Raw genomic sequence first — 53,952 nt, 5'->3', positions numbered from 1 at the left:
AGCAGGAGCTGGTCACCGGTCAGGGCGTCGACGTCACGTGGCTGCACCGCGGCGCGGGTGCGGAGCCGGGCACCACGACGCTCCTGGCCGACGCCGTGCGCGCCCTCCCGTGGCCGGCCGGGGACGTGTACGCCTGGATGGCCGGTGAGTCCACCGCCGCGCGCGACGTGCGCACGCACTGGCGCTCCGACCGCCGCGTCCCCCGCGACTGCCTCGACGTCTCCGGCTACTGGCGCCGCTGAGACCTCCCGGCGCGAGGACTCAGGCCCCCAGGACCAGCCAGGCGTCACCACGCTGCCGGAGCCACAGGGTGACGAGCCGGGCCAGCTGGAACACGCCGTAGGCCGCCCACAGCCAGGCCAGCCCGGCGCCGAGCGACCCGGCGAGCAGGGCGAGCGGGGCGTACGCGACCAGCACGGCGAGGCCCGCCCAGGCGAGGTAGACCCCGTCGCCGGCGCCGATGAGCACGCCGTCGAGCACGAACACCACGCCGGAGATCGGCTGGACCAGGGCGACCACGACCAGCGCGGGCACGAGCGCGTCGTGGACGGTGGCGTCGGGGGTGAACCAGCCACCGATGAACGGCGCGAGCACGAGCAGCAGCACCGCCGCGACCACGCCGGTGCCGAGGCCCCAGACGATCATGCGCCGGGTCAGGGCACGGGTTCCCTCCGCGTCACCCGCGCCCAGGGTGCGGCCGGTGAGGGTCTGCCCCGCGATCGCGACGGCGTCCAGCGCGAAGGCGAGGAACGACACGAGCGACGTCGCGATCTGGTGCGCGGCCAGGGGTGCGTCACCGAAGGTCGCCGCGACGGCCGTGCCGAGCAGCAGGGCCGCGCGCAGCGTGGCCGTGCGGGCGAGCAGCGGGACGCCCTGACGGGCCGCGGCGACCACGCCCGCGACGTCGGGGCGTCCGGAGGAGCCGGCGGCCCGCGCGCGCCGCAGCACCACGGCGACGAGGCACAGCGCCGCGGCCCACTGGGCGATCGCGGTGCCGGCGGCCGAGCCACCGATGCCGAGGTCGAACCCGTGCACCAGCAGCAGGTTCAGCGCGATGTTCAGGAGGTTGGCGAGGATCGTCACGACGAGCGGCGTGCGCAGGTCGAGCACGCCGCGCAGGGCACCGGTGGCCGCGAGCACGAGCAGCATCGCCGGGACCGCGGGCGCGGACACGACCAGGTAGGTGACGGCGTGACCCTCCACCTCGGGCGAGCTGCCGAGGCCACGGGCGACGGGTCCGGCCGTCGCCGCGACCAGGGCGCCGAGCACCACCCCGAGTCCCACGGCCAGCCAGAGCCCACCGGCGGCACCGTCGTAGGCCGCACGTTCCTGCCCCGCGCCGTGCAGTCGACCGACGGTGGCGGTGCTGCCGTAGGCGAGGAACACGCAGAGCCCGACGACCGTGAGCAGCACGCTGGAGGCGACCGCCAGACCACCCAGCTCGGAGGTGCCGAGCCGACCGACGATCGCCGTGTCGGCGAGCAGCATGAGGGGTTCGCTGACGAGCGCGAAGAACGCGGGCACGGCGACCGCGACGATGCGCCGATCTTGTTCACCAAACTTGTTCACTCAGCGTCCTCAGCCTGTGGATTTCGTGGGGAGGACGGGGTTCTGTCGACATGTCGATGCGACGCGCGGGTGGATGGAACATGGCGGGAAAGTATTCCGGCTCCACACTGTGTGCATCGCGTCTGCGCAGGTCAGAGGCCTGATGCTCATGCTTTTCCCCCACTTCTCCACAGTGTCGTCCACTGGCTGTGCACAGCGTGTGCGGCGTTTTCCACACTCTCCCCAGGGTTGTCCCCAGCCGCTGTGCAGCGCGCGCTTTGATCCGACCCCGTCGGGCACCTAGTCTGACGCGTCGGCAGACGTGCCGAGGGAGGGACCCGCCCGGCCGGTGAGGCTGTGCGCCATCACCAGGGGCGGCGGTGTCCGAGGTCCGACCTACCGTGGGGTGGGCGAAGAGAGGAAGGATGCCGGTGACTGTCGCCGACCTGCACGCGATGGGGCCTGAGCCCGACGACGTCCCCGCCGGACGCGTCCCGCCGCAGGACCTCCCGGCCGAGCAGAGCGTCCTGGGCGCCATGCTGCTCAGCAAGATGGCGATCGACCCGGCGGCCGACCTCCTCGAGGGCCGCGACTTCTACCGCCCCGCCCACGAGGCCATCTTCGAGACGATCGTCGACCTCGCCCAGCGCGGCGAGCCCGCCGACGCCATCACGGTCTCCGCCGAGCTGCAGCGCCGCGGCGACCTCACCCGCGTGGGCGGCGCCCCGTACCTGCACACCCTCGTGGCCGGTGTGCCCATCGCCTCCAACGTCGACTACTACGCCGAGATCGTCCGCGAGAAGGCCATCCTGCGCCGCCTCATCGAGGTCGGCCAGAAGATCGCCGGGCTCGGCTGGGCCGAGACCGGCGAGATCGCCGAGATCGTCGACCGCGCCCAGGCCGAGGTGCTCGACGTCGACGGCAGCAGCGGCACCGACGACTACCGGGTCATCTCCGAGCTGATGGCGCAGACCATCCAGGAGATCGACGACATCCAGAGCCGCGACGGCGACATGGCCGGCCTGGAGTCGGGGTTCCCCGACCTCGACAAGCTCACCACCGGCTTCCGTGGCGGCCAGATGATCGTCGTCGCCGCCCGGCCCGGCGTCGGCAAGAGCACCCTCGGGCTCGACTTCTGCCGCGCCGCCTCCATCAAGAACAACGTCCCGTCGGCCATCTTCAGCCTGGAGATGTCGGGCGCCGAGATCGCCATGCGTCTGCTCTCGGCCGAGGCCAAGGTGGCCATCCACCACATGCGCGGCGGCGGCATGACCGACCGCGACTGGGACTCGGTCAGCCGAGTCATGCCGCGGGTGCAGGGTGCGCCGATCACCATCGACGACTCGCCCAACATGACGATGCCCGAGATCCGGTCGAAGGCCCGGCGCATCCAGAAGGCGGCCGACGGCAAGCTGGGGCTCATCGTCATCGACTACCTGCAGCTCATGACGTCGGGCAAGAAGGTCGAGAACCGCCAGGTCGAGGTCTCGGAGTTCAGCCGCCAGATCAAGCTGCTGGCCAAGGAGATCAACGTCCCGGTGATCGCCATCAGCCAGCTGAACCGTGGCTCGGAGCAGCGCACCGACAAGACCCCGCAGATCTCCGACCTGCGCGAGTCCGGCTCGATCGAGCAGGACGCCGACATGGTCTTCCTCATCAACCGGCCCGACGCCACGAGCGCGGGCGAGTCCGAGCGGCCCGGCGAGGCCGACATCATCGTGGCCAAGAACCGTTCCGGACCGACCAACAAGGTCGCCGTCAGCTTCCAGGGCCACTACTCACGCTTCACCCCCATGGCTCGCGACGCCGAGCCGTCGCCCGGTGCTGCCGCAGGCGAGTTCTACGGCGGCTGACCTGACGGCCCCGGCAGGTGTCGCGGAGCTGGCCGGCGCGCTGCGTCGAGCCTGGGGACCGGACACCTGCGCCCCGGAGGACCGGTCGGCGTGGCACCCGGGCAACCCCGCGCGGGGCCAGTGCATCACCACGGTCCTGGTGGTCCACGACCACCTGGGCGGCGAGCTGGTCAGGGGCGAGGTGCACGTCGACGGCGAGCGCGTCGACTTCCACTGGTGGAACCGTCTGCCCGACGGCTCCGAGGTCGACCTCACGCGCGAGCAGTTCTCGCCCCACGAGATCGTCTCCGGTGGCACCACGGTCGCGCGCCCGGCCGATCCCGGGCGGGTGGCGCCTCAGTACGCCGTGCTCGTGCAGCGGCTGGCCGAGCTCAGCGCGACGTGACGGGCACGGCGGCCGGCGACGCGTCGGCCGGCTCGTCGGTGAGGTCGGTGGAGTCCTCGACCGCCTCCTGGTCGACGGCGCGGATGTCGGGGATGCGGAGCGAGGCCAGGGCGGCCACGAACATCGCACCGGCGAGCACCAGGAAGCCGACGGTGTAGCCGCGTTCGAGCGGGAACCCGCCGACGCCGGTGCTGCTCGTCACGATGGCTGCCATGACGGCGGACCCGATGGATCCGCCGATCGTGCGGATGTTGGCGTTCATGCCGCTCGCCACCCCGGTCTGGTGCGCCGGGACCGACGCGATCACGACGTTGGCCAGGCTCGAGAACACCAGACCGCCACCGATGCCCTGCACGGTGATCGCCGCGTAGAGCTGCCAGGTCTGGTCGTGGAACAGGGCGATGGACGCGAACGCGAGGCCGTTGAGCAGCGTGCCGGTGAGGATCACGGTCCTGGCCCCGAGGCGGGCGACGAGCTGGGCCGTGACGAACCCGACGAGGAACGACGCGAGCGCCGACGGTGCGATGAGCCGACCCGACTCGGTGGTCGTGGCGCCGAACCCGTACCCGGCCTCCGTGGGGGTCTGCAGCAGCTGCGGGAGGAAGCCGAAGGCCGCGAACATGCCGAAGCCGACGCCGGCCGCGACCAGGTTGGCGGTCCAGACACCGCGCCGGCGCATCATCGCCATGTCGATGAGCGGCACGTCGGCGCGCAGCTCGACCACGACCCACACGACGAACAGGACCACGGCCAGCGCCGGGAGGACGAGCACGGGCCAGGACGTCCAGCCCCACACGTTCCCCTGGCTGACCGGCAGCAGCAGGCAGACGAGCCAGGCGGCGAGCAGCACGGCTGGAGTCGCCGGGATGCCACCGGGGGTGAGGACCGGTGACTCCGGCACGAGGAACGCCGCCCCGAGCGCCGCGATCGCGGTCGCGATCATGGGCAGCCAGAACAGCCACGCGTAGCCGAGCACCTCGACGATCGGGCCGCCGAGCACGATGCCGACGCCGAAGCCCACGGCGGCCAGGGAGGCGATGATGCTGAGGGCGCGCCCGCGGCGCTGGTCGTCGAACTCGTCGCGGATGATGCCGAACGAGAGCGGCAGCACGCCGCCGCCGAGTCCCTGCACCACGCGGGCCACGAGCAGCCAGCCGATGCTGGGCGCGAGCGCCGCCATGAGCGAGCCGATCGCCAGCGCCACGAGGACGATGACCATCATCCGCTTCTTGCCGTACGCGTCGCCGATGCGGCCGAGCAGCGGCGTGCAGACCGACGCGGACAGCAGGTAGGCGGTGAGCACCCACGTGCTGGTGCTCTGGGTGGTGTCGAAGTGGTCCTGGATCAGCGGCAGGACCGGGATGATGAGCGACTGCAGGAGCGTGAACGACGCGACGGCGAGGGTGAGGACGGTGAACGTGACGAGCTGACGTCGGCGCGGCGTCGTCACGGGCGGGTCCTCCGGGTCTTCAGGTGGCGTCGGGAGTGGTTGCGGATCGCAACCCTGCGAGGCTACCGGGCGCGTGGTGACCGGTGCAGGGCGACGGGGCGCGGGGTGGGAGGGCACCGGGCGCCAGGGCGGCGACAGCAGCCCGACCGGCGGGTCTGGCACCATGGTCGCCATGGGAACCCTGATCGGAGCGGCCATGGTGGCCGCCACCCGCACGGTCCGCGAGCGCCGCGCCTGACGGCGCCGCTGCTCGACACCGTCGCACGTACGCGCCGCCGCAAGCGTCCTGACCCGACGACGCCACGGAGCGTTCACGCATGCCCACTCACCGTTCCCAGCACGGTGGCCGAGCCGAGCTCGGCCAGAACGACCTGCACGACCCTCGCACCGTCGAGGCGATCATCCGACTCGTGCGCCGCACCCGCGGGCCGATCCTCGAGATCGGCGCCGGACGCGGCGCCCTGACCCGTCCCCTCGCCGACCTCGGTCGGCCCCTCACCGCCGTGGAGCTCGACGAGCACCGGGTCGCCGCGCTCCGTCGGGAGCTGCCGGGCGTGGAGGTGGTGCACGCCGACGCCACGCAGCACCGGTTCGGACCCCGCATCCGCGTGGTGGTCGGCAACCTGCCCTTCCACCTCACCACCCCGTTGCTGCGGAAGGTCCTGGCAGCACCCGCCTGGACCGATGCGGTCCTGCTCGTGCAGTGGGAGGTCGCTCGCAAGCGGGCCGGCGTGGGTGGGTCGACCATGATGACCGCCCAGACGGCTCCGTGGTTCACCTTCGCGCTGCACGACCGCGTCCCGGCCGCTGCGTTCCGTCCGCGCCCGAGCGTCGACGGTGGGCTGCTGGTGGTGCGTCGCCGACCGGAGCCGTTGGTCCCCCCGACGGACCAGCGGCGCTACGCCGAGCTGGTACGACGCGTGTTCACCGGCCGTGGCCGCGGGCTCGCCGAGGTGCTGGCGCGCGCCACGTCGACACCGGTCGCGACGACCCGACGGTGGTGCGTCGGTGCCGGGGTGGACCCAAGGGGGCTCCCGCGCGACGTCAGCCCCGGGCAGTGGGCCACGTTGTGGCGGTCGGCGTCGGGCTAGGCGGGGTCGGTGGGGGCCGGGTCGGGGGCGGTCTGGTCGGCCGGTCGCCGCGCCGCGGGATCGGCCCGGCCGAAGGAGCGCGCCAGCAGGAGGATCGGTGCCACCAGCACCAGCGGCACGACGAAGGCCCAGCGCAGACCACCACCCTCGGCCACCGCTCCGATCAGACCGCCGCCGAGGATCGCCCCCACGTAGTTGGCGATGTTCATCCGGGCGATCGCCGCGTCGGCGGCCTCGGGCGGCACGGCGGCACCGAGCGCGGCGAAGCCGAGCGGCGCGACGACCGCGAGCCCGAGACCCACCACGAAGAAGGCCACCACCGCGGCCACCGCCGTCGGTGCGACGAGGACGGCGACGTAGCCGACGAGTCCGAGCGCCGTCCCGGCGGCGACCACCGTTGCCGCGCCCGCGCGACGCACCAGGTGGTCGCCGCAGAGACGGGAGACCAGGGCGCCCGCCTGGTAGGCGGCGTAGCCGAGCGGGACGAGCCCGGCCGAGGCGTCCATCGCGTCCTCCAGGTACACGCTGCTCCACGTCCCCGTGCCGGTGTCGGCGGCGTAGAACAGGCAGATGACCAGGCCGAACAGCAGCACCGGCCGCCACGGCACGCGGACCGTCGCGGCCGCGACGAGGTCCTCGACGTGGCTGCCCGGAGCGTCGACGACCAGGTCGCGACGCACGACCAGCGCGGCTGCGACGACGAGGATCGCCGCCACGGTCAGGTTCGCGCCGACCGAGACGTCGAGTCGCGAGGCCAGGGCCGCGTAGCCGGCGCCCACGATGCCGCCGATGCTCCAGCAGGCGTGGAACCCCGTCATCATGCTGCGACCGCGGAGCCCCTCCACGCGGACGCCCTGCATGTTCATCGTGGCGTCCACGCCGCCCAGGGCGGTCCCGTAGACCACGAACCCCGCGAGGAGGAGCGGGTAGCTCGGTGCCCAGCCGATGGCCGCAGCACCCACGCCGATGCCGACGAGCGACGTGGTGAGCGCCGCGGCACTGGACCGTCGCGTCGCGAGGATCCCGGCGAGCACGCTGCCGAGGCCGGCGATCGCCGCGACGACCACGAGGATGAGAGTCACGTCCGCCTCGTCGAGGCCGAACCGGTCCTGCTGGCGCGGCGTCTGGGTGACGATCGCGGCGAAGGTGAAGCCCTGCAGCAGGAATCCGGTGCTGACGGCGACGCGAGCTCGGTCCACGAACGTCAGCGTAGGACCGAGCGGGGGTCGCCCGGTCCCACGCGCGGGATCAGGCGGCCGAGCGGAGCTTCAGCGTCACCGAGCGCCCGCCGGCGCGAGCGACCTCGTGCGACTCGGCCAGCTGCTCACGGGCGAGGTCGCGGAGCTCGGCCATCTGGGGCGTCACCTCGGCGAGGGTCAGCTCGGTCTCGATGACGTCGAGGTCGAGGCCCCACACGTCCTCGAGGATGCGGCGCAGGTAGGCCGTCGCGTGGTCCCAGCCGGCGCGGGGCGTGCCCTCGCCGTAGCCGCCACCCTTCGCGACGACGAGGAAGGCCGGCTTGCCCTTCACCGTCTCGGTGCCGGGTGCGAAGCGCGGGTCGGAGATGAGGGTGTCGATCCAGAGCTTGAGGTGGGCCGAGACACCGAAGTTGTAGAGGGGAGTGGCGATGATCAGGACGTCCGCGTCGACGACCTCGTCGGCGAGCTGCGCGGCCTGCGCCTTGGCCGCGCGCTGCTCGGGCGTCCACGACTCCTCGGGCACGAAGCCCGCGAACGCGGAGGTGGCCCAGAGCGAGCCGTCGAGGGGCTGCGTGCCGACGTCGCGTCGGGTGACGGTGACCCCGTCGCCCCCGGTCTCGACGATGCCAGCCTCGACGATGGCGGCCTCGAGGGTGTCGGCGACGGCGCGGCTCGTCGAGCCCTCGACGCGGATGCTGGAGTCCAGCCGGAAGATGGTGGTCATGGGGTTCTCCTGAAGTCGGAAGAGATCGTCTGTCGGACAGATCATATATGCACACGATGATCTGCACGCGTGATGATCGTCACGGACGCAGGTCGCGCTACGATGGGGCCATGACCGAGACCCCCGCCCCCGCACGGGAACCCGCCGCCGCGCGGGTCGATCTCGGCCAGGCGCTCGGCGCGGTGCTGCGGCGCTACCTCGACGCAGCCCACGACGCCGTGGCCGAGCTCCCCGGTGGACCGCGGGGGTTCCAGGTGCTGTCGCTCGCCGGTCAGGGGGAGTGCAGCAACCAGGCCACGCTCGCCGCGAGCCTGGGCATCGACCGCACCGTCATGACCTACCTGGTCGACGACCTCGAGCGCGCCGGCCTGGTGGAGCGCCGGCCGGACCCCGCCGACCGACGAGCCCGTCAGGTCGTGCTGCGGTCGGACGGCGAGAAGGTCCTGCGCGAGACGACCGATCGCATCCAGGAGGTCGAGCGCACCGTGCTGGCCGGCCTGTCCGTCGACGAGGCCGACGTCTTCAGGTCGCTGCTGGCCCGCGTCGCGGCCGACGCGCCGATGGACCACTCGATCTGCTCGGCCGACCCGCCGGCCTGCTGAGCGCCCTACGCTGACGCCGTGCGCGTCGATCTCTGGTGGGCCACGGTCGCCCCCGGCGAACGGCGTCCCGGTCAGCAGCTGCTGGAGCGCGCGGCGGTGGAGCGTCTCGGCCGCGCCGACGTGGAGGTCGTGCGGACGTGCCCCGGGTGCGGCTCGAGCGGCCACGGGCAGCCGGTCGTCACCGACGAGCCCGCCCTCGGCCTGTCACTGGCGCACGCCGGTGGGCTCGCCCTCGTCGCGGTCGTGCAGGGAGCCCGGGTCGGCGTCGACCTGGAGCCGCTCGACACCGACGTCGAGCACCTGGCCGACGTCGCCCTCGGGCCGCACGACGCCGCTGCACCGACGTCGTCGGCACTGCTGCGCACGTGGACCCGCAAGGAGGCCGTGCTGAAGGCGGTCGGGGTGGGGCTCGCCGCGGACCCGTCCCAGCTGGCGGTGTCCGCGGCTCACGACCCTGCGGAGCTCGTCTCGTGGTCGGTCGTCGACGTCGACGACCCGCGGCCGGTCCATCTGGTCGACCTCGGTCCCGCGCACGGGGTGCCCGCGGGCGTGGTGGCCGCCCTGGCCGTCACTGGTACGTCACGAGGTCCGGACGTGGTCGTACGTTCCAGGTCTGCCGGGCCGTGAGCATCGGCTCGTCCTCGTCGTGGAAGTTCTTCCAGCCCCAGTGCACGCCGTCGGGTGCGCCGCGGCGGATGGTCGCCCAGGTGCCCTTCTTGGCGGCCGGGGTGCCCTGACCGTCGACGTGGATGACGGTGGCGAGCTCCGGGTGGGTGGTCACGACCTTCGCGCGGTCCGTGATCATCGACGTCGAGAACTGGTGCAGCACGAAGAGCTTCTGCGGCAGCCGCTGCTCGCGGGTCAGCCTCGAGAGCCACGCGGAGACGCGGTTGACCTCGGCCGCCTTCGCGGACCCGATCTGGCGCAGGTGCTTCTGGCCCTTCTTCAGCCGCCACTCCGGGTCGAGCGCCAGGCCCACGTGCGGCCGGAGCAGCAGCGACCGGTAGCGCTTCGCCTGGGTCAGGAAGTCGGTCCGACCCGGCTGCAGGTCGATCACCACGTACTGCCCGGCCTTCTCGGCGGCGCGCACGAGCGGAAGCAGGTCCTCGACGTCGGCCTCGGCGGAGTAGTCGCCGTCCTTGCCCTTCGACGCCGACGCGACGGTCGCGATGATCTCGAGCGCGGGCACGATCTTCGCCTTCGTCTGCGCGCGGTAGCGGTCGGCGACCCGTTCGGCACGCTTCACGGTGGCACCCACCCCCTGCTCGCCGAGCAGGCCGAGCGACGGGGTCCCTGGGTGGCCGTAGAGCGCGACGACGTGCCGACCGGGGAAGGCGAGCAGCCCGCCGCCGGGCTGCTCCAGGTTCCGGCGGACGGCCATCACCTGGTACCCGAGCCCGTGGCGGAACGGGCGTCCGAGGCCGATCACCCCCGCCTTCGGCCGGTCGCGGAGGGCCGCCACCACGTCGGGGGCGGAGCGCGGGTCGGCGTCGGGTGCGCGCAGCACGGTGGCCCCGGCCGTGCGCGCCGTCGTGACGGCGGCGCGGTTGGGACCCGGTGCGCGGGTGAGCACGACGACGTCGCGTGGCTCGACGTCCGCGTGGGGGAGGTCGTCCACGGCCGCGTCGACCGCAGCGGGTGTGGGCGCGACCTCTTGGAGCCCGGCGACGTCGGGAGCCGTGCCGATGCCGAGCACGGTGCGTGCGCCCAGGCGCTCGATCTCGGCCGGCACGGCGGGTCCGGGCAGCAGCATCGGCACGCCCAGACGCCGCGCGGCCCGTTCGGCGAGCTGCTGGACCTCCGGGTCCGGTGACGAGAGGACCACCACCTCGGACCTGTCGAACAGGCGGCGACTCACCCCCAGGGCTGCGCTGGCCGGGGTCGCGACGTCGATGACGTCGACGCCCTTCGCAGGCGAGCGCGTGACCACCGGCCCGTCCTCGGCGCCGGCGGACCGTCCACCGGTGCAGCCACCGGCCACGAGAGCCACCACGACGAGGGCAGCCGTCAGGGTCGCGCCCACAGATCGCATGCTCCGACCGTAACGACGCCGTCGGCGCAGGAAGGTGACCGGGGCGGGTGGGCCGACGCAGGTACCCTCGGCACCGTGATCAGCGCCCTGTCGACCGCACTCGTGCAGTCCGCCACCTCCACGGGTCCCGACAGCGGCCTCGCCGGCTGGACCGTCGACCTGATGGACCGGCTCGGGCTGGTGGGTGCGGCCATCGCCGTGGGGGCCGACAACCTGTTCCCGCCGATCCCGAGCGAGATCATCCTGCCCCTGGCCGGCTTCGCCGCCGCGCAGGGGACGTTCTCGCTGGCCGGCGCGTTGTTCGCGACGACCGCGGGGTCGGTCATCGGTGCCGCGATCCTCTACTGGTTGGGTCGCGGCTACGGACGCGACCGCACCGTGTGGGTGTTCGAGAAGGTCCCGCTGCTCAAGGTCAGCGACCTCGAGCGCACCGAGGCCTGGTTCGCGAAGCACGGGACGAAGGCGATCTTCTTCGGTCGCATGGTCCCGATCTTCCGCAGCCTGATCTCGTTGCCCGCGGGTGTGGAGAAGATGCCGTTCGGGCTGTTCCTCCTGCTCACGACGGCCGGCAGCCTGATCTGGAACAGCATCTTCGTCATCGCCGGCTACCGGCTGGGCGAGAACTGGGAGCAGGTCGAGCCGTACGCCGACACGTTCCAGAAGGTCGTCATCCTCGGCGTGCTGCTCGTCATCGCGGTCTTCGTCGTGGTGCGGGTCCGTCAGCTGCCGCGCTTCCACCGGGAGCGCTGACCTTGGGCGACGTCGTGGCCGTCTCGCGGATCGCCTCTCTGCTGCCGTCGGCCACCGAGATCGTCTACGCCCTCGGCCTCGACGACCGGCTCGCGGCCGTGACCTTCGAGTGCGACGAGCCGGCCCGGGCGCGGCTGGACCACCGGGTGGTGGTGACCGGCGCCGACACGAGCGGCTGGACGCCCGGTGAGATCGACGCGTACGTCCGGGAACGTCGAGCCGCCGGTGTGGACCTGTACACCCTCGACGAGGGAGCCCTGGCCGACGTCGAGCCCGACCTGGTGCTCACCCAGGACCTGTGCCGCGTGTGCGCGCTGCCGACCGATCGGGTCGACGAGGCGCTGGCGCACCTGGGCTGCAGTGCCGACGTGCTGACGCTCGACCCGCACACCCTCGAGGACGTGCTGGCCTCGGTGGAGCGGGTGGCCGAGGCGGCGGGTGTGCCCGGTCGTGGCCGCGACGTCGTGGCCGGACTGCGTGAACGACTCGCCGCGGTCGCCGCCGCGGCGCAGGGCCGTCCCCGGCCCAGGGTGGCCGTGGTCGAGTGGGTGGACCCTCTGTTCACGGGTGGCCACTGGATCCCCGACCAGGTGGCGGCCGCCGGCGGCGAGCCGGTGGGCATGCACCCGGGGACCCCGTCCGGCCCGTCGGCGTGGGACGGCCTGCGTGCGGAGCGGCCCGACGTCGTCCTCGTGGCGCCGTGCGGCTACGGGCTCGACGGCGCGGCCGAGCAGGCCGCGCTGGTGGTGCGGGAGCTGCCCGACGCCCAGGTCTGGGCGATCGACGGGAACGCCGTGGTGGTGCGACCGGGTCCTCGGCTGGTCGACGGGGTCGAGGCGATGGCTTCGGTGCTTCACCCCGATCTCTTCGGCACGTCGGTTCACGTGCGCCGCGTGCAGTAGCCGATCTCAGCCGGCTCGGGCGATGCGGATGTGCCTGCCGGTGCGGTGGGTGCGCAGGGTGCGGCCGATCTCGTGGGTGGTGGGATCGATCGTGAAGTAGCCCTGGTGGACCAACGCGTGGCAGCGCGGACAGAGCCCGATCAAGTTCTTCAGGTCGGTGGTGCCGCCGCGGGACCAGTACTGGACGTGATGGATGTGGACGATGGGTCCCCAGCACCCGAGCCCGCCGCATCGTCCCCCTTGCCGGGCGACGACGGCCTTGCGCTGGGCGGGGGTGGCCAGGCGTGCGGTGCGGCCGACATCCAGCACGGAGTGCTTGCCGGCGGTCAGGATCGGGGTGAGCGCGGAGTCGCAGAGCATCTGCTGGAGCTGGGCCGGTCCGATGGTCCCGAAGCCGGCGAGGTCAGCGGTGGTGGTGTCGACGTCGTCGGCCAGGTCAGCCAGGTCGAGCGTCATGGAGACGTGGGGTCGGACGCCCTTGTCCTGCGGAAGCCCGGACTCGAGGATGCTGCTGAGCATCTGGTCGAGTGCGGTGACGCGGCGCTCGGCGACGGGTCGGTCGTCCTCCGCGCAGGTGGGTGCGGAGAGCGACTGCAGGACGGTCTTGAGCTTGGTGCCGGTGTCGAACGGCAGGAACCCGGTGATATGAAAACCCTCGCCGACCGGTGAGATCTTGATGTCGTGCTTGGCCATGCCCTTGATCCAGGCCTCGTCGAGGTCGTCGGGGTGGGTGGCGTCGCGCAGCTTCTTCACGGCTCTGCGGATCTGGGCGGGCTCGGCTCGTTCGGCCAGGTGGAGCAGGGCGTCCATGCAGGTCTCGACAGCGGCCGAGTCGATGTGGCGGGCGGCGTAGGTGAACGCGTCGACGTGGTCCAGCGAGACCGCCCCGGCGGTGGCGAGATCGGCGAGCTCGGGCATGTCCTTCAGCGTCCGGGCCGACCTGGTGAGCTGGGCGGCGTCCTTGGCGTCGAGGTGCAGCTGGTCGCGCAGCCAGTTCTTCACGCTCGAGCAGCCCTCGGCCTCGTGGACGCCGTGCTCGGCCATCTCGGCGACCAGGTCGACCTTCGCCGCATCGACCGCGTTCTGCACCACCTGCAGCAGACGCAGCGCATCGGTGGACGTGGGGTACGTGCGCAGCACCTCAGCCGCAGCGGTGAGCTGCTCGGCGACGTGCTGCGTGATCATGAGGTCATGGTAACGAACACATGAGCGATATCACAGGGTCGAAGGTCCCGAAAACTACTGCGATTCCAGGATTCTTCCTTTCTGTGTGATCCCGCCACCGCGTGCCGATCGCCGGACCGTCGTAGCCTCGACCCATGACCTCCTCAGCCCTCCCCGACGTCCCCACCCAGCTGTTCATCGGCGGTTCCTGGCGCGACGCGAGCGGCGGCTCGACGTTCGCGGTGGAGAACCCCGCCGACACCTCCACGTTGGTGCAGGTCGCGGACGCCACGGTCGACGACGGCAAGGCCGCGATCGACGCCGCCGTGGCCGCGCAGGCGGGCTGGGCGAAGGTGCCGCCGCGCGACCGTGGCGAGATCCTGCGCTCCGCCTTCGAGACGGTCACGGCTCGCGCCGACGAGCTGGCCACGATCATGACCCTCGAGATGGGCAAGCCGCTCAGCGAGAGCAAGGCCGAGATCACGTACGGCGCTGAGTTCCTGCGCTGGTTCTCCGAGGAGGCGGTGCGCATCTCCGGCCGCTACTCGGTGGCCCCCAACGGCGCCACGCGTCTGCTCACGCTGAAGCAGCCGGTGGGCCCGTGCCTGATGATCACGCCCTGGAACTTCCCGCTCGCGATGGGCACCCGCAAGATCGCTCCGGCCATCGCCGCCGGCTGCACGATGGTGGTCAAGCCCGCGGGCCTCACGCCGCTCACCATGCTGTGGCTCGCCAAGGTGCTCCAGGAGGCGGGCGTGCCCGAGGGCGTGCTCAACGTCGTCACCACGAAGAGCACGGGCGAGGTGATGGAGCCGATCATCCGCGACCCGCGTCTGCGCAAGCTCACCTTCACCGGCTCCACCGAGGTCGGTCGCTCCCTCGTCGAGCAGAGCGCCGAGGGTCTGCTCCGCGTCTCGATGGAGCTCGGCGGCAACGCTCCGTTCCTGGTGTTCGGCGACGCCGACGTCGACGCGGCCGTCGAGGGCGCGATGCTCGCCAAGATGCGCAACATCGGCGAGGCGTGCACCGCCGCCAACCGGTTCATCGTCCACGCCGACGTCGCCGAGGAGTTCTCCACCAAGCTCGCGGACAAGATGGCCGCGCTCAAGGTCGGCGACGGCCTCGAGGACGACGTCAAGGTCGGCCCCCTCGTCGAGGAGAAGCAGCGCGACAAGGTGGCCGAGCTCGTCGACGACGCCGTCGAGAAGGGCGCCACCGTGCTCACCGGAGGCCAGGTGCCCGACGGTCAGGGGTGGTTCTACCCGCCGACGGTCCTCACCGACGTCCCGCTCACGGCGAAGGTCACCACCGAGGAGATCTTCGGCCCGGTCGCCCCGATCTTCACCTTCACCGACGAGGACGAGGCGCTGCGCCTCGCGAACGACACCGAGTACGGGCTCGTCGCCTACGCCTTCACCACCGACTACGCCCGCGCGGTCCGCGTGTACGAGGGACTCGAGACGGGCATGGTCGGCATCAACCAGGGCATCGTCTCCAACCCCGCCGCCCCGTTCGGCGGCGTGAAGGCCTCCGGCTTCGGCCGCGAGGGCGGCGCCGAGGGCATCGAGGAGTACCTCGAGACGAAGTACGTGGGTCTCGGCGGCCTCTGAGCCACGTCGTCGCCATCGTAGGATTCACCGACGGTGCGACGAGGTCTCGGGGGAACGATGACGAAGGTCATGGGCTGGATTGTCACGGCGGCGTGCATCGCCGGCCTCGTCGCCGGCTGTGGTCCGTCCCCATCGGCCGAGTCGGACGGGCCGTCCTCGACGCCGCCGTCGACCCCCTCGGCCCTCGATCCGTGCAACCTGTTGTCGACCGACGCGTGGTCGGCGCTCGGCGGCGAGCCGCTCGACTACAACGCGGGGACCCAGAACAGCGTGTGGGGAACCTCGGCATGCTCGTACGCCGACGCGACGCGCCTGCAGGCGGAGACGATCGCATCGGTGATGGCGGTCTCCGCGAGGGAGTGGCTCGAACGGATCCCCGAGGTGCTCGCGCTCTCCGGTGCCGACCCGGAGCAGATGGAGGACATCGACGCCGCCCGCCAGCTGGTGGGCATCGAGGAGGGAGAGGTGCCGGATGCCGAGGCCGCCTGCGACGTCTGGAAGGTCTCGAGGGCGGGAGCCATCCGTGCCGAGGACGGTCGGTACGTCGAGCAGCGCCGGCTCGACGACGAGGTCGCCCTGGTACGCATCGAGTCGTGCGCCGACGACGTCGTCTCGCAGGTCGAGCTGAGCTCACCCGAGGCGATGTCCGACCAGGCCCTCGAGCGTGCCGGGTCAGCGATCGAGCGGGTGGAGCGGAAGGCACGAGCCGCCCTCGAGGACGGTCGTCTCTGACGGTGAGGAACTAGCTCTTGTCGGTGGGGGCGTCGGTCACACGCTGACGTCGGCCCGGCGGTCGTCGGGACGCTGGGGCCCCCGGCCGGACTGGAACTGCTCGACGTAGAGCCGGGCGTACAGCCCGCCGGCGCTCAGCAGCTCGTCGTGGGTGCCCTGCTCGACGAGGACACCGTCCTCGATGCCGAAGATGACGTCGGCGTCGTGGATGGTGGAGAGCCGGTGCGCGATGGCGATGGTGGTGCGGTTGGCGCGGGCCCGCTCGAGGGCCTGCTGCACGAGCCGCTCGGTCTCGGTGTCGAGCGCCGACGTGGCCTCGTCGAGGATGAGGATGCGGGGGTCGGCGAGCAGCACGCGGGCGATCGCGAGCCGCTGCTTCTCACCGCCCGACAGCCGGTAGCCGCGCTCGCCGGTGATCGTCTCGTAGCCCTCGGCGAAGCTGAGGATGCGGTCGTGGATGTTCGCGTCGCGGGCCGCCTGCTCGATCTCGGCGGCGGTGGCGTCGGGGCGGGCGTAGGCGAGGTTGTCTCGGATCGTGCCGTGGAACAGGTACGGCTCCTGCGTGACCATGCCGACGGAGCCGGTCACCGAGTCCAGGGTCAGGTCGCGCACGTCGTGGCCGTCGATCAGCACGGCGCCGCGGGTGACGTCGTAGAACCGCGGCACCAGGTAGGTGGCGGTGGTCTTGCCCGAACCCGACGGCCCGACGATGGCCGCGAGCTGACCGGGTCGGATCCGCAGCGAGACGTCGCGCAGCGCCCACGTGTCGTCGACGGACGGCGCCGTCGACCCGTCGGGACGGGAGATCCGCACCGTCGACTCACCGAACCGGTCACCTCCGCGGCCACCGGTGAGGGACCTCGGCTCCGGGTAGCGGAACCAGACGTCACGGAGCTCGACCTCGCCGCGCACCGCGGGCAGCGCCACGGCGCCGGGCTTCTCCTTCACGGCGGGCTCGAGGTCGAGGTACTCGAAGATGCGACGGAACAGCGCGAGCGAGGTCTGCACGTCGAGCGTGACGCGCATGAGCTGCAGCAGCGGCATCTGCAGCCGGGCCTGCAGCGTGGTGAACGCGACGAGCGTGCCGGCCGTCAGCGCCTCCGACCCGCCGGGCAGCCCGCCGGTGATCATCAGCCCGGCGAGCAGGTAGATGAGGGCGGGCGTGATGGCGAAGAACGTCTGGACCGTCGCGAAGAACGTGCGGCCGGTCATCGCCTGCGCCACCTGGAGGCGCGCCTGCACCCGGTTCGCCTCGCGGTACCGCTCGGTCTCGGACTCGCCGCGCCCGAACACCTTGGACAGCAGGATGCCCGAGACGCTCAGCGACTCCTCGGTGATCGCGGTCATCTCCGACAGCGACTCCTGCGTGCGTCGCGCCAGCTTCTGGCGACGTCGGCCGACGCGCAGCTGGATGGCGATGAACGCCGGCATGAGGATCAGCGTCAGGACGGTCAGCTGCCACGAGAGCAGCACCATCGACACGACGGCCGCGATCACGGTGACGGTGTTCTGCAGGATCGTCGTGGCGGTGTCGGTGAGCACCGTGCGCACGCCCGCGACGTCGTTGGCCAGCCGCGACTGGATCGCACCGGTCTTGGTGGCGGTGAAGAACGCCAGCTCCATGGTCTGCAGGTGCGCGAACAGCTGGCTGCGCAGGTCGGCCATGGCCGAGTTCCCGATGGTGGCGGTCAGCCAGTTCTGGCCCACCGAGATGAGCGCGGTCACGACCGGGATGAGGCACATGAACGCGACGAGCTTTCCGAGCAGGCCGAGGTCGGCCGCGCTGCCGTCGGTCGGGAACAGGGCGTCGTCGAAGACCGCCCGGGTGAGGAACGGGATCACCGACGTGAGTGCGGCGGCGGCGACCACCGCCACGCACACGAGCACGAGCTGACCACGGTAGGGGCGCAGGAGTGACGCGATGCGGCCGAGCACGGGTGCATCGGCCGCGGCGATCTCCTCCTTCGTCAGGTGGGTGACCTGTGCGCCCCGCGGCATCAGGCGTCGACCCGCGACAACATCAGCTCCTCGCGGACGGAGACCAGCTCGGGCGTGCCCCACACGCCGACCTCGGTGCGCAGCATGGCCCACAGCCGCACGGCGTCGGGGTCGGGCACGAGCGCGGGGTCGGCGGACAGCGCGAACGGGGTCGGTCCGTCGGTGGCGTTCACGGCGACGGCGGCCAGCACCTCGCCGTCGGGCGAGACGAGCTTGACCGAGAGGACTCCACCGCCCGGCAGGGCGATCTTCTCGCGGATCGCTGCGGTTCCGGTCACGGAGAGGACGTCGAGGGAGCTCATGGGTCGAGCCTAGGGCGTAAGCCCTGGGTGAACACGTCTGGCGCCGGGCGGTCCCGGCGTGGTCGGCTGGGGCATGGAACGGTGGCTGGTCCTCGGCGGCACGGCGTGGCTCGGCCGCGAGATCGCCCGCGAGGCGCTCGCGCAGGGCCACGAGGTGACCTGCCTGGCGCGCGGCGAGAGCGGCGGGGCGGTCGAGGGTGCGCGGTGGGTGCGGGCCGACCGCGACGACCCCGACGCGTACGTCGACGTCGCGGGCCCGTGGGACGCGGTGGTCGACGTCGCCCGTCAGCCGGGCCACGTGCGGTCGGCGCTCGCCGCGCTCGGTGCCGACGCGCGGCGGTGGACCTTCGTCTCGACCGCCAACGTCTACGCCGACCCCGCCCTCCCGATGCACGAGGACGACCCGCTCCGCCCACCCGCGGTCGGCGACACGGTCGACCCCGACCAGTACGGGGAGGGCAAGGTCGCGTGCGAGCAGGCGGTGCGCGCCCACCCCGGAGCGCTGGTGCTGCGTGCCGGGCTGATCGCCGGACCGGGCGACCCGTCGGACCGCTTCGGCTACTGGCCCGCACGCCTCGGCTCGGCCGGTGAGGACGACGTGCTCGTGCCCGACCCGCCCGACGGTCGGTGCCAGGTGGTCGACGTGCGCGACGCCGCCGCCTTCGCCGTCGACGCCACGGAGCGATCAATCACGGGCGTGCTCAACCTGGCCGGGGAGTCGCTGCCGCTGGGCGACGCGCTCGTGCGGATCGCCGCTGCGGTGGGCCACCGGGGCAGGCTCGTGCCGGTGCCCCCGGCGCGTCTCGAGGAGCTCGGCGTGCAGCCGTGGTCGGGTGAGCGGTCCCTGCCGCTGTGGCTCCCGGAGGAGGACGGCGGCATGGTCCGCATGGACACGACCCGCGCCGGGCACGCCGGTCTGCGTCGTCGTTCCCTCGAGGAGACCGCCGTCGACACCCTCGCCGACGAGCGGACCCGCGGCATCGACCGGCCGCGGAGGGCCGGCCTCACACCCGCCGAGGAGCGGGAGCTGCTCGCGCTCCTCTAGCTCCCGTCCCTCAGGCCACCGCTAGTGCGCTGCGGCAGCGACCGCGTCGGCGAAGGACGTCGCCGGGCGACCCAGCAGACGCTCGACGTCGCCGCTCACGGCAGCGAGCTCACCGTCGCGGATCGCCGTGTAGGTGCTGATCCACGCGTCGAGCTGCCAGTCGGGCGCGCCGTAGTGGGCGCGGCTGGCGCGGGCCTCGTCGAGGGTCTCGTCCTCGAAGCGGTGCGGACGTCCGGTCACCTGGGTGAGCGCGGCGGCCACCTCGACGAGCGTAAGGGCGTCGGGACCGGTCAGGTCGTAGGCACGGCCCGCGTGGGTCGCCGGGTCCTGCAGCACGTGCGCGGCCACGGCGGCGACGTCGCGCTGGGACACCGCGGCCACCCGGCCTGCGCCGGCGGGCCCTCGGATCACGCCGTCGGCGTCGGCGAAGTGGGTGAACACCTCCGCGTAGAAGTTGTCGCGCAGGAACGTCCAGTCGAGGTCGGACTCGCGCAGCAGGTCCTCGGTGGCGCCGTGGTCGCGGCCCAGCGTGAAGGTGCTGTCGGCGGCCGCCCCGACGAACGACGTGTAGACCACGTGCCCGACGTGCGCGTCCTCCGCGGCCTCGATCACGGACCGGTGCTCGTCGACCCGCGCGTCGCTCTCGTGGGCCGACACGAAGAAGAGCGTGTCCACCCCGGCGAGCGCCTCGCGCAGGTTGGGGCCATCGGAGTAGCTGCACTCCCACAGGCCGAACCCGAGGCGGGGGGCGCGGCTCGGGTCGCGCACGAGGAGCCGCACGTCGGCACCGCCGGTCGACGCCGCGTCGGCGAGGTGGCGGGCGGTGAGCCCACCGAGGGTGCCGGTGGCCCCGGTGACGGCGATGGTGGTCATGCCCTGCTCAACGGGTGGCGAGCGTCGCCTGTTCCCGGCGTCAGTCGACGGCGACCGTCGCGAGCCGCTCGAGCGCCGACGTCAGCAGCGCGTCGAGCCGGGTGTCGCGTGCGTAGGACGCGACCGCGGCGGCGGAGAACGCGGCCATCGTGCGCGCCCGCAGGACGGTGTCGTCGTCGACGCTGCCGTACTCGGCCCAGAACGCCGCGCGGTGCTCGGGCGCGAGGGCGCTGAACACGAAGGCGAGGTCGACGCCGGGGTGCGCCACGCACAGGTCGCCCCAGTCGATCACGCCGCACGCCTGGCCGGCGTCGTCGACGAGCACGTGTCGGGCGTAGAGGTCGCCGTGGCTGGTGACCACCTGGTCCGGCGCCGGAGGTGCGTCGTCCGCGCGCTCGAGCAGGGCGTCGAGCGCGGTGTCGTCGCGCCAGACCCCGGCGGACCGCAGGTCCGTGAGCATGACCCGGGTGCGCGCGGCGCGGTCGACGGCGTCGGCCCGCCCCATGGGGTCGACCGGGAGCGTGGGGTCGAGCGGCACGTCGTGCAGGGCCCGCACGAAGCGGCCGAGTGCGCCGGCGACGGACTCGACGTCGGCGTGCGGGGTGACGGCGAGCTCGGTCCCGGGCAGCACCTCGGCGCCCCAGAACGGCCAGGGCGGCTCGCCGTAGGTGCCGTGGTGGCGGGGGATCGGGATGGGCAGCGGCAGCAGAGGTGCCAGACGCGGAAGGTGGAGCGCCTCCCGCTCCACCCCGGGCAGCGCGATCGAGCGTCGCGGGAAGCGGAACAGCCACGTGTGGTCGACGGCGACGATCGAGTTGTCCCACCCCGCAGCGACCTGGCGGACGTCGTCACCGGCCAGACCCAGCTCGCGCACGGCAGCGGTGGCCTCGGCGACGGTGATCTCGCGCTCAGGACGCCACGGGTGGGTCATCGCGTCAGCATAGGTGGATCGAAGGACCACGAGGGAGCCCTCGTGGTGGGACGATGTCGCCATGAGCACGCTGCCGGACGCCGGGCGGACCACCATCCAGGCCGACGTGCACGACGTGTACCTCGTCGGCACCGTGCTGTTTGCCTTCCTGCTCGGCAACGCGATCCTCGGTCCGGTTCTCATCGGCCTGGCGATCTGGCGCTGCCACCGTGCCCACCCGGCGGGACGGGCCATCGCCGCCGGCTGCGTGACTCTCTGGGCGGGCTGGGTCGTGTTCGTCCTCGCCTTCGGCACCTCCGTCGGGTGAGCGCCGTCATCCGGTCGGCAACCGCGCGCGACGACGCCGACCTGCTCGAGATCGACCACGTCACGTGGAGCCCGAGGTGGTCGCCCGGCAGCGCGCCGGACCGGGAGCGCGACCCGGTGTTCTTCCGTGAGCAGCACGGCGGACCCGAGCACTTCCTGGTGGCCGAGCTCGACGGTGACGTGGTCGGCTACGTCGCCCTGCACGCGGCCGGAGGGCTGGCGAGCCACGCCCACGTGCGGATCATCGACGGCCTGGGCGTGCTGCCGGCCGCGCAGGGTCGCGGCGTCGGCGAGGCCCTCGTGCGCGCCGCCGTCGAGCGGGCCCGCGCCGAGGGTGCGGCGAAGGTGACGCTGCGCGTCCTGGGCACTAACCCGACCGCGCGTCGTCTCTACGAGCGGTGCGGGTTCGCCGTCGAGGGCGTGCTGGTCGGCGAGTTCGTCATCGCGGGAGCAGCCGTGGACGACGTGTGGATGGCCATCCACCTCGACCGGTGAGACGGACTGCCCGGTCTCAGATGGTCTGGGCGACGACGTCGAGCTCGAGCGGGACGGCGCAGGCGCTCGAGCCGGCGCTGATCCACAGGCCCACGGTGCGGGCGGCGTCGGGCTCGCTGGGCATCCACTCGGCGATCCAGGCGGCGACGGCACGGTCCGCAGCCCCCGGCCACACGCGGTGCACGGTGACGCGCGGCGGCGTGTCCAGGCGCGGCAGCTCGACGTCGGGCTCGATCTCCACGACCACCTGGCCGTAGACGTCGGACGGAAGCATCGCGAGCACCGACTGCAGGACCACCAGGTCGTCGGCGCATCCGGCCAGCAGCACGTGCTGCAGCGGGGTGCGACGGCGGTGGGACCTCATGAGGTGAGTATAGGCTTACCTGCCTCGTGTGAGGCAAGGGTGGCCTATGTCACTCCCGATCGGCGGCGCGGGGCTCGTGCTGGCCGGGCCGGGGGTGCGGCGGGCGCTGGGCCTGGGGTCGGGGCTGCGCTGCCTCGGCTGGTGCTGGGACGGTCTCCGAAAGGGCCTCGACCGGGCGACTCCCAGCGACCCGGCAGAGCTCCCGGGCCACTGTCTTCGCTACCCCCGAGCGGTGACTTCTCCACCGAATGCCGGGTGCGGGCGGGAGGAGCGGTGCGGATTCCACCGTGTCAGCACTGGGACGGTGGAATTCGCACCGCTCGGGCCGGCGATCGGTGGAATCTGCACCGCTCGCGCCGGCCCCTCCCCCCATCGGTGGATCCTCAACCGCAGGACGGCGCGTGAGGTTGCAGATCCACCGATGGGGGGCCCTGACTCACCCATCGGTGGATCCTCAACTGCAGGAGTGCTCCTGAGGTTGAGGATCCACCGATGACAGGCACGGACGGCAGGCTCGAGCAGGCCGTGCGCTCCTGCTCCGTCGAGGCCCTCTCGGAGACCGACTCCAGCACCGGCCGGGGCGACGCAGCTCCGACCCGCAGCAGTCCGCAGCCGGCTGTGCTGAGGCAGGGAAGCAGCTGCCGCTCGCCCCGAAGACGCAGCGAGCCCGACCCGCAGCAGCGGATCGGGCTCGACGAGCGGGCGAGGCTCAGGCGGCGATGTGCGCCTGGAGCAGCCAGCGGTCCTTGGTGAGGCCGCGCTCGATCTCGATGGCGACGTCCTGGCTCGACAGGTCGATGTCGTCGAGGCCGGCCACGGCGGCGCGCACGGTCACGAGGGCCGCGTCGATCTGCGCGACGGTCTGCGCGACGGTGGTCTGCCAGGGCTGGAAGCCGTCGGACAGCGCCGGCAGCGTCGACTTGGCGGCCACGGTGGCCAGACGCGAGTCGAGCGGGAGGCCGAGGGCGACGATGCGCTCGGCGGCCGTGTCGGCGAAGTCCTGCGCGTGGGCGACGAGGTCGTCGAGCAGTGCGTGGACGCCGGCGAAGCTGCCGCCGCGCACGTGCCAGTGGGCCTGCTTGCCATCGACGACGAGGGCCTCGAGGTCGTGGACGACGGGGGTGAGGAACTGGGCGACGCCGGCCGCGATCTCCGACGTGGTCGCGAGGGCCGAGGGGGCGTCGGTGTGGGTGGTCGAGGTCATGTGGTGCACGTCCTTCTCAGTCAGGTTCTTCCTTCTACAACCACCACCCTCGCGGGAAATTCCATCGTGCGCAACGAAGATCAGCCTCCCCTCACGGAGCCCAGGCTCACCTGTCCTGGCCGCGGAACCGACGCAGGCGCAGGCTGTTGGTCACGACCAGGACGCTGCTCGCGGCCATCGCCAGACCGGCGATCATCGGGTTGAGCAGGCCGGAGACGGCGAGCGGGATCGCGGCCACGTTGTAGGCGAACGCCCAGAACAGGTTCGTCTTGATCGTGCGCAGGGTCGCGCGGGCCAGCCGGACCGCGTCGACCGCGGAACCGAGGTCGCCGGAGACGAGCGTCAGGTCGGACGCCGCGATGGCCACGTCGGTGCCGGTGCCCATAGCGATGCCGAGGTCGGCGGCGGCGAGCGCGGCGGCGTCGTTCACGCCGTCGCCGATCATGGCCACCACGCGGCCCTCGGCCTGCAGCCGCTGCACGGTGCGCAGCTTGTCGTCGGGCGTCACCTCGGCCTCGACCTGCTCGATGCCCACCTCCTGCGCCACCGCGGCAGCGACCACCCGGGCGTCACCGGTGAGGAGCACGGGCTCCAGACCCAGGTCGCGCAGGTCGGCCACGGCCTGGCGCGACGTCGGCTTGACCGTGTCGGCCACCGTCACGGTGCCGATCAGCGCACCGTCCGCCTCCACCGCGATGGTGGTGCCCACGTGCGCCGACGGCGCGACGTCGTGGCCGAGCCAGCCCGGACGACCGGCCCGGACCATCACGCCGTCCACGACACCGCTCACGCCCATGCCGGGGTGGTTGGCGAAGTCGGTGACCGGAAGTGGCTGGTCGACGAGCGCGGCGACGGCGCGCGCCACCGGGTGCTCCGACGCGTGCTCGACGCCGGCGGCGAGCGCCCGGAGGCGTCCGATCTCGACGCCGGGTGCCGGGGCGACGTCGACGACCCGCATCTCGCCCGTCGTGACGGTGCCGGTCTTGTCGAGCACCACGGTGTCGACACGTCGGGTCGACTCGAGCACCTGTGGGCCCTTGATGAGGATGCCGAGCTGCGCGCCGCGACCGGTGCCCACCATGAGGGCGGTGGGCGTGGCCAGCCCGAGGGCGCAGGGGCAGGCGATGATGAGCACGGCCACCGACGCGACGAACGCCTGCGTGAGCGTCCCACCGAGCACGAGCCACCCGGCGAACGTCAGCACGGCGAGGCCGATGACACCGGGGACGAACCAGGCGGACACGCGGTCGGCGAGGCGCTGCACCTCGGCCTTGCCCTCCTGCGCCTCCTCGACGAGCCGGGCCATCTGCGCCAGGCGGGTGTCGGAGCCGACGGCGGTGGCGCGCACGACGAGCCGGCCCCCGACGTTCACGGTCGCGCCGGTGACGGCGTCGCCCTCGCCGACCTCCACGGGCACGGACTCGCCCGTGAGCATCGACTCGTCGACCGCGGACGCGCCGTCGACGACCTCCCCGTCGGTGGCGATCGTCTCGCCGGGCCGCACCACGAACACGTCGCCGACCGCGACGTCGTCGACGGGGACCTGCTCCTCGCGACCGTCCCGCAGGAGGGTGACGGTCTTCGCACCGAGGTCCATGAGGGCACGCAGCGCAGCGCTGGACTGCTTCTTGGCGTTGGCCTCGAGGTAGTGCCCGCCGAGCACGAAGGTGGTGACCACGCCGGCGACCTCGAGGTAGATCTCGTGGGACCCGCCACCGGTCAACGACCACTCCATCCGCATGCCGAGCATCCCGGCACCGCCGAAGAACAGCGCCCACAGCGACCACAGGTAGGCCGCGCCGACGCCGACGGACACGAGGGTGTCCATGGTCGCGGCGCCGTGCCTGGCGTTCGTCGCGGTGGCGCGGTGGAAGGGCCAGGCACCCCACGTGACGACGGGTGTGGCGAGGGCCAGGGCCACCCACTGCCACCCGGTGAACTGCGTGGCCGGGACCATCGACAGCACGAGGACGGGCAGGCTCAGGACCGCCGAAACGACGGCTCGCCGCCGCATCGAGGCGGCGCCGTGGAGACCTTCGTGCCCGGCGTGGCCGCCGTGTCCGCGGTGGGCGTCGGGCAGCGTGGCCTCGTAGCCGGTGGCCGCGACGGCGTCGAGCAGCACCTGGTGGTCGGTGCCCTCGGGCACGTGCACGGTGGCCTTCTCGGTGGCGTAGTTGACGCTCGCCTCCACGCCGTCGAGCTGGTTGAGACGCTTCTCGACGCGCATCGCGCACGCCGTGCAGCTCATGCCGTGCACGTCGAGGCGGACGGTCTCGGTCTCCTGGGTGCTCATGAGATCGGCCCTTCCATGGTGTACCCGGCCTCCGCCACGGCCGACTCGACGGCGTCGAGCGGCGGCTCGGCAGGGCTGGTGACGGTGACGTGGGACGTGCCGTGAGGCACGAGCGCGACGGCGACGTCGGTGACGCCCTCGACGGACGAGAGCTCCTGGGTGACCGCGGCGACGCAGTGCTCGCAGGTCATGCCGGTGACGGCGTAGGTGGTGGTGCTCATGGTGTGCCCTCCTTCGGGCGGGAGTTCGGTGGGCTGCTGATCAGGACCGGACGAGCCGGGCGATCGCGGCCGAGGCCTCGGCGACCTTGGCGTCGGCCTCGGGTCCGCCCTTGCGGGCGGCGTCGACGACGCAGTGCGCGAGGTGCTCGTCGAGCAGCTTCAGTGCGACGGCCTCGAGGGCCTTGGTGGTGGCGCTCACCTGGGTGAGCACGTCGATGCAGTAGGTGTCGTCCTCGACCATGCGGGTGAGTCCGCGCACCTGGCCCTCCACACGACGCAGCCGGGCCAGCACCGCCTTCTTGTCGTCGGAGTAGCCGGGGACGACGCCGGCCTCGGCGGTGGGATCGTGGATCTCGGTCATGCCAGCAGCCTCGTCATCTCGGTGATCTCGGCGCGCTGGGCGTCGATGATCGCCCGCGCGAGGGCCTTGGCCTGGGAGTCCTGACCGTCGGCGACCTCGGTCTCGGCCATCTCCACGGCGCCCTCGTGGTGCTCGATCATCATCTGCAGCCACATCCGGTCGAAGTCGGTGCCGGTGGCCGCGGCGAGCGCACTCATCTGGTCGTCGCTCATCATGCCGGTCATGCCGTCCATGTCGTGGTCGCTGTGGTCCTCGGCCTTCGCGTCCCAGTCCTCGAGCCAGCCCTGCATGGTCTCGATCTCCGGCTGCTGGGCGTCGCCGATGCGGCCGGCGAGGTCGCGCACCGGCTCGGACGCCTCACGGGCGGGGTCGAGCGCCATCTCGGCCATCTCCACGGCCTGCTGGTGGTGCGGGATCATCTGCTGGGCGAACGTGACGTCCGCATCGTTGTGCCCGGCGTCGGTGTCGCTCTGCGAGCCGCATCCCGCGAGGGCGAGCACGGCGGCGGCGAGGAGGGGGATCAGTCGTCGAGTCATGACTCCTTTATACCCCTAGGGGGTATGGGTTTCAAGTCGCCCGCTCGTCGATCGGTCCGCCGGAGGTCCTACGCTCGCCCCATGAGCGACGTTCCCGGCCTCGACGGCGTGCTCGGCGTGGAGCACGTCGAGCTGACTCCCGACAAGGTGGTCGTGCGGTTCACGATCACCGAGCACCACCTCCAGCCCTTCGGCATCCCGCACGGCGGCATCTACTGCGCGGTCCACGAGTCGACCGCGAGCGTGGCCGGGCAGATGTGGCTGGGCGAGAGGGGCGTCGTGGTCGGCACCAACAACTCCACCGACTTCATCCGTCAGGCCAAGGTCGGCGACACCATCACGGTCACCGCCACCCCCATCCACCGAGGGCGCACGCAGCAGCTCTGGCACCTCGACTCGACCGGGGTCGACGGCAAGCTGATCGCGCAGGGCCAGGTGCGTCTGGCCAACCTCGACCAGCCGATCCCGCCCGAGACGCTGGAGAAGTTCGTGGGCGCGTACCGCACCCCGTAGACTGGGGTGGTCGGCGCGACTGGCGTTGAGGTGGACATCCACCAGGGAGCCCGACCTCCGCACGACTGCACCAGACAAGGGACCGTTCGCCTGGGCCCCGCGTCAGCCCCGACACCGCTGACCCGAGGACGTCCCCCATGATGATGACCGTGAACCCCCACGCCGCCCACCCGGCCACGACGATCGACGACGCCGACGTCAAGGTCCTGCTGCTCGAGAACATCCACGCCGACGGACGCGACTTCCTGCGCGGCAAGGGATACGACGTGCAGACCAACGCCGGTGCGCTCGGCGAGGACGAGCTGATCGAGGCGATCCAGGGCGTCCACCTGCTCGGCATCCGTTCCACCACCTACATCACGCCGAAGGTGCTGGAGGCCGCCGAGGACCTCATCGCCATCGGCGCCTTCTGCATCGGCACCAACCAGATCGACCTCGAGGCCACGAGCGCCAAGGGCGTGGCGGTCTTCAACGCGCCCTACTCCAACACGCGTTCGGTCGTCGAGCTCGCGATCGCCGAGATCATCTCCCTCGCCCGTCGCCTGCACGAGAAGTCCACCGACATGCACCGCGGAGTGTGGAACAAGTCCGCCGCCGGCAGCCACGAGGTGCGCGGCCGCACGCTCGGCATCGTCGGCTACGGCAACATCGGCAGCCAGCTGTCGGTCGTGGCCGAGGCGCTCGGCTTCAAGGTCGTCTTCTACGACATCGACGACAAGCTCGCCCTGGGCAACGCCCAGCGCTGCTCCACGCTGGAGGAGCTGCTCGAGCAGGCCGACGTCGTGACGCTGCACGTCGACGGTCGCCCCGGCAACGCGGGCCTGTTCGGCGACGAGCAGATGCGCCTCATGAAGCCGCGTGCCCTGTTCCTGAACCTCAGCCGCGGCATCGCCGTCGACACCAGTGCCCTGCGCGGGCACCTGGAGTCCGGTCACATCGCCGGCGCCGCGCTCGACGTCTTCCCGGTCGAGCCCAAGCGCCAGGGCGACCCGTTCGAGTCCGAGCTGCGCGGCATCCCGAACGTCATCCTCACCCCGCACGTGGGTGGCTCCACCGAGGAGGCGCAGCAGGACATCGGCCGCTTCGTCGCCTCGAAGCTGCGCTCGTACGCGGCGTTCGGCAGCACGTCGCTGAGCGTGAACTTCCCGGAGATGAACCTGCCGGCCGACAACAGCCGACAGCGCATCGCCCTGGTGCACCAGAACGCTCCCGGCGTGCTGGCCACCATCAACGGCCTGCTCGGCGAGCGGGGCGTCAACATCGAGGCTCAGTCGCTGTCGACCCGCGGCCAGCTGGGCTACGTCGTGACCGACGTGGCCGAGGCCGTCACGGCCGACGTGCTCGGCGAGCTCGCCGCGCTCCCCGAGACCGTCCGGCTGCGGCAGCTCAGCTGATCGGGTGAGCCCGCTGCCGGTGGCGCTGCGCCCCAACCTGATCGACCACTTCTACCGAGGTGGTGGTCGGATCGCGGCGCTGCGCGGCATCGCGACGACGTCGGACCACCAGCCGGAGGAGTGGATCGCCGCCACGGTCTCCCGTGAGGGCGACGCGCGCCTCGGCCTGTCGTCCACGCAGGACGGCACGCTGCTGCGCGACCTCGTGGTCGCCGACCCGCAGACGTGGACGGGAGGAGTCGGCGCGTGGCCCGGTGACGTCGGCCTGCTGCTCAAGCTGCTCGACGCCGGACAGCGGCTGCCCGTGCACGTCCACCCGGACCGGTCCTTCGCCGCCCGCCACCTCGACTGCCCGTACGGCAAGACCGAGGCGTGGCTGGTGCTCGACGCCGAGCCCGGCGCCGCCGTCCACCTGGGCTGGGTCGACGACGTGGACCCGCGCGACGTGGTCCGCGCCCGCGACGAGCAGGACGGCGCGTGGATGCTGCGGCACATGCACCGCATCGAGGTGCGCCGCGGCGACGGGATCCTGGTGCCGGCCGGCATGCCGCACGCCATCGGCGAGGGCGTGTTCGTGGCCGAGGCGCAGGAGCCGACCGACTTCTCGATCCTGCTGGAGTGGTCGATCACGACGTCCACCCGCGACGAGTCGCACCTGGGGCTCGGCTTCGACCTGGCCATGCAGGCCCTCGAGCACGCCGCGACGTCGACCGAGCGGCTGGCCGAGCTGTCGGTGCACCGCGACCTCGACGCCGCCGCGGACCCGCTCACGTCTCTGCTGCCGACGGAGGCCGACCCGTTCTTCCGCCTCGACCTCGCCGTCGACGGTGCGGTCGTCCCGGCCGGCTTCGCCGCCCTCGTGGTGCTCGACGGATCGGGGACGCTCCGCTGCGGCGGGGGAGACCTGGCGATCGCCAGGGGCCAGACCTACGCCGTGCCCGCCGCGGCCGGCGACTGGCACGTGACCGGCTCGGCCCGCGTGCTGATGGCGCGTCCCGGCACGGCCTGACCGCGAGGCGTCACCGCTTCCGCCGCCGGCGGGCCCTGACCACCAGCAGGCCGCACAGCACGACCAGGCCGAGGACGGCGACGACGCCCACCACGCCGAGGGCGATCTCTGCCGCAGTGGGCGCCAGCCGGGATTGCTCGACCGCCACCAGACGCTGTCCCACCGTCGACTCAGCGCAGGCTGAACGGCGGGTAGTCGTCGGTCAGCAGGTAGGCGTAGGCGTTGAAGCGCTGGTTCCAGCGCAGGTAGCCGAGCACGAACTCGCGGAGCCCCTCGGGCCAGCGGCCCAGGACGATGACGGCGAAGAACGCGATGAACCAGACGATGCTCGCGGCGATCGTGACGAAGAAGAGCACGATCATCTGCGGGATCAGCATGAAGTACCGGAAGAAGATCGTGAGCCGGCTCCGGTTCTCCTCCTGCGGCACGACGTCGACGTGCACGTGCGGGTCCTTGCCGGGGTCGGCGGTGGACGCGTCGATCGCGAACGGGGGGTAGGTGCTGTGCAGGAACCCGGCGTAGGCGTTGACGCTCGCCGAGTAGCGCAGGTACATCGCGATGAGGTCGAGCAGCGTGCGGGGCACCTTGCCGAGGATCACGCCGGTGAACCAGGCGATCACCACGACGATGCCGGCCACCACGCCGAGTGCCCACAGCACCACGAGGTGCGGGATCGCCAGGATCCACTGCACGAGGGGGCGCCAGCGTGCCACGCGATCCGGCAGGTCGAAGGTGATCGTCACCGGGTAGCCGCCGGGCGTCGGCGACGTCGGCGGGGTGTTCGGGGGCGGAGGCTGCACGCTCATGCTGGGTCCTTCTCTCGGTTCACGCGAAGGCTATCGCCAGATCGCCGAGCGTCTCGGCACATCCGGCGTCGATCTTCACGGTCGCGAGCGGGTCGCCGCGCGTCGGCCCCCGGTTCACGACCACCACGGGGGTGCCGAGGGCCGCGGCCCGACGCACGAAGCGCAGCCCGCTCATCACGTGCAGGCTCGAGCCCAGCACCAGCACGGCCGACGCCTGCGCCACGAGGTCGAAGCAGTGCTCGACCACCGGCTTGGGCACGCTGCCGCCGAAGAACACGACGTCGGGTCGCAGTCGGCCACCGCACACGCGGCACGGGGCGACGACGAATCCGGAGGTGTCGTCGAGCTGCACGTCGCCGTCGGGTCCGTGCACGACGGTCTGGTCGCTCCAGCCGGGGTTGAGCTCCTCGTGCCGGCGCTGCACCTCCTCGCGCGGGGTGACGTCGCCGCAGTCCATGCAGAGCACCCGGTCCACCCGACCGTGCAGGTCCACGACGTCCTGGTGACCGGCTCGCTCGTGCAGGCCGTCGACGTTCTGCGTGACGAGACCGACCAGACGGCCCTCGCGCTCCCACTCCACGAGCGTGTGGTGGGTCGCGTTCGGCTCCGCGTGCCCCATCCGTGACCACCCGAGGTGCGCCCGCGCCCAGTACCGCTGCAGCGCCTCGGGGCCCGAGCGCAGCTGCTGGATGGTCATCGGCGTAGGCGTCGAGAGGCGGCCCGGCCCCCGGTAGTCGGGGATGCCGGAGTCGGTGGACACGCCGGCCCCGGTCAGGACCAGCAGGCGCCCTGCGGACACGATCCGGGCGGCCTGCTCCACCCCACCGCGATCCGTGCCGACGTCCACGCCGTCGAGCCTACGTCCGGCCCGGCGTCAGCGCCCGGTCCACACGGGCGGTCGCTTCTGCGCGAACGCCGCCACCCCTTCGCGGGCGTCGTCGGACAGCAGCACGGGGCTGGCCAGCTCGCTCTGCCGCGCGAACCCTTCGTCGGGCGACCACCCGGGGGCCGTGTCGACCATCCGCTTGCCCACGGCCACCGAGAGCGGGGCGTTGGCGGCGATCCGGTGCGCGAGGTCGAGGGCGTGCTCCAGCGCCTGGCCGCGCGGGACGACGACGTTGACGAGTCCGAGCTCGGTGAGCCGGGATGCCGGGAGCGGGTCCGCGACCAGCGCCAGCTCGAGCGCGACGGCACGCGGCAGGCGGGTGGAGACGCGCCACAACCCTCCCGCGGCCGCGAGCAGCCCGCGCTTCGCCTCGGGCAGGCCGAAGGTGGCGTCGTCGGCCGCGACGACGAGGTCGGCGCACAGGGCCAGCTCGAACCCGCCCGCCAGGGCCGCACCCTCCACGGCGGCGACCGTCGGCTTCGTCGGTGGCTCGGCGGTGAGCCCCAGCGGACCGCGCCGGTCCGTCACGGGAACCTCGCCCCGGTTCGCCCCGGCCAGGTCCATGCCCGCGCAGAACGTGCCCCCCGCCCCGGTGAGCACGATGGAACGGATGGAGGCGTCGGCCTCGGCGTCGTCGACGGCACGCTCCAGGAGCTGGGCAGTGAGCCGGTCGATCGCGTTGCGCACCTGTGGGCGGTCGAGCGTGACCACCCAGACGTCGTCGCCGTCGCGCGCGGTGCGCACGGGTGCGGGCGGCGGGCCGGGAAGCGGCTGCCGTTCGCCGACGAGCACCAGGCGGTCGTCGTCGATCCGGAGCGTGCGACGCAGAGGATCGGCCGACGTGAGCAGGGCGATGTCGTCGGTGCTCTCGCGACGAAGCAGCACCCGGGCGCCGTCGGCGGTGAGTGCCGCGACGATGGCGGCCTCCGCGCTGCCGTCACGGCCGCGGACGACCGTCATCGCCTCGACGACCGCGTCCCCGGCCAGCTCGGTGAGGGCGGGACGTGGTGCCGGCCGGTCGAAGGCCGGGCGCAGGTGCGCGAAACGTCGCTCCGGGGGCCGGGCGGAGTAGACGCCCAGGGCGTGCTTGGTGGCGTACCAGCCGAGCGAGCTCGACAGGCCGTACGCGTCGGGCTGGTCGCGGAGCAGCGGCACGAGCGACGCCACCGCGTGCAGTCCGTAGCCGTTGCCCGGTCCGCCGGCCGACGTCAGTCCGCCGGTGACGCTGAGCGGACGCGTCGGGTCGTCCCACGGCAGGCCGAGCGCCTGCGCGCCCAGCTGCACCGCTGCGGGGAAGCACGAGTACAGGTCGACCGGCCCGAGGTCGTCGGCGGTGATGCCGGTGTGGTCGAGCACGGCAGCGCCTGCGGCCGCGATGGCCGGCGACGAGGCCAGGTCGGCACGTTCGGAGACGAACCACTCGTCCGTGGCGCTGGCGCCGGCATGCAGGAAGACCCACCTCTCCTGGGCGATGCCGAGGGCGTGCGCGGCCGCGACGCTCGTGACGACGACCCCAGCGGCGAGGTCGACCTGGAGGTTCGCGCACATCAGCTTCGTGTACGGGTCGCTGACCGCTCGGTTGTCCGGGGTCGCGGTCGCGATCTCGTCGGCGGTGCGCACGGTCGGGTCCCACGCGTAGGGGTTGTCGGCGGCCACGGCGCTGTGCCGGGCCCACAGGTCGGTGATGCGGGCGCGATGCGCCGCCTCGTCGCTGCCGGCGGCCGCGCGCAGCGCCGACTCGATCAGCGCATAGGCGTAGATCGGGGCCCCGAGGCCGACGCTCGTCTCGGCCTCGTTGTTCGCGGGACGGTCGGTGCCGATGACCCGGCCCGGTGCGGCGTCGGCCGGCTGACGGGTCCAGTCCGGCTCCCGGCCCTGCGCCTGCAGGGCGGCGACCGTGGCGCCGGCCTCGGCACCGCTCACCAGCACCACGTGCGCGCGACCTTCGGCCACCTCGTGGGCTGCGTCGTTCAGCGCGAGCTGTCCACCGTCGCCGCCGTAGGGCGAGGTCTGGACGGTGCCGGCGTCGTCGGCACCCACGAGCCCGGCCACGAGCCCGGCCTGGTCGGGATAGGTCCAGGACGCGCTCGGCACGGCGTGGACCAGGTCGGCCCGGGCGAGCAGGTCGGGGCCGATGCCGCTGTCCTCGGCCGCGGCGCGCAGTGCCTGTGCCGCCGTGGCCGCCGGTTCGATCGGGTCGGCCAGGTCCGGCGTGCGGACCACGACCTGGCCGACGCCGACGAGGACCGGCGTCGTCGGCTCGAGCAGCCGCCCGCTCGACTCGTGCAGCACGGGCTCGTCGGGGATGCGCGCGGGCCCGGCGCTGCCGGTCAGCAGTCCGGCCAGCGCGTCGAGCGACGTGGCCAGCGCGGTCTCGACGCTGCGCACGGCGGTGAGGCCCACCGGCCCCCGCACCGGCGGTCCGTCGAGTGCTCCGTCGAGCCGGACGGCCGAGCCGCCGTCGTGCGCCACGACCGTGCACCACAGCCCCACGGTGATGCCCATCGGGCCCGTGCCGCGCAGGGCGAAGCCGTCGGCGTCGGCGCGCTCGACCTGCCAGCGCGCCTGCGCCGGGATGTCCATGAGCGAGATCTGCTGCACGAACTCCGCGCCCTCGACCATCCGGTCCGGTCGTTCGCCGCGCCAGCTGAGGTGGAGGGTGAGCCACTCGTGGGCGCGGTCGAGGTCGGTGGCGAGCGCGACCACGTCGGCCGGGGAGGCGGCCACGTCGCGCTGGGCGTGCACGTGCCGCGCATAGCCCTGGGCGCCGGCGGGCGCGGGAACGTCGACCGTCGGTGCCGGTGGGGCCGACGCCGGCCGCACGCGCGCGACCAGGTCGGTCGCCATCACCTTCGCGGTGCTCGCGAGGACCGGCGCGACCGTGCGTGCGCCCTCGATCCATCGCGTCCCACGGGACCTCGATGCCATGACCACTCCTTGATCCCGTCCGACCGGACTGTTTCGTCGATCATCGCTGGTCGGCTCCTCGCGCGCAAGGCGCCCGGTCCGCGCTCCCGGGTAGGGTCGCGGCCATGTCGACGTCCCGGCGCCCGCAGCAGGAGCGGTCCGTCGCCACGCGCGAGCGCCTGCTCGAGGCGGCCTTCACCTGCCTGCTCGAGGGCGGGTACGGCGCGACCACGGTCGGTCACGTGCAGCAGCAGGCCGGTGTCGCGCGCGGCACGCTGCTGCACCACTTCCCGACCCGCAGCGCGTTGATGGGCGCCGTCGTGGAGGACGTCGTCGAGCGGCGGCTCGAGCTGCTCACCACGGCACGCGACGACGACCCCGCCCCCGCCAGCTGGGACGACGTGGTCGACCTGGTGTGGCGCGAGCTGCAGTCGCCGGCCTTCGTCGTCGCGCTGGAGCTGTGGGTGGCCGCTCGCACCGACGACGACCTGCGTGCCGCGCTGCTGCCGCTGCAGGAACGCATCTACCGGACGGTCCACCGGGGCGTGACGCGTCTGGTCGGCGCCGACCACCCCCGGAGCCCGATGCTCGTGCAGTTCACGATCGACCTGCTCACCGGTGCGCACCTCGCCGGGATCCTGAGTCCACGGGCAGGCACCTCCGACGTCGTCGACGCCTGGAAGGTCGCGCTGCGCGAGCTGGCGACCTCCGATCAGTCCGACGCGCGCCGGCTGTAGGCGATCGCCGCCGATCCCAGCGCCACGAACACCGCCGTCAGCACGACGCACACGACGGCGACGGCCCCCGCGCTGGACTCCGCGGAGTCGAGGAAGCCGTAGGGCACCGGCGCGGTCTGGGTGGGCGTGAGCAGGAACGTCGGCTCGGCCACCTGCGCTCGGACGAGCGTGTAGGTGAGCCACAGCACCGGGAACGCCAGTCCACCGAGCGCCGACCAGTCGAGGCGGGTGCGGGGTCGCAGCACGAGGAAGCCCACGACCGTGAGGATCGGGACGACGTAGTGGAAGATCTTGTCGAGCCACCACTCCACGCCCGTCATGTCGACGTTGCCGGCCAGGACCGTGGCGTAGACGATGCCCGTGACGGTGATGCCCGTCAGGCTCGCCAGCCTGAGCATGCCGAAGACGCGACCGCCCCGGTCGGGCCGGATCGCGAGCAGCGTGCACGTGACGACGACCAGGATGTTCGACTCGATCGTGAAGTAGCTGAACAGGTTCACGAGGCTGCGACCCTCGTTCGCCGTCAGGATCGTCTGCCCGACCAGGGCGACGAGGCCGAGGACCGCGGTGGTGGCGTGCCAGAGTCGGGTCACAGCGCCACGGTCCCACGGATCCCGACGACGGTGCGTCCGCCGACCCACGTGGTGTCCCCGTCGCGTTCCACGTGCACGCGGCCGCGTCGTCCCAGCGCGGTGCCCTGGGCGGCCACGTAGCGGTCGGGCAGGGTCCCTTCGGCGACGAGCCACTGAGCGACCGCGGCGTTGAGGCTCCCGGTGACCGGGTCCTCGCCCACCCCGCCGGGGAAGAAGGCGCGGACCTCCAGCGCGACGTCGCCGTCGGGGTGCAGGCCGACGAGACCGACCTTGTCGTGGGCGCCGCTCGACCCGAGCAGATGGGCTCGGTCGCCGTCGACGGCGAGAACCGTGGCCGCGTCACGCAGCAGCAGTCCCATCCAGCCGGGGCCGTTGTCGCACCAGTGAGCCGCGACCACGTCGTGGGCGTGCAGGCCGAGCGCCGACGTGACGGCCTCGACCTCGGCGGGATCGACGGGACCGGAGCGCATGCGTTCCGGAGCAGCGAAGGCCAGCAGGCCGTCGTCCTGGCGCACGGCCACCAGACCGACGCCGCACTCCTGCACGAGCCGGTCGCCGGACCGCGGCTGCCCGCCGGCCTCGAGCCAGGCGCGGGCCGAGCCGAGCGTGGGATGACCGGCGAACGGGAGCTCACCGCCGGGGGTGAAGATCCGCAGCCGGTAGTCGGCGTCCGGGACGGTGGGGGTGAGCAGGAAGGTGGTCTCGCTCAGGTTGGTCCACCGGGCGAACGCGGCCATCGCGTCCTCGTCGAGGCCGTCGGCGTCGTGCACGACGGCGACCGGGTTGCCGAGCCCGAGGGTGTCGGTGAAGACGTCGACCTGCGAGAAGGGGAGCATGCTCGAACCCTAGGCGTCCGCGAGCTCGACCAGCTTCGCGACGGTGAGCAGGTTGCGGCCGGTGCCGTGGTGCCCGAGCAGCTTCGCGATTCGGGCCGGCGTGAGCCTCGTGCCGGCCACGCCGTCCCGGTAGCGGATGTGCAGGTCGCGGCCGAGCACACGCACCTCGTCACCACCCCAGTCCGTGCTCTCGAAGGCCTGGACCGCGTCGGGAGCGGGTTCGGCGAGGAGGAAGTAGACGTGCGAGAACTTCGCCTCCACCACCTCGAACGGGTGGGCCTGCAGCGCCGCGCGAAGCTCGTCGACGTCGCGGGAGACGACCTCGCGGAAGAACCCGAACCTCTCCTGCACCGCCTGCTCGAGGGCGCGGTCGAAGGTGGCCGGGTCGCCCGGGGGCGTGCAGAGCAGGTTGCCGGACGCGATGTAGGTGCTCACGTCGGCCGCGCCGAGGCCGGACGCGAGGTCCCGCAGCTCGGCCATGGGCAGCTTCGCGCCGCCGACGTTGACCGCTCGCAGCAGGTGGATCCGTGTCATGGACCCAGTATGTCGACGGTCGTCCTGATCGCGCCAAGATGCGGATCGCCGCGAAACCCGTACGTTGAAGGGCGCCCCACGACGAAATACGTCAGGGTAGAGGGAGGGAACCGCATGATCATCCTCGGAGTCATCCTGCTGATCCTGGGCGCAGTCCTGGACATCTCGATCCTGTACACGATCGGCGGCATCCTGCTGGTCGTCGGTGTGATCCTCTGGATCCTCGGCGCCACGGGCCGCGCGGTCGGCGGCCGGAACCATTGGTTCTAGGCCCGACGAGCACGACGACGCCCCCGCACCGAACGGTGCGGGGGCGTCGTCGTGTGCGGGTGACGCTCAGGCGCGAGCGCGCACCTGGCGGTAGATCAGCAGGGCGACGATGGCGCCGACGATCGACAGGATGAGACCGCTCGTGGAGAGGTCCGTGACACTGCGGTCGGACGAGAACAGCGCGCCGATAAGGCCACCGACGAACGAGCCGACGACGCCGAGCACGATGGTGGCGAGGATGCCCATCGAGTCCTTGCCGGGGACGATGGCGCGGGCCAGGAGGCCGGCGACGAGACCGATGATGAGAAGCCAGATGAGGCCCATGATGGGGGTCCTTTCGGTTGGGTACGGACGGATCACGTCCGACGATCAACGCTAGGGATTCCTGACGAGATCGCACCTCGAGATAATTCTGAGGGGGTCCACATCGTCCCCTCACGCACTCCTCATCAGGCGTTCCTAGCGTCGTGGTCATGGACGTCCGTACCCTGATCGACCGACCCGAATCCACCGTGGCCCTCGTCGTCAACACCAACGCACGGCAGGGCGCGCTCGCCCTCGACCGTGCCGAGCGTCTGGTGCTGGAGCATCCCCCCGCCTCCTTGCGCAGCCATGCGGTGCACTCGGGCGCCGAGCTCGTCGCCACCCTCGACCGCGTCATGGCCGACGCCCCCGACGTGCTCGTCGTCGGCGGCGGCGACGGCACGGTCTCGTGCGCGGCGGCGCGGGTCGCCGGCACGAGCACCGTGCTCGTGGTGCTGCCGCTCGGCACGGCCAACGACTTCGCCCGCACGCTCGAGATCCCCGTCGACGTCGAGGCGGCGGTCCGCGCCGTCCTCACCGGCGAGGTCGTCGACGTCGACCTGGGACGCGTGAACGGCCACGCCTTCGTCAACGTCGCGTCCCTGGGGCTCTCGGTCGCGGTCACCGAGCGGCTCACGCCGGGTCTCAAGCGTCGGCTCGGACCGGCGGCCTACCCGGTCGCGACCCTCGCGGCGTTCCGTGGGCACCGGGGCTTCTCGGCCCGGCTCGAGCTCGACGGCCACGAGTCGCTCGAGCTCGACGACCTGCTGCAGGTCGCCGTCGGCAACGGCCGGCACTACGGCGGCGGGAACACGGTGGCGCCGAACGCCTCGCTCGACGACCACCTGCTCGACGTGTACGCGATCGAGAGGGGGCGCCTCGCCGACCACGTCTCGATCGCGCGGCTGCTGAGGAGTGGCCGGTTCGTCGAGCACGAGCGCGTGCACCACCTGACGACCCGCCGCGTGCGGGTGGTCACCGACGATCCGATGCCGATCAACCTCGACGGCGAGCTGCTCGCGACCACGCCGGCGGAGTTCACCGTGGAGCGCAACGCGGTGCGCGTGGCGGTTCCCCGGGGAAGCCGCGCCGCCCGCCTCGACGACGCGGCCTGACCACGCGACCCCGGTGATCGAGTAGTCACTGCGGCGAGCGCCAGCGAGCGCGTCGGGACGTATCGAGATCATTCGGGGCGGCTCAGCGGGAGTCGGCTCCCGGGAACCTTTGCCGAGTGGTCTCGATTCGCCGTCCCGTGCTCGCTGGCGTTCGCCGCACGGCTACTCGACCAGCGTGTGATGGGTCCGCTGGTCGAGTTGCGCGGAGCCGCGAGGGACGAGCGCGCTCCGGGTGTATCGAGATCATTCGGGGAGCTCAGCGGGAGTCGGCTCCCGGGAACCCTTGCCGAGTGGTCTCGATGCGCGCTTCCGTGCTCGTACCTCGCCGGAATCGCTACTCGACCAGCGGTTCAGGTCCTGCCCACGGCCTGAGGGTCAGAGGGTCGGGTCCTCCCCGACCTTGACCAGCAGCTTGCCGACGTTGCGGCCGGTGAGCAGACCACGGAAGGCGTCGACCGCGTTGTCGAGTCCGTCCACGACGTCCTCGAGGTAGGCCACCTTGCCCTCGGAGACCCACTGGCCCATCTCGCGGGCGAAGTCCGCGCCGTGGCTCTGCGTGAACTCGTCCTGGATGAAGCCGCGGACGGTGAGGCTGCGCGACAGCACGAGGTTCATGAACCCCGGGAAGCTCAGCGACGACTCGGGTGCCGACGTGGCGTTGTAGTTGGCCACGAGCCCGCACACCGGCACGCGGGCGTAGGTGTTGGTGCGGCGCAGCACGGCCTCTCCGACCGGCCCGGCCACGTTCTCGAAGTACACGTCCACCCCGTCGGGCGTGGCGGCCTTGAGGTCGTCGGCGAACGTCGGCGAGCGGTGGTCGAGCGCGACGTCGAAGCCGAAGTGCTCGCGGAGCAGCCGCACCTTCTCCTCGCCGCCGGCGATGCCGACGGACTTGGCGCCCTTGAGTCGGGCGATCTGCCCGACTGCCGAACCGACCGGGCCCGCGGCCGCCGCGACGACGACCGTCTCGCCCTCCGCCGGCTTGCCGATCTCGAGCAGCCCCGCGTAGGCGGTGAAGCCGGGCATGCCCAGCACGCCCAGCGCGGTCGAGACGGGAGCGACCGACGGGTCGAGGCCCTTCATCTGGCGCGCGTCGACGACGGCGTGCGTCTGCCAGCCGATGAACGCGAGCACCAGGTCGCCGACCGCCCGGTTGGGCGCCTTCGACTCCACGACCTCGCACACGGTGCCGCCGAGCACGACGTCGCCGAGCGCGAGCGACGCCGCGTAGGACTTGGCCTGGCTCATGCGCCCGCGCATGTACGGGTCGAGCGACAGGTACACCGAGCGCAGCAGCACCTGGCCGTCCTGCAGCTCGGGCAGGTCGACGGTGACGGTCTCGAAGTCGCTGTCCTTCGGCTCGCCGACGGGGTAGGCGGCGAGGCGGATCTGGGTGGTCTGTCCGGAGTGGTTCGACATGGTGGTTCTCCCTCGATGGTGGTCAGATGCGGGCGGCGAGCTCGGTCGCCTGCTTGATGGCGCGCTTGGCGTCCAGCTCGGCGGCGACGTCGGCGCCGCCGATCACGTGCGTGGTCACGCCGGCGGCCTCGAGCGGCTCGACGAGGTCGCGCACGGACTCCTGACCGGTGCACACCACGATGGTGTCCACCCGGAGCAAGAGCGCCTCGCCGGTCTCGTCCTTCTCGTCGCGTCGGACGGTCACGTGCAGCCCGTCGTCGTCGATGCGGTCGTAGGTGACGCCGCCCACGAACTCGACCCCGGAGTCCTTCAGGGTCTGGCGGTGCACCCAGCCGGTGGTCTTGGCCAGGCCCTTGCCGTGCGCGGAGTGCTTGCGCTGCAGCAGGTACACCTGCCGACGCGGCGGTGCCTGGACCTTGGTCGTGAGCCCGCCGCGCTCCAGGGCGGGGTCGGTCACGCCCCAGCGCTGCATCCAGTGCTCGAGCGACTCGTGGACGTCGTGCAGCAGGAACTCCGACACGTCGAAGCCGATGCCGCCGGCGCCGAGCACGGCCACCGTGTCGCCGACGGGCGCACCGTTCACGACCTCGTCGTAGCGGAGGACGCTGGGGTGATCGATGCCGGGGATCGACGGGATGCGGGGCTCGACGCCGGTGGCGAGCACGACCTCGTCGAAGGCTCCGCCGTTCTCCGCCCGTGGCCCGGAACCCCCGCCGGTCAGCGCCTCGACGTCGGCCCGACGACCGAGGTGCACGGTCACGCCGCGGACCTCGAGCATGCGCGTGTAGTAGCGGAGGGTCTCGCCGAACTCCTCCTTGCCCGGAATGCGCGCGGCGAGCTTGAACTGCCCGCCGATCGTCTCGTCGGACTCGAAGAGCTCCACGGCGTGGCCGCGCCCCGCCAGCTCGACGGCGGCGGCGAGCCCGGCCGGCCCCGCGCCGACGACGGCCACGCGCTTGGCCGCGCGCGTGGGCAGCAGCACCAGCTCGGTCTCGTGCCCGGCCCGCGGGTTGAGCATGCAGGTGGCGCGCTGGTTCTTGAACGTGTGATCCAGGCAGGCCTGGTTGCAGGCGATGCAGGTGATGATCTCGTCGCTGCGGCGCTCGGCGGCCTTCGCCACGAAGTCGGGGTCGGCGAGCAGCGGTCGGGCCATGGAGACCAGGTCGGCCTGGCCCGAGGCGAGCACCCGCTCGGCCACCTCGGGGGTGTTGATCCGGTTCGAGGCCACGACCGGCACGGCCGCTCCGTTCGCAGCCAGGGCCTCGCGCAGCCGTCCGGTGAGCGGCGCGAAGGCCGCGCGCGGCACCGACGTGACGATGGTGGGCACGCGGGCCTCGTGCCAGCCGATGCCGGTGTTGATGATCGAGACGCCGGCCTCCTGGACCTTGAGCGCCAGCTCGACCGTCTCGTCCCACGACTGGGCGTCGTCGACGAGGTCGAGCAGGCTCTGGCGGTACATGATGATGAAGTCGTCGCCGACCAGCTCGCGGGTGCGCCGCACGATCTCGACGGGGAACCGCATGCGCTTCTCGGCCGTGCCGCCCCACGCGTCGTCGCGCGTGTTCGTGCGGGCGGTGATCATCTGGTTGATCAGGTAGCCCTCGGAGCCCATGATCTCGACGCCGTCGTACCCGCCGCGCTGCGCGAGCGCCGCGGCCTTCGCGAAGTCGGTGGCGGTGCGGTCGATCTCCTTGGCCGAGAACGCACGCGGCCGGAAGGGGCTGATGGGCGACTTGCGACGCGACGCGCTCTTGACCAGCGGGTGGTAGCCGTAGCGGCCGGCGTGCAGGATCTGCATGGCGATCTTGCCGTCGTGCTCGTGCACGGCGTCGGTGACCACGCGGTGGGCGTCGGCGAACGAGCCGTTGTTCATGGTGCCGCCGAACGGCAGCAGCCAGCCCGTGCGGTTGGGCGAGAAGCCGCCCGTGACCGACAGCGCCACGCCACCCTTCGCGCGCTCGGCGAAGTAGGCGGCGAGCTTCGGCAGGTCCTTGCGCCGGTCCTCGAGCTTGCTGTGGATCGAGCCCATGATCACGCGGTTGCGCAGCGTCGTGTGGCCCAGGTCGAGCGGGCTCAGCAGGTGCGGGTAGTCCGGGTGGTCGGGCTGGGTGAACGGGCTGGGCTGCGACGACGGGGGCTGGGTCGGGGTGCTCATACTGGTCCTGTGATCTCGAGAGTCTCGGCGTGGGTGCTCGTGGTGGCAGGCGTGTTCAACGTGGTCATCTGGCCGCGGTTCGCGAAGGCGATCGTCGACGACGAGCGCGCGTGGGTCGGCGAGGCCTGGACCAGTGCGCCCACCGCGTTCTTCTGGGTGCACGCGGTGCTCATCGGAACGGCCGTGACCCTCGGACTCTGCGTGCTCGTCATCGGGGTGCGGGCCCTTCGAGCCGGGCGAGGATCTCGTCGCACCAGCTGATCGCGGTCTGCTCGCCGAGGATCCCGCCGCGCAGCACGAGCCACGGGCCGACGTCGGCGGCGTCGAGGGCGCCGGGGTCGGGGTAGAAGCGCTCGGCGCTGGCCTCGTAGTAGCCGAGCTTCTCGGCGTGCTCGGCACGCTTGCGGTGCACGTCGGCCAGGATCGCGTCGCGGTCGCCGTGCTCGAGGGCGCGCAGCTTGACCGCGAAGGGTGACCGCAGTGGCTCCATGGTCGACGGCTCGGTGGTGAACCGGACCAGCTCCGCGCGGCCGGCGTCGGTGATGGCGTAGACCTTCTTGTCGGGCCGTCCGTCCTGGGCCACGACCTGCGACGTCACGAGGTCGTCGGCGTCCATGCGGCCCAGCACCTTGTAGATCTGCTGGTGGCTGGCCTTCCAGAAGTTGCCGATCGAGGCGTCGAAGCGGCGCGCCAGCTCGTAGCCCGTGGCGGAGCGTTCCGCGAGGGACACGAGGATCGCGTGCTCGAGCGCCATGGTCCGAGAGTACATATGCAACCAGTTGCACAGCAACTACGACGCCTAGAGTGACGTGCATGTCGATCTTCGCCGTGACCTACACCTACGGAGCGCCCGAGGAGCAGCTCGCGACGCTGCGCACCGAGCACCGCGACTACCTCGCGAACCTGCCCGAGCTGCTGATCAGCGGCCCGGCGTCCGACAGCCGCGAGGCGGTGCTGGTGTTCCGCGCCGACTCGCGCGAGCAGGTCGAGGCCCTCGTGGCCGCCGACCCCTTCGTGGCTGCGGGATTCGTCGGTGAGCACGTGGTGCGCGACTGGAAGCCGATCCTCGGCTCACTGGCCGGGCACTTCACGGCCTGACGACGGGCGCGCCGTACGATTTCGCCCATGCGCCTGACCCCCCTCGCGGCCGCTGCTGCAGCCACGCTCGCCCTCGCCACCGCCTGTGCCCCCGCCGACGAGTCGGACTCCTCCGACGACTCCGCCGGAGCCGTCTCGCTGGACCAGTGCCAGGGCGACGACCTCGACCTGCACGAGGCCGGAACCCTGACGATCGCCACCGACACCCCCGCGTACGAGCCGTGGTTCACCGACGACGACCCCACCAACGGCAAGGGGTACGAGGGCGCCGTCGCCCGCGCGGTCGCCGAGAAGCTGGGCTTCGGGCCCGACGAGATCACGTGGATCACCCAGGGCTTCAACGAGGCCGTCAAGCCGGGCGACAAGGCGTTCGACTTCGACATCAACCAGTTCTCGATCACGAGCGAGCGCGAGAAGGTCGTCGACTTCTCAACCCCCTACTACAAGGCCCAGCAGGGGGTCATCACTCTCGAGGACTCCGAGTACGCCGACGTCACGAGCCTGGCGGACCTGAAGGACGCCAAGGTCGGCGCCCAGGTCGGCACCACGTCGCTCGAGGCCACCGAGCAGCTCGGCCTCTCGTCGGACCCGCTCGTCTACGACGACACCTCCAAGGCCGCGCAGGCGCTGCAGAACGGCCAGGTCGACGCGATCATCGCCGACGTCCCCACCGCGTTCTACCTCGTGTCCGCCGAGCTCGACGGTGCGACGCTCGTCGGCCAGTTCGAGCCGCGCACGGGTGAGTCCGAGGAGTTCGGCCTGCTGCTCGACAAGGACTCGCCGCTGACCCCGTGCGTGAGCGCCGCGGTCGACGCGCTCGCCGACGACGGCACCCTCGAGAAGCTGCAGACGCAGTGGCTGTCGACCGAGGTCGACGTGCCCGAGCTGAGCCAGTCCTGAGCACCCACCACCAGCCCAGCGAGCGCCAGCAGGCCCGGGAGCGGTACCGCCGCTCGCGGGGCCTGCGGCGCGGGGGCGTGGCGGCAGGCTCGACGCTCGCCGTGCTCGCCGTTCTGGCCCTCGTGGTGCTGAACGCCCCGGGCTGGGAGCGGGTGCAGCGCACCTTCTTCGACTGGCAGGACGCGAAGGACTCCGCCGGACCGATCGCCGAGGCCTTCTGGCTCAACGTGCGGCTGTTCCTCGTGTGCGAGGTGCTGATCCTCGTCGTCGCCCTCGTGGTCGCGGTGGTGCGGGTGGTCCCGTCGCCGGCCATGGCCCCGCTGCGGCTCATCGCCACGGTGTACACCGACGTCTTCCGCGGCACGCCGACACTGCTGGTGGTGCTGCTCGTGGGCTTCGGCGTCCCGGCGCTCAACCTGACCGGCCTGCCGACCAGCCTGTTCTGGCTCGGCGTGGTCGCCCTCACGCTCAGCTACGGCGCCTACGTGGCCGAGGTGATCCGCGCCGGCATCCTGTCGGTCCACCCGACGCAGTGGGCGAGCGGCCGCGCCCTCGGGTTGTCCTACGGGCGCACGCTCCGTCATGTCGTGCTGCCGCAGGCCCTGCGCCGCCAGGTGCCGCCGCTGCTCAACGACTTCGTGTCGCTGCAGAAGGACACCGCCCTGCTGTCGACCATCGGCCTGGTCGAGGCACTGCGACAGGCCAACATCATCGCCAACCGCGACTTCGTGTTCACGCCGCTCGTGGTCTCCGCCGTCCTGTTCATCGCGGCGACCATCGTCATCGCGCGGGTCGCCGACTGGCTGTCGATCCGCAGCATGCGCAGGGAGGCGGGTGCCTGATGCTGAGGATCGAGCAGCTGCGCAAGTCGTTCGGCTCCACCGAGGTGCTGAGGGGCATCGACCTCGTGGTCGAGCCCGGCAAGGTCGTGTGCCTCATCGGTGCGTCCGGCAGCGGGAAGTCGACGTTGCTGCGGTGCATCGACCTGCTGGAGACCGTCGACGACGGGACCGTCTGGCTGGCCGACGACGCCGGGTCCGAGCAGGACATCACCGATCCCCGCGTCGACATCGACGCGATCCGACGCCGCATCGGCATCGTCTTCCAGGCCTACAACCTCTTCCCGCACCTCAGCGTGCTGCAGAACCTCGTGCTCGCACCGACGAAGGCGGCGGGCGTGTCGAAGGCCGACGCCCGGACGCGCGCCCTCGCGCTGCTCGACCGGGTGGGCCTGGCCGACAAGGCGTCGGCGTACCCGGACTCCTTGTCCGGTGGTCAGCAGCAGCGGGTCGCGCTGGCCCGCGCCCTGGCGATGGACCCCGAGGTGCTGCTGCTCGACGAGATCACGTCGGCGCTGGACCCCCTGCTGGTCGGCGAGGTCCTCGACGTCGTCCGTGGCCTGCGGGCCGACGGCATCGCCGTGGTCATGGCCACGCACGAGATGTCGTTCGCACGCGAGGCGAGCGACGTCGTGGCCTTCCTGGCCGACGGCGAGATCGTCGAGATCGGCCCTCCCTCGCAGGTCTTCGACGACCCGCAGGACCCGCGCACCGCGGCGTTCCTCGCCCGGTTCCGCAGCTGAGCTGCGGCGGTAGGGTCGAGCGGAGACATCGCTCGACGGCCGCAGGAGGTCCTCATGCACGTCCCCGACCCGGTCGCCTCGTTCATCGAGGCCGTCAACCGCCACGACGAGCAGGCGTTCCTCGACGCCTTCACCGATGACGGGTTCGTCGACGACTGGGGCCGGGTGTTCACCGGCCGCGAGGAGATCAAGCGGTGGAGCGACGGTGAGTTCATCGGCGCGCAGGGCGTGCTCACCCCGCAGGAGGTGACCGAGGACGGTGGCACGGTGACCGTGGTCGGCGACTGGCGCAGCACGCACGCCAACGGGCTGTCCAGCTTCGCGTTCGTCGCCGACGGAGACCGCATCGCATCGATGACGATCCGCGAGGGATGAGCTCCTGGCCTGACGGCACGGGCGACCTCGAGGACCTGCTCGGCGCGGGTGCGCATGGCTACTTCGCGGGCGGGGCGGGTGACGAGATCACGCTGCGCGCCAACGAGACCAGCTGGAGCGACGTTCGCCTCGCACCGCGGGTGCTCGTCGACGTCGGTGAGCGGGACCTGTCGGTCGACGTGCTGGGCCGACGTCGCGCGCATCCGGTCGTGGTGGCGCCGATGGCCTACCAGCGGCACGCCCACGAGGACGCCGAGCGCGGCACGGCCCGGGCCGCGGCCGCCACCGGCTCCACGTTCGTGCTGTCGTCGCAGACCACCACGTCGCCGGCCGACGTCGCGCAGGTGGCGGGCCCGGACCGCTGGTTCCAGCTCTACGTGTTCAAGGACCGGCAGGTCTCGCTCGACCTCGTGGCCGAGGCGAAGGAGTCCGGCTACGAGGCGCTCGTGCTCACGGTCGACTTCCCCGTGGCGGGTTGGCGCGAGCGCGACAGGCGCACCGGGTTCAGCGTCACGCACCCGATCGCGCTCAACCCCGGCGGTGCCCCGCTCACCACCGAGCAGATCTTCGCCATGCACGACCCCACGCTCACCTGGGACGACGTGCACACCTTCGCCGAGGCCGCCGGGATGCCGCTGCTGCTCAAGGGGATCCTGCGCCCGGACGATGCCGCTCGGGCGGTCGACGTGGGGGCGGCCGGCGTGATCGTGTCCAACCACGGCGGTCGCCAGCTCGACACCGTGCTGACCGGGGCCGAGGCGCTGCCCCCGGTCGTCGAGGCCGTCGACGGTCGGGCCGCGGTGCTCGTCGACGGAGGCATCCGGCGGGGCTGGGACGTGGCCAAGGCGTTGTGCCTCGGCGCCGACGCCGCACTGGTCGGACGGCCCGTGCTCTGGGGCCTGGCGCGCGACGGTGCCGCCGGGGCGCAGGCGGTGCTGGAGCAGCTGGTGGCCGAGCTCGACTCGACGCTGGCCCTGCTGGGCTGCCCGCGTGCGGAGGACCTCGACGCGTCGTTCCTCGTCAGGCGCTGAGCCGCTCGCCCGACGCGGTGTCGAACACGTGCACCGCCGCGGGGTCCGCGACGAGGGTGACCTTCTCGCCGGGCGCGATCCCGGCACGACCGTCGATCCGGGCCACGACGCGCTGACCGCCGGCGGGCGGACGGCCGTACAGGTAGGCCTCGGACCCCAGCTCCTCGACGAGGTCGACCACGACGTCGAGACCGGTCTCCTCCGGCCCGGCGAGCCGTAGCGCCTGCGGCCGGAGCCCGAGGGTCACGCCGTCGGCACCGGCGCGGGCGACCGCCGCGCGGTCGAGGGGCACGTCGAGGACGTCGGGCGTGAGCAGGTTCATCGACGGCGACCCGATGAAGCCGGCGACGAACAGGTTCGCCGGCCGGTCGAACAGCGCGAGCGGGGTGTCGACCTGCTGCAGCACGCCGTCGTTCAGCACGGCGACCCGGTCGCCCATGGTCATCGCCTCGACCTGGTCGTGGGTGACGTAGACGGTCGTGGTGCCGAGGCGACGCTGCAGGGCCGAGATCTGGGTCCGGGTCGAGACCCGGAGCTTGGCGTCGAGGTTCGAGAGCGGCTCGTCCATGCAGAACACCTGCGGCTGGCGGACGATCGCCCGACCCATCGCGACCCGCTGGCGCTGGCCGCCGGAGAGGGCCTTGGGCTTGCGGTCGAGGACCTTCGTCAGGTCCAGCATGGTGGCGGCCTCGGCCACCCGTGCGGCGCGCTCGCTCTTGGGGACGCCGGCGACCTTGAGGGCGAACGCCATGTTCTCGCCCACGCTCAGGTGGGGGTACAGGGCGTAGGTCTGGAAGACCATGGCGATGTCGCGGTCCTTCGGCGCCACGTGGGTCACGTCCCTGTCGCCGATCCAGATGCTGCCGCCGCTGATCTCCTCGAGCCCGGCCAGCATCCGCAGCGACGTGGACTTCCCGCAGCCCGACGGACCGACGAGCACGAGCAGCTCGCCGTCGTCGACCGTGAGGTCGAGGTCGTCCACGGCCGGGCGCTCCGCACCCGGGTACGTGTGTCTGGCCTGGACGTACCGCACCTGTGTCATGGCTCACAGTGGATCACATCGCGAGCCGAAGTGGAAGCGCTTCCATCTATTTTGTGGTGAGCGTTGACAAATCCCTGTCGGGCGCGGCACAGTGACGGCCATCACATCATGGAAGCGCTCTCACCCCGCCGGGCGAGGGGTGTTTCCCCACCCCGCCCCCAGGAGACCATCGTGCGCAAGACCACCCACCGACTCGCCCTCGGGCTGGCCACGGCCGCCCTCGGCCTGACCGCCGCCTGCGGTGGTGGCGGCGGCGACGACGACGCCACCGGCACCATCGAGCTCACCACGTTCGGGGAGTTCGGCTACGACGACCTCGTGAAGCAGTGGAACGAGGACAACCCCGACACCCCGGTCAAGCAGACCAAGGTCTCCAAGTGGGACGACTGGAAGAACGAGCTCAACACCATGCTCCAGGCGGGCACCGGCCTGCCCGACGTCGTGGCGGTCGAGGGCGACTTCATGCCCGCGATCGTCGCCGCGCCCGATCGCTGGGTCGACCTCGCCAGCGACGACGTGAAGGGCCGCTGGCTCGACTTCAAGGAGAAGGAGGCCACCACCGCCGACGGCGCCCTCCTGGGCTACGCGACCGACGCCGGGCCCGAGGCCATCTGCTACCGCGCCGACTTGTTCGAGAAGGCCGGCCTGCCGAGCGACCGCGAGGAGGTGGCCGCCCTGATGTCCACCTGGGACGACTACTTCGCCCTCGGCGAGACGTTCACGAAGGCCAGCCCCGACGTCGCCTGGTACGACGCCTCCGGCTCGATCGCCCAGGCCATGCTCAACCAGGTCGAGTTCCCGTTCGAGCAGGAGGACGGCACGGTCGACGTCGACAACCCCGAGCTCAAGAAGGTCTGGGAGACCGTCACCAGCCGCTCCGACTCCCTCTCGACGCAGACGGCGCAGTGGAGCGACGACTGGAACGCCGGCTTCGCGCGCGACGGCTTCGCGACGATCCCGTGCCCGGGCTGGATGCGCAACCCGATCAAGGACAACACCGGCGACCCCGCCCCCGACGGCGTCGTGTGGGACATCGCCGACGTCTTCCCCGGCGGTGGCGGCAACTGGGGCGGCTCCTACCTGGCGGTCCCGCAGACGTCGAAGAAGCAGGACGCGGCCCGCGAGTTCGCCGCCTGGATCACGGCGCCGGAGCAGCAGCTGACCATCTTCGAGACCCTCGGCAACTTCCCGTCGCAGGTGGAGGCCCTCGAGAGCCCCGACCTGCTGTCGGTCACCGACGAGTACTTCAACGACGCGCCGGTCGGTGAGATCTTCTCCTCGCGCGCCGACGCGATCGACGTGCAGCCGTTCCACGGGCCGCTCTACTCCGACATCCTGACCAAGTTCCAGGACGCCATCAACCGGGTCGACCAGGGCACCGACCCCGACGAGTCGTGGGCCTCGTTCGTCTCGGAGGTGAAGGCACTCCAGTGACCACGACCCTCGAGCGCCCGGTGGAGGAGCGACGTCTCCTCCGCCGGGCGCGGCGGTCCCAGTGGGACGTGCGCCTGGCGCCGTACCTCTACGTCTCGCCCTTCTTCGTCCTGTTCGGGCTCGTCGGCCTCTTCCCCCTCGTCTACACCGGCTTCCTCGCCGTGCACGACTGGGACCGGCTCGCGTACTCGCGCGGTGAGTTCGTCGGCCTCGACAACTTCCGGTTCGTCCTCGCCGACCCGGTGTTCCGCAAGTCCATGGTCAACACCTTCAGCATCTTCGTGCTGTCGACGATCCCGCAGGTCGTCATCGCGGTGCTGGTCGCCGCGCTGCTGAGCACCCGGCTGCGAGCCAGCGGGCTGTGGCGCATGAGCGTGCTGCTGCCCTTCGTGGTGGCCCCGACCGCGGCGGTCCTGATCTTCGGCAGCCTGTTCGCCGACCGGTACGGCCTCGTGAACGCCGCCCTCACCGAGCTGGGCCTCGAGCCGATCCGCTGGCACGTCGAGCGGCTGTGGAGCCACGTGGCCATCGCCGGCATGGTCAACTGGCGCTGGACCGGGTACAACGCACTGATCTTCCTGGCCGCCATGCAGGCCATCCCGCGTGACCTCTACGAGGCGGCCGCACTCGACGGCGCCGGTCGGGTCCGCCAGTTCTTCTCCGTCACGCTTCCGCTGCTGCGCCCGACGATGATCTTCGTCATCGTCACCAGCACGATCGGCGGGCTGCAGATCTTCACCGAGCCGCGGCTCTTCGACGACACCCCGGCACGCGAGGGCGGCCCGAGCCAGCAGTACATGACGACGACGCTCTACGTGTACGCCCGCGGGATCGAGGACCAGTTCTACGGACGTGCCTCTGCGGCCGCCTGGGTGCTGTTCCTCGTGATCGTCGCGATCGCGCTGGTCAACTTCCTCGTCGTCCGAGCAGCCACCCGAAGGAGCGAGCGATGACCAGGCGTCCGGGCTTCCTCACCTACGGCCTGCTGGCCGCGTTCGTCATCGGCTCCGCCCTGCCGCTCTACTGGTCCGTCGTCATCGGCTCCCACACGCGGGAGCGCGCCACCTCGTTCCCGCCGCCCCTGCTGCCCGGCGGGCACTTCCTCGAGAACGCCGCCCGCGTGCTCGACACCGTCGAGTTCTGGCAGGCCATGGTGAACAGCCTCGTCGTGTCCACGGCGTGCGCGACGTCCGTGGTGTTCTTCTCCACGCTCGCCGGCTACGCCTTCGCCAAGCTGCGGTTCCGCGGCAGCAACGCGCTCATGGGCTTCGTCGTGCTGACGATGGCCGTGCCGACGCAGCTGGCGATGGTGCCGCTGTTCATCCTGATGCGCGACTACGCGCTGCTCGACACGCTCGTCGCGGTGGCGCTGCCCACCTTGGTAACCGCGTTCGGCGTGTTCTTCATGCGTCAGTACCTCGTGGACGCCGTGCCCGACGAGCTGCTCGAGGCCGCCCGCATGGACGGCTGCTCGATGCTGCGCACCTTCTGGACGGTGGCGGTCCCGGCGGGGCGGCCCGCGATGGCGATCCTGTTCGTCTTCACGTTCATGACGGTCTGGACCGACTACCTGTGGCCGCTCGTCGCGCTGCAGCGCACCGAGACCCTGCAGCTGGCGCTCGACCGGCTGGCCCTGACCGGGCAGGGGCAGTCGACCGACTACGCCCTGGTGCTCGCGGGGTCGGCCATGTCGACGGTGCCCCTCCTGATCCTGTTCGTCCTCGCCGGCCGACAGCTCGTCGCCGGCATCATGCAAGGAGCCGTCAAGGGATGACCGAGACACCTTTCCCCTCCACCTTCCTCTGGGGCGCGGCCACCGCCGCCTTCCAGATCGAGGGAGCCCACGACCAGGACGGCCGGACGCCGTCGATCTGGGACACCTTCGCGCGGGTCCCGGGAGCCGTGCTCGACGGCGACACCGGTGACGTCGCGTGCGACCACTACCACCGGGTCGAGGAGGACGTCGACCTCATGGCGTCGCTCAACCTCGACGCCTACCGCTTCTCCACGTCCTGGGCACGCGTGCGGCCCGACGGCGGGGAGCCGAACCAGCGCGGTGTCGACTTCTACGCCCGGCTCGTGGACACGCTGCTCGACCGGGGCATCACCCCGTGGGTGACGCTCTACCACTGGGACCTGCCGCAGGTGCTCGAGGACGCCGGCGGCTGGACGAACCGCGACACCGCGCACCGGTTCGCCGAGTACGCCCTCACGCTGCACGACGCCCTCGGCGACCGCGTGCCCTACTGGACCACGCTGAACGAGCCGTGGTGCTCGGCCTTCCTCGGCTACACCGGCGGCCAGCACGCGCCCGGACGGCAGGAGGGCGTGGCGGGACTCGTGGCCGCGCACCACCTGATGCTCGGCCACGGCCTGGTCGTCGACGAGCTGCGCCGCCGCGGGGTCGACGGGCGGGAGGGCGGGCAGGTGGGCATCACGCTCAACCTCACCGTGCCGGAGCCCTTCGACCCGACCGAGCCGGCCGACGTGACCGCGTCGCACCGGGTCGAGCACCTGTTCAACCGGGTGTTCCTCGACCCGATCCTGCGCGGGTCCTACGCCGAGGAGATCCACGAGCTCACCGACGGGCTGTGCTGGCGCGGTCACCCGTGGCAGTCGGCGATCCGCGACGGCGACCTCGCGCTCATCGGTGCTCCGATCGACGTGCTCGGCGTGAACTACTACCACGGCGACGCCGCGTCAGGCCGTCCTCACCGCGACGCCGACCTCCTCGGCTCCCGCATCCGGCACCCCTCCCGGGAGACCACGTCGCCCTACCCCGGCGGCGAGGCGATCACCTTCCCGCGGCGGGGACTGCCCGTGACCGGTCTGGACTGGGAGGTCCAGCCCGAGGGACTCACCGACCTGCTCGTCGCGCTGAACGACGACTACGACCTGCCGGCCGTGTACGTGACCGAGAACGGCGCCGCGTACCCCGACGTCGTGGCCGACGACGGCACGGTCGACGACCCCGAACGGCTCGCGTTCGTCGCCGGACACCTGAGGGCGGTCCACGCGGCGATCGAGAAGGGGGTCGACGTGCGCGGCTACTTCGTGTGGTCGCTGCTCGACAACTTCGAGTGGGCCTACGGCTACGACCAGCGGTTCGGCATCGTGCACGTCGACTACGAGACCCAGCAGCGCACGCCCAAGTCGAGTGCTCTCTGGTACTCCCGCGTGGCGGCGCAGGGGATCCTCTAACGTGCGACGGGTGAGCGAGGACCTGACGGCACCCGGTGGTGCCCCGACGCTCGACGAGGTGGCCCGGCTCGCGGGCGTCTCACGCGCCACCGCGTCGCGCGCCATCAACGGCGGTCATCGGGTGTCGCCACGGGCGCTGACCGCCGTCGAGGAGGCGGTCCGCACCCTGGGCTACCGGCCCAACCCGGCCGCGCGCAGCCTCGTGACGCGTCGCACCGACTCGGTCGCGCTCGTGGTGCCGGAGCCCGACGAGCGCGTGTTCGCCGACCCGTTCTTCGGCCACACGCTGCGCAGCGTGAACCGCGTGCTCGACGAGCGCGACCTGCAGCTCGTGCTGCTGCTCGCCCGCCCCGGCGAGGAGGGCCGCCTCCTGCGGTACCTGAGCCGACGCAACATCGACGGCGCCCTCGTCGTCTCGCACCACCGGCACGACCGGCTGGCCGAGCACCTCAGCGGGCTCGGCCTCCCGGCGGTCTTCGTGGGTCGGCCCTGGGCCGCGGTGCAGACCCTGTCGTGGGTCGACACCGACAACGTCGCGGGTGGACGGCTCGCGGCGCAGCGACTGCTCGACGGCGGGCGGCGTCGGCTCGCGACGATCGCCGGACCGGCGGACATGGCCGCGGGCGCCGACCGGCTCGCCGGGTGGTGCGAGGTCGTGGAGGGTGCCGGTCTGTCGGCCTCGGCCGTGCGGCGTGGCGACTTCACCGAGTCCGGGGGCCTTGCCGCGGCTCGTGCGCTGCTCGCCGAGCACCCCGACCTCGACGGCCTGTTCGCCGCCTCGGACCTGATGGCGGCGGGCGCCCTGCGCGCCCTCGCCGAGGCGGGTCGCAGCGTCCCCGGC

At 72.1% G+C, this 53,952-nt stretch carries 60 protein-coding genes (2 of these 60 running past the window's edge); 32 read left to right on the top strand and 28 right to left on the bottom strand.

What is annotated here, in order from left to right:
- A protein-coding gene (locus RQG84_RS04435) for a siderophore-interacting protein (protein ID WP_311209035.1) crosses the window boundary here: on the top strand, positions 1 to 242 show its 3' end. It extends 577 nt beyond the left edge of the window; only the last 242 of its 819 coding nucleotides appear in the window; its start codon lies off the left edge, out of view; the stop codon is at positions 240 to 242.
- A gap of 19 nt (positions 243 to 261) precedes the next feature.
- Here the strand turns inward: RQG84_RS04435 and RQG84_RS04430 are convergent, their stop codons facing one another.
- Positions 262 to 1,569 carry an MATE family efflux transporter gene (locus RQG84_RS04430; RefSeq protein WP_311209034.1) on the bottom strand — a complete coding sequence of 436 codons (1,308 nt, stop codon included), beginning with the start codon at positions 1,567 to 1,569 and terminating at the stop codon, positions 262 to 264.
- 434 nt (positions 1,570 to 2,003) lie between these two features.
- Here RQG84_RS04430 and dnaB point away from each other — a divergent pair, with 434 nt between their 5' ends.
- Both dnaB and RQG84_RS04420 read left to right on the top strand, forming a co-directional pair.
- Positions 2,004 to 3,401 (top strand): replicative DNA helicase, encoded by a 1,398-nt coding sequence (dnaB, locus tag RQG84_RS04425; RefSeq protein WP_200931213.1) that lies wholly within the window; start codon positions 2,004 to 2,006, stop codon positions 3,399 to 3,401.
- Complete coding sequence (locus RQG84_RS04420) at positions 3,370 to 3,786, top strand: hypothetical protein (RefSeq protein ID WP_311209033.1); 417 nt, start codon at positions 3,370 to 3,372, stop codon at positions 3,784 to 3,786. The genes dnaB and RQG84_RS04420 overlap by 32 nt, the downstream gene beginning before the upstream one ends.
- Here the strand turns inward: RQG84_RS04420 and RQG84_RS04415 are convergent.
- Positions 3,773 to 5,236, bottom strand: a complete 1,464-nt coding sequence (locus RQG84_RS04415) for an MFS transporter (protein WP_311209032.1) — start codon at positions 5,234 to 5,236, stop codon at positions 3,773 to 3,775. The two genes, RQG84_RS04420 and RQG84_RS04415, sit on opposite strands and share 14 nt — an antisense overlap.
- Before the next feature lie 73 nt (positions 5,237 to 5,309).
- On the opposite strand from RQG84_RS04415, the gene RQG84_RS04410 reads away from it, so the two are divergent.
- Both RQG84_RS04410 and erm read left to right on the top strand, forming a co-directional pair.
- Positions 5,310 to 5,474 (top strand): hypothetical protein, encoded by a 165-nt coding sequence (locus tag RQG84_RS04410; RefSeq protein WP_311209031.1) that lies wholly within the window; start codon positions 5,310 to 5,312, stop codon positions 5,472 to 5,474.
- Between the two features lie 79 nt (positions 5,475 to 5,553).
- Complete coding sequence (gene erm / locus RQG84_RS04405; RefSeq protein ID WP_311209030.1) at positions 5,554 to 6,327, top strand: 23S ribosomal RNA methyltransferase Erm; 774 nt, start codon at positions 5,554 to 5,556, stop codon at positions 6,325 to 6,327.
- Here erm and RQG84_RS04400 read toward each other — a convergent pair.
- Both RQG84_RS04400 and RQG84_RS04395 read right to left on the bottom strand, forming a co-directional pair.
- Positions 6,324 to 7,526 (bottom strand): MFS transporter, encoded by a 1,203-nt coding sequence (locus RQG84_RS04400; protein WP_311209029.1) that lies wholly within the window; start codon positions 7,524 to 7,526, stop codon positions 6,324 to 6,326. The genes erm and RQG84_RS04400 overlap by 4 nt on opposite strands.
- Before the next feature lie 49 nt (positions 7,527 to 7,575).
- Positions 7,576 to 8,250: an NAD(P)H-dependent oxidoreductase gene (locus RQG84_RS04395; protein ID WP_311209028.1), complete on the bottom strand. Its 675-nt coding sequence runs from the start codon at positions 8,248 to 8,250 to the stop codon at positions 7,576 to 7,578.
- A gap of 110 nt (positions 8,251 to 8,360) precedes the next feature.
- Between RQG84_RS04395 and RQG84_RS04390 the strand changes: the two genes are divergently transcribed.
- Positions 8,361 to 8,852 (top strand): MarR family winged helix-turn-helix transcriptional regulator, encoded by a 492-nt coding sequence (locus RQG84_RS04390; protein ID WP_311209027.1) that lies wholly within the window; start codon positions 8,361 to 8,363, stop codon positions 8,850 to 8,852.
- An 18-nt stretch (positions 8,853 to 8,870) separates the two neighbouring features.
- Positions 8,871 to 9,479: a 4'-phosphopantetheinyl transferase superfamily protein gene (locus RQG84_RS04385; protein ID WP_311209026.1), complete on the top strand. Its 609-nt coding sequence runs from the start codon at positions 8,871 to 8,873 to the stop codon at positions 9,477 to 9,479.
- Here RQG84_RS04385 and RQG84_RS04380 read toward each other — a convergent pair.
- Positions 9,421 to 10,884, bottom strand: a complete 1,464-nt coding sequence (locus RQG84_RS04380) for a hypothetical protein (protein WP_311209025.1) — start codon at positions 10,882 to 10,884, stop codon at positions 9,421 to 9,423. The two genes, RQG84_RS04385 and RQG84_RS04380, sit on opposite strands and share 59 nt — an antisense overlap.
- A 75-nt stretch (positions 10,885 to 10,959) precedes the next feature.
- Between RQG84_RS04380 and RQG84_RS04375 the strand changes: the two genes are divergently transcribed.
- On the top strand, positions 10,960 to 11,634 hold the full coding sequence (locus tag RQG84_RS04375; protein WP_311209024.1) for a DedA family protein: 675 nt from the start codon (positions 10,960 to 10,962) through the stop codon (positions 11,632 to 11,634).
- Positions 11,635 to 11,648: 14 nt separating this feature from the next.
- Positions 11,649 to 12,536, top strand: a complete 888-nt coding sequence (locus RQG84_RS04370; RefSeq protein ID WP_311209023.1) for an ABC transporter substrate-binding protein — start codon at positions 11,649 to 11,651, stop codon at positions 12,534 to 12,536.
- Between the two features lie 6 nt (positions 12,537 to 12,542).
- On the opposite strand, the gene RQG84_RS04365 is transcribed toward RQG84_RS04370, so the two are convergent.
- Positions 12,543 to 13,721 carry a DUF222 domain-containing protein gene (locus RQG84_RS04365; protein WP_311209022.1) on the bottom strand — a complete coding sequence of 393 codons (1,179 nt, stop codon included), beginning with the start codon at positions 13,719 to 13,721 and terminating at the stop codon, positions 12,543 to 12,545.
- Positions 13,722 to 13,855: 134 nt separating this feature from the next.
- On the opposite strand from RQG84_RS04365, the gene RQG84_RS04360 reads away from it, so the two are divergent.
- Both RQG84_RS04360 and RQG84_RS04355 read left to right on the top strand, forming a co-directional pair.
- Complete coding sequence (locus RQG84_RS04360; protein WP_311209021.1) at positions 13,856 to 15,310, top strand: NAD-dependent succinate-semialdehyde dehydrogenase; 1,455 nt, start codon at positions 13,856 to 13,858, stop codon at positions 15,308 to 15,310.
- A gap of 33 nt (positions 15,311 to 15,343) precedes the next feature.
- Positions 15,344 to 16,042: a hypothetical protein gene (locus tag RQG84_RS04355; RefSeq protein WP_311209020.1), complete on the top strand. Its 699-nt coding sequence runs from the start codon at positions 15,344 to 15,346 to the stop codon at positions 16,040 to 16,042.
- Positions 16,043 to 16,078: 36 nt separating this feature from the next.
- Here the strand turns inward: RQG84_RS04355 and RQG84_RS04350 are convergent, their stop codons facing one another.
- Positions 16,079 to 18,040 carry an ABC transporter ATP-binding protein gene (locus RQG84_RS04350; protein WP_311209019.1) on the bottom strand — a complete coding sequence of 654 codons (1,962 nt, stop codon included), beginning with the start codon at positions 18,038 to 18,040 and terminating at the stop codon, positions 16,079 to 16,081.
- Positions 18,040 to 18,342 carry a YbaY family lipoprotein gene (locus RQG84_RS04345; RefSeq protein WP_311209018.1) on the bottom strand — a complete coding sequence of 101 codons (303 nt, stop codon included), beginning with the start codon at positions 18,340 to 18,342 and terminating at the stop codon, positions 18,040 to 18,042. The genes RQG84_RS04350 and RQG84_RS04345 overlap by 1 nt, the downstream gene beginning before the upstream one ends.
- A gap of 73 nt (positions 18,343 to 18,415) precedes the next feature.
- Here RQG84_RS04345 and RQG84_RS04340 point away from each other — a divergent pair, with 73 nt between their 5' ends.
- A complete protein-coding gene (locus RQG84_RS04340) occupies positions 18,416 to 19,387 on the top strand; it encodes an NAD-dependent epimerase/dehydratase family protein (protein ID WP_311209017.1) in 972 nt (323 codons plus the stop codon).
- A 21-nt stretch (positions 19,388 to 19,408) separates the two neighbouring features.
- Here RQG84_RS04340 and RQG84_RS04335 read toward each other — a convergent pair whose 3' ends face one another.
- Both RQG84_RS04335 and RQG84_RS04330 read right to left on the bottom strand, forming a co-directional pair.
- Complete coding sequence (locus RQG84_RS04335; protein WP_311209016.1) at positions 19,409 to 20,260, bottom strand: SDR family oxidoreductase; 852 nt, start codon at positions 20,258 to 20,260, stop codon at positions 19,409 to 19,411.
- Positions 20,261 to 20,300: 40 nt separating this feature from the next.
- Entirely contained in the window at positions 20,301 to 21,191 is an 891-nt protein-coding gene (locus RQG84_RS04330; RefSeq protein ID WP_311209015.1) for a phosphotransferase, read from the bottom strand.
- Between the two features lie 61 nt (positions 21,192 to 21,252).
- Here RQG84_RS04330 and RQG84_RS04325 point away from each other — a divergent pair, with 61 nt between their 5' ends.
- The gene (locus RQG84_RS04325) at positions 21,253 to 21,498 is read left to right on the top strand and encodes a hypothetical protein (protein WP_311209014.1); all 246 of its coding nucleotides are present in this window, start codon (positions 21,253 to 21,255) and stop codon (positions 21,496 to 21,498) included.
- Entirely contained in the window at positions 21,495 to 21,992 is a 498-nt protein-coding gene (locus RQG84_RS04320) for a GNAT family N-acetyltransferase (protein WP_311209013.1), read from the top strand. Before RQG84_RS04325 ends, RQG84_RS04320 begins: the two co-directional genes overlap by 4 nt.
- Positions 21,993 to 22,008: 16 nt before the next feature.
- Here the strand turns inward: RQG84_RS04320 and RQG84_RS04315 are convergent, their stop codons facing one another.
- From RQG84_RS04315 to RQG84_RS04290, 6 genes are all read right to left on the bottom strand, one after another.
- Entirely contained in the window at positions 22,009 to 22,356 is a 348-nt protein-coding gene (locus RQG84_RS04315) for a hypothetical protein (RefSeq protein WP_311209012.1), read from the bottom strand.
- Positions 22,357 to 23,065: 709 nt separating this feature from the next.
- Positions 23,066 to 23,560, bottom strand: coding sequence for a Dps family protein (locus RQG84_RS04310; protein ID WP_055962296.1), 495 nt, complete (start codon positions 23,558 to 23,560; stop codon positions 23,066 to 23,068).
- A gap of 106 nt (positions 23,561 to 23,666) precedes the next feature.
- A complete protein-coding gene (locus RQG84_RS04305; protein WP_311209011.1) occupies positions 23,667 to 25,853 on the bottom strand; it encodes a heavy metal translocating P-type ATPase in 2,187 nt (728 codons plus the stop codon).
- Positions 25,850 to 26,074 carry a heavy metal-associated domain-containing protein gene (locus RQG84_RS04300; protein ID WP_311209010.1) on the bottom strand — a complete coding sequence of 75 codons (225 nt, stop codon included), beginning with the start codon at positions 26,072 to 26,074 and terminating at the stop codon, positions 25,850 to 25,852. The genes RQG84_RS04305 and RQG84_RS04300 overlap by 4 nt, the downstream gene beginning before the upstream one ends.
- 40 nt (positions 26,075 to 26,114) lie before the next feature.
- Positions 26,115 to 26,435, bottom strand: a complete 321-nt coding sequence (locus RQG84_RS04295; RefSeq protein WP_056556950.1) for a metal-sensitive transcriptional regulator — start codon at positions 26,433 to 26,435, stop codon at positions 26,115 to 26,117.
- Positions 26,432 to 26,971: a DUF305 domain-containing protein gene (locus RQG84_RS04290; protein WP_311209009.1), complete on the bottom strand. Its 540-nt coding sequence runs from the start codon at positions 26,969 to 26,971 to the stop codon at positions 26,432 to 26,434. Before RQG84_RS04290 ends, RQG84_RS04295 begins: the two co-directional genes overlap by 4 nt.
- 81 nt (positions 26,972 to 27,052) lie before the next feature.
- Here RQG84_RS04290 and RQG84_RS04285 point away from each other — a divergent pair, with 81 nt between their 5' ends.
- The 3 genes from RQG84_RS04285 to RQG84_RS04275 all read left to right on the top strand — a co-directional run bounded on the left by RQG84_RS04285 (position 27,053) and on the right by RQG84_RS04275 (position 29,887).
- The gene (locus tag RQG84_RS04285; RefSeq protein WP_311209008.1) at positions 27,053 to 27,484 is read left to right on the top strand and encodes a PaaI family thioesterase; all 432 of its coding nucleotides are present in this window, start codon (positions 27,053 to 27,055) and stop codon (positions 27,482 to 27,484) included.
- A gap of 137 nt (positions 27,485 to 27,621) precedes the next feature.
- Complete coding sequence (gene serA, locus RQG84_RS04280) at positions 27,622 to 28,878, top strand: phosphoglycerate dehydrogenase (protein ID WP_311209007.1); 1,257 nt, start codon at positions 27,622 to 27,624, stop codon at positions 28,876 to 28,878.
- Between the two features lie 4 nt (positions 28,879 to 28,882).
- Complete coding sequence (locus RQG84_RS04275) at positions 28,883 to 29,887, top strand: class I mannose-6-phosphate isomerase (protein ID WP_311209006.1); 1,005 nt, start codon at positions 28,883 to 28,885, stop codon at positions 29,885 to 29,887.
- Positions 29,888 to 29,897: 10 nt separating this feature from the next.
- Here the strand turns inward: RQG84_RS04275 and RQG84_RS04270 are convergent, their stop codons facing one another.
- From RQG84_RS04270 to RQG84_RS04255, 4 genes are read right to left on the bottom strand one after another with little or no spacing between them, the layout of a single operon-like run.
- Positions 29,898 to 30,050, bottom strand: coding sequence for a hypothetical protein (locus RQG84_RS04270; protein WP_311209005.1), 153 nt, complete (start codon positions 30,048 to 30,050; stop codon positions 29,898 to 29,900).
- Positions 30,051 to 30,057: 7 nt separating this feature from the next.
- Complete coding sequence (locus RQG84_RS04265) at positions 30,058 to 30,693, bottom strand: DUF4389 domain-containing protein (RefSeq protein WP_311209004.1); 636 nt, start codon at positions 30,691 to 30,693, stop codon at positions 30,058 to 30,060.
- A 19-nt stretch (positions 30,694 to 30,712) separates the two neighbouring features.
- A complete protein-coding gene (locus RQG84_RS04260; protein ID WP_311209003.1) occupies positions 30,713 to 31,540 on the bottom strand; it encodes an NAD-dependent protein deacetylase in 828 nt (275 codons plus the stop codon).
- A 27-nt stretch (positions 31,541 to 31,567) separates the two neighbouring features.
- A complete protein-coding gene (locus RQG84_RS04255; protein ID WP_311209002.1) occupies positions 31,568 to 34,507 on the bottom strand; it encodes a crotonase/enoyl-CoA hydratase family protein in 2,940 nt (979 codons plus the stop codon).
- A gap of 104 nt (positions 34,508 to 34,611) precedes the next feature.
- Between RQG84_RS04255 and RQG84_RS04250 the strand changes: the two genes are divergently transcribed.
- Positions 34,612 to 35,223 carry a TetR/AcrR family transcriptional regulator gene (locus RQG84_RS04250; protein ID WP_311209001.1) on the top strand — a complete coding sequence of 204 codons (612 nt, stop codon included), beginning with the start codon at positions 34,612 to 34,614 and terminating at the stop codon, positions 35,221 to 35,223.
- Here the strand turns inward: RQG84_RS04250 and RQG84_RS04245 are convergent.
- The 3 genes from RQG84_RS04245 to RQG84_RS04235 are packed head-to-tail and all read right to left on the bottom strand — an operon-like array spanning position 35,199 to position 37,186.
- On the bottom strand, positions 35,199 to 35,816 hold the full coding sequence (locus RQG84_RS04245) for a Pr6Pr family membrane protein (protein WP_311209000.1): 618 nt from the start codon (positions 35,814 to 35,816) through the stop codon (positions 35,199 to 35,201). The two genes, RQG84_RS04250 and RQG84_RS04245, sit on opposite strands and share 25 nt — an antisense overlap.
- Positions 35,813 to 36,652, bottom strand: coding sequence for a PhzF family phenazine biosynthesis protein (locus tag RQG84_RS04240; protein ID WP_311208999.1), 840 nt, complete (start codon positions 36,650 to 36,652; stop codon positions 35,813 to 35,815). The genes RQG84_RS04245 and RQG84_RS04240 overlap by 4 nt, the downstream gene beginning before the upstream one ends.
- Before the next feature lie 9 nt (positions 36,653 to 36,661).
- The gene (locus RQG84_RS04235; RefSeq protein ID WP_311208998.1) at positions 36,662 to 37,186 is read right to left on the bottom strand and encodes a DUF1697 domain-containing protein; all 525 of its coding nucleotides are present in this window, start codon (positions 37,184 to 37,186) and stop codon (positions 36,662 to 36,664) included.
- Positions 37,187 to 37,300: 114 nt separating this feature from the next.
- On the opposite strand from RQG84_RS04235, the gene RQG84_RS04230 reads away from it, so the two are divergent.
- A complete protein-coding gene (locus RQG84_RS04230; RefSeq protein WP_164468785.1) occupies positions 37,301 to 37,456 on the top strand; it encodes a DUF6131 family protein in 156 nt (51 codons plus the stop codon).
- 66 nt (positions 37,457 to 37,522) lie between these two features.
- Here RQG84_RS04230 and RQG84_RS04225 read toward each other — a convergent pair whose 3' ends face one another.
- A complete protein-coding gene (locus tag RQG84_RS04225; protein WP_055962257.1) occupies positions 37,523 to 37,780 on the bottom strand; it encodes a GlsB/YeaQ/YmgE family stress response membrane protein in 258 nt (85 codons plus the stop codon).
- Between the two features lie 149 nt (positions 37,781 to 37,929).
- On the opposite strand from RQG84_RS04225, the gene RQG84_RS04220 reads away from it, so the two are divergent.
- Positions 37,930 to 38,874, top strand: a complete 945-nt coding sequence (locus RQG84_RS04220) for a lipid kinase (RefSeq protein WP_055962254.1) — start codon at positions 37,930 to 37,932, stop codon at positions 38,872 to 38,874.
- Positions 38,875 to 39,249: 375 nt separating this feature from the next.
- Here the strand turns inward: RQG84_RS04220 and RQG84_RS04215 are convergent, their stop codons facing one another.
- Together RQG84_RS04215 and RQG84_RS04210 are read right to left on the bottom strand one after the other, a co-directional pair.
- Positions 39,250 to 40,293 (bottom strand): NADP-dependent oxidoreductase, encoded by a 1,044-nt coding sequence (locus RQG84_RS04215; RefSeq protein WP_311208997.1) that lies wholly within the window; start codon positions 40,291 to 40,293, stop codon positions 39,250 to 39,252.
- A gap of 22 nt (positions 40,294 to 40,315) precedes the next feature.
- Positions 40,316 to 42,448 (bottom strand): NADPH-dependent 2,4-dienoyl-CoA reductase, encoded by a 2,133-nt coding sequence (locus RQG84_RS04210; protein WP_311208996.1) that lies wholly within the window; start codon positions 42,446 to 42,448, stop codon positions 40,316 to 40,318.
- 9 nt (positions 42,449 to 42,457) lie between these two features.
- On the opposite strand from RQG84_RS04210, the gene RQG84_RS04205 reads away from it, so the two are divergent.
- A complete protein-coding gene (locus tag RQG84_RS04205; RefSeq protein WP_311208995.1) occupies positions 42,458 to 42,709 on the top strand; it encodes an SCO4848 family membrane protein in 252 nt (83 codons plus the stop codon).
- On the opposite strand, the gene RQG84_RS04200 is transcribed toward RQG84_RS04205, so the two are convergent.
- The gene (locus RQG84_RS04200) at positions 42,657 to 43,202 is read right to left on the bottom strand and encodes a PadR family transcriptional regulator (protein WP_311208994.1); all 546 of its coding nucleotides are present in this window, start codon (positions 43,200 to 43,202) and stop codon (positions 42,657 to 42,659) included. The two genes, RQG84_RS04205 and RQG84_RS04200, sit on opposite strands and share 53 nt — an antisense overlap.
- A gap of 59 nt (positions 43,203 to 43,261) precedes the next feature.
- On the opposite strand from RQG84_RS04200, the gene RQG84_RS04195 reads away from it, so the two are divergent.
- The 6 genes from RQG84_RS04195 to RQG84_RS04170 all read left to right on the top strand — a co-directional run bounded on the left by RQG84_RS04195 (position 43,262) and on the right by RQG84_RS04170 (position 47,434).
- Positions 43,262 to 43,546 carry a YciI family protein gene (locus RQG84_RS04195; RefSeq protein ID WP_055962246.1) on the top strand — a complete coding sequence of 95 codons (285 nt, stop codon included), beginning with the start codon at positions 43,262 to 43,264 and terminating at the stop codon, positions 43,544 to 43,546.
- Between the two features lie 27 nt (positions 43,547 to 43,573).
- Positions 43,574 to 44,446 carry an ABC transporter substrate-binding protein gene (locus RQG84_RS04190; protein WP_311208993.1) on the top strand — a complete coding sequence of 291 codons (873 nt, stop codon included), beginning with the start codon at positions 43,574 to 43,576 and terminating at the stop codon, positions 44,444 to 44,446.
- 77 nt (positions 44,447 to 44,523) lie between these two features.
- A complete protein-coding gene (locus RQG84_RS04185) occupies positions 44,524 to 45,288 on the top strand; it encodes an amino acid ABC transporter permease (RefSeq protein WP_311208992.1) in 765 nt (254 codons plus the stop codon).
- Positions 45,288 to 46,028: an amino acid ABC transporter ATP-binding protein gene (locus RQG84_RS04180; RefSeq protein ID WP_311208991.1), complete on the top strand. Its 741-nt coding sequence runs from the start codon at positions 45,288 to 45,290 to the stop codon at positions 46,026 to 46,028. Before RQG84_RS04185 ends, RQG84_RS04180 begins: the two co-directional genes overlap by 1 nt.
- A 54-nt stretch (positions 46,029 to 46,082) precedes the next feature.
- Complete coding sequence (locus RQG84_RS04175; RefSeq protein WP_311208990.1) at positions 46,083 to 46,403, top strand: nuclear transport factor 2 family protein; 321 nt, start codon at positions 46,083 to 46,085, stop codon at positions 46,401 to 46,403.
- The gene (locus tag RQG84_RS04170) at positions 46,400 to 47,434 is read left to right on the top strand and encodes an alpha-hydroxy acid oxidase (RefSeq protein ID WP_311208989.1); all 1,035 of its coding nucleotides are present in this window, start codon (positions 46,400 to 46,402) and stop codon (positions 47,432 to 47,434) included. Before RQG84_RS04175 ends, RQG84_RS04170 begins: the two co-directional genes overlap by 4 nt.
- Here the strand turns inward: RQG84_RS04170 and RQG84_RS04165 are convergent.
- Positions 47,424 to 48,476, bottom strand: coding sequence for a sn-glycerol-3-phosphate ABC transporter ATP-binding protein UgpC (locus RQG84_RS04165; RefSeq protein WP_311208988.1), 1,053 nt, complete (start codon positions 48,474 to 48,476; stop codon positions 47,424 to 47,426). The two genes, RQG84_RS04170 and RQG84_RS04165, sit on opposite strands and share 11 nt — an antisense overlap.
- A gap of 171 nt (positions 48,477 to 48,647) precedes the next feature.
- Here RQG84_RS04165 and RQG84_RS04160 point away from each other — a divergent pair, with 171 nt between their 5' ends.
- The 5 genes in view from RQG84_RS04160 to RQG84_RS04140 are tightly spaced (at most 10 nt apart) and all read left to right on the top strand, a layout consistent with a single transcriptional unit that may run on beyond the window.
- Entirely contained in the window at positions 48,648 to 49,910 is a 1,263-nt protein-coding gene (locus RQG84_RS04160) for an ABC transporter substrate-binding protein (RefSeq protein WP_311208987.1), read from the top strand.
- Positions 49,907 to 50,863, top strand: a complete 957-nt coding sequence (locus RQG84_RS04155; RefSeq protein ID WP_200914473.1) for a carbohydrate ABC transporter permease — start codon at positions 49,907 to 49,909, stop codon at positions 50,861 to 50,863. The genes RQG84_RS04160 and RQG84_RS04155 overlap by 4 nt, the downstream gene beginning before the upstream one ends.
- Positions 50,860 to 51,684 (top strand): carbohydrate ABC transporter permease, encoded by an 825-nt coding sequence (locus tag RQG84_RS04150; protein ID WP_257728134.1) that lies wholly within the window; start codon positions 50,860 to 50,862, stop codon positions 51,682 to 51,684. The genes RQG84_RS04155 and RQG84_RS04150 overlap by 4 nt, the downstream gene beginning before the upstream one ends.
- Complete coding sequence (locus RQG84_RS04145; RefSeq protein ID WP_311208986.1) at positions 51,681 to 53,111, top strand: GH1 family beta-glucosidase; 1,431 nt, start codon at positions 51,681 to 51,683, stop codon at positions 53,109 to 53,111. Before RQG84_RS04150 ends, RQG84_RS04145 begins: the two co-directional genes overlap by 4 nt.
- Before the next feature lie 10 nt (positions 53,112 to 53,121).
- A protein-coding gene (locus tag RQG84_RS04140; protein ID WP_311208985.1) for a LacI family DNA-binding transcriptional regulator crosses the window boundary here: on the top strand, positions 53,122 to 53,952 show its 5' portion. It continues 198 nt past the right edge of the window; 831 of the gene's 1,029 nt are visible here — the first part of the coding sequence; its start codon is at positions 53,122 to 53,124; the stop codon falls past the right edge of the window.

It is taken from the genome of Aeromicrobium sp. WCS2018Hpa-31 (assembly GCF_031843905.1).
Taxonomy (GTDB): domain Bacteria; phylum Actinomycetota; class Actinomycetes; order Propionibacteriales; family Nocardioidaceae; genus Aeromicrobium.
This window is presented reverse-complemented; position numbering and strand designations above follow the sequence as displayed.

Excerpts from the sequence above, each read along its gene's own strand:
- RQG84_RS04230 (WP_164468785.1), top strand. The coding sequence starts at position 37,301 with ATGATCATCCTCGGAGTCATCCTGCTGATCCTGGGCGCAGTCCTGGAC.
- RQG84_RS04300 (WP_311209010.1), bottom strand. The coding sequence starts at position 26,074 with ATGAGCACCACCACCTACGCCGTCACCGGCATGACCTGCGAGCACTGC.
- RQG84_RS04395 (WP_311209028.1), bottom strand. The coding sequence starts at position 8,250 with ATGACCACCATCTTCCGGCTGGACTCCAGCATCCGCGTCGAGGGCTCG.
- RQG84_RS04315 (WP_311209012.1), bottom strand. The coding sequence starts at position 22,356 with ATGAGGTCCCACCGCCGTCGCACCCCGCTGCAGCACGTGCTGCTGGCC.
- serA (WP_311209007.1), top strand. The coding sequence starts at position 27,622 with ATGATGATGACCGTGAACCCCCACGCCGCCCACCCGGCCACGACGATC.
- RQG84_RS04350 (WP_311209019.1), bottom strand. The coding sequence starts at position 18,040 with ATGCCGCGGGGCGCACAGGTCACCCACCTGACGAAGGAGGAGATCGCC.
- RQG84_RS04250 (WP_311209001.1), top strand. The coding sequence starts at position 34,612 with ATGTCGACGTCCCGGCGCCCGCAGCAGGAGCGGTCCGTCGCCACGCGC.
- RQG84_RS04240 (WP_311208999.1), bottom strand. The coding sequence starts at position 36,652 with ATGCTCCCCTTCTCGCAGGTCGACGTCTTCACCGACACCCTCGGGCTC.
- RQG84_RS04220 (WP_055962254.1), top strand. The coding sequence starts at position 37,930 with ATGGACGTCCGTACCCTGATCGACCGACCCGAATCCACCGTGGCCCTC.
- RQG84_RS04290 (WP_311209009.1), bottom strand. The coding sequence starts at position 26,971 with ATGACTCGACGACTGATCCCCCTCCTCGCCGCCGCCGTGCTCGCCCTC.
- RQG84_RS04295 (WP_056556950.1), bottom strand. The coding sequence starts at position 26,435 with ATGACCGAGATCCACGATCCCACCGCCGAGGCCGGCGTCGTCCCCGGC.
- RQG84_RS04305 (WP_311209011.1), bottom strand. The coding sequence starts at position 25,853 with ATGAGCACCCAGGAGACCGAGACCGTCCGCCTCGACGTGCACGGCATG.
- RQG84_RS04340 (WP_311209017.1), top strand. The coding sequence starts at position 18,416 with ATGGAACGGTGGCTGGTCCTCGGCGGCACGGCGTGGCTCGGCCGCGAG.
- RQG84_RS04255 (WP_311209002.1), bottom strand. The coding sequence starts at position 34,507 with ATGGCATCGAGGTCCCGTGGGACGCGATGGATCGAGGGCGCACGCACG.
- RQG84_RS04195 (WP_055962246.1), top strand. The coding sequence starts at position 43,262 with ATGTCGATCTTCGCCGTGACCTACACCTACGGAGCGCCCGAGGAGCAG.
- RQG84_RS04170 (WP_311208989.1), top strand. The coding sequence starts at position 46,400 with ATGAGCTCCTGGCCTGACGGCACGGGCGACCTCGAGGACCTGCTCGGC.
- RQG84_RS04190 (WP_311208993.1), top strand. The coding sequence starts at position 43,574 with ATGCGCCTGACCCCCCTCGCGGCCGCTGCTGCAGCCACGCTCGCCCTC.
- RQG84_RS04210 (WP_311208996.1), bottom strand. The coding sequence starts at position 42,448 with ATGAGCACCCCGACCCAGCCCCCGTCGTCGCAGCCCAGCCCGTTCACC.
- RQG84_RS04380 (WP_311209025.1), bottom strand. The coding sequence starts at position 10,884 with ATGCGATCTGTGGGCGCGACCCTGACGGCTGCCCTCGTCGTGGTGGCT.
- RQG84_RS04360 (WP_311209021.1), top strand. The coding sequence starts at position 13,856 with ATGACCTCCTCAGCCCTCCCCGACGTCCCCACCCAGCTGTTCATCGGC.
- RQG84_RS04330 (WP_311209015.1), bottom strand. The coding sequence starts at position 21,191 with ATGACCCACCCGTGGCGTCCTGAGCGCGAGATCACCGTCGCCGAGGCC.
- RQG84_RS04390 (WP_311209027.1), top strand. The coding sequence starts at position 8,361 with ATGACCGAGACCCCCGCCCCCGCACGGGAACCCGCCGCCGCGCGGGTC.
- RQG84_RS04310 (WP_055962296.1), bottom strand. The coding sequence starts at position 23,560 with ATGACCTCGACCACCCACACCGACGCCCCCTCGGCCCTCGCGACCACG.
- erm (WP_311209030.1), top strand. The coding sequence starts at position 5,554 with ATGCCCACTCACCGTTCCCAGCACGGTGGCCGAGCCGAGCTCGGCCAG.
- RQG84_RS04200 (WP_311208994.1), bottom strand. The coding sequence starts at position 43,202 with ATGGCGCTCGAGCACGCGATCCTCGTGTCCCTCGCGGAACGCTCCGCC.
- RQG84_RS04265 (WP_311209004.1), bottom strand. The coding sequence starts at position 30,693 with ATGAGCGTGCAGCCTCCGCCCCCGAACACCCCGCCGACGTCGCCGACG.
- RQG84_RS04215 (WP_311208997.1), bottom strand. The coding sequence starts at position 40,293 with ATGTCGAACCACTCCGGACAGACCACCCAGATCCGCCTCGCCGCCTAC.
- dnaB (WP_200931213.1), top strand. The coding sequence starts at position 2,004 with ATGGGGCCTGAGCCCGACGACGTCCCCGCCGGACGCGTCCCGCCGCAG.
- RQG84_RS04235 (WP_311208998.1), bottom strand. The coding sequence starts at position 37,186 with ATGACACGGATCCACCTGCTGCGAGCGGTCAACGTCGGCGGCGCGAAG.
- RQG84_RS04175 (WP_311208990.1), top strand. The coding sequence starts at position 46,083 with ATGCACGTCCCCGACCCGGTCGCCTCGTTCATCGAGGCCGTCAACCGC.
- RQG84_RS04165 (WP_311208988.1), bottom strand. The coding sequence starts at position 48,476 with ATGACACAGGTGCGGTACGTCCAGGCCAGACACACGTACCCGGGTGCG.
- RQG84_RS04145 (WP_311208986.1), top strand. The coding sequence starts at position 51,681 with ATGACCGAGACACCTTTCCCCTCCACCTTCCTCTGGGGCGCGGCCACC.
- RQG84_RS04285 (WP_311209008.1), top strand. The coding sequence starts at position 27,053 with ATGAGCGACGTTCCCGGCCTCGACGGCGTGCTCGGCGTGGAGCACGTC.
- RQG84_RS04325 (WP_311209014.1), top strand. The coding sequence starts at position 21,253 with ATGAGCACGCTGCCGGACGCCGGGCGGACCACCATCCAGGCCGACGTG.
- RQG84_RS04365 (WP_311209022.1), bottom strand. The coding sequence starts at position 13,721 with ATGATCACGCAGCACGTCGCCGAGCAGCTCACCGCTGCGGCTGAGGTG.
- RQG84_RS04150 (WP_257728134.1), top strand. The coding sequence starts at position 50,860 with ATGACCAGGCGTCCGGGCTTCCTCACCTACGGCCTGCTGGCCGCGTTC.
- RQG84_RS04345 (WP_311209018.1), bottom strand. The coding sequence starts at position 18,342 with ATGAGCTCCCTCGACGTCCTCTCCGTGACCGGAACCGCAGCGATCCGC.
- RQG84_RS04225 (WP_055962257.1), bottom strand. The coding sequence starts at position 37,780 with ATGGGCCTCATCTGGCTTCTCATCATCGGTCTCGTCGCCGGCCTCCTG.
- RQG84_RS04180 (WP_311208991.1), top strand. The coding sequence starts at position 45,288 with ATGCTGAGGATCGAGCAGCTGCGCAAGTCGTTCGGCTCCACCGAGGTG.
- RQG84_RS04335 (WP_311209016.1), bottom strand. The coding sequence starts at position 20,260 with ATGACCACCATCGCCGTCACCGGGGCCACCGGCACCCTCGGTGGGCTC.